Origin of the sequence: Nonomuraea sp. NPDC005730 (genome assembly GCF_040630865.1) — a bacterium.
In the GTDB taxonomy this organism is placed as follows: domain Bacteria; phylum Actinomycetota; class Actinomycetes; order Streptosporangiales; family Streptosporangiaceae; genus Nonomuraea.
Window position 1 is genome coordinate 1 of sequence record NZ_JBEXYK010000037.1, and the last position, 57,671, is coordinate 57,671.

At 72.6% G+C, this 57,671-nt stretch carries 44 protein-coding genes and 1 pseudogene (1 of these 45 running past the window's edge); 17 read left to right on the forward strand and 28 right to left on the reverse strand.

What is annotated here, in order from left to right:
• On the forward strand, positions 1-1,619 hold a 1,619-nt coding region (locus tag ABZ444_RS32325; RefSeq protein ID WP_358005078.1), incomplete at its 5' end, for a M28 family peptidase.
• Here the strand turns inward: ABZ444_RS32325 and ABZ444_RS32330 are convergent.
• Positions 1,616-4,519: an AAA family ATPase gene (locus ABZ444_RS32330; RefSeq protein WP_358005081.1), complete on the reverse strand. Its 2,904-nt coding sequence runs from the start codon at positions 4,517-4,519 to the stop codon at positions 1,616-1,618. The genes ABZ444_RS32325 and ABZ444_RS32330 overlap by 4 nt on opposite strands.
• Positions 4,520-4,681: 162 nt before the next feature.
• Entirely contained in the window at positions 4,682-6,211 is a 1,530-nt protein-coding gene (locus tag ABZ444_RS32335) for an MDR family MFS transporter (protein WP_358005289.1), read from the reverse strand.
• A gap of 144 nt (positions 6,212-6,355) precedes the next feature.
• On the opposite strand from ABZ444_RS32335, the gene ABZ444_RS32340 reads away from it, so the two are divergent.
• The 4 genes from ABZ444_RS32340 to ABZ444_RS32355 all read left to right on the forward strand — a co-directional run bounded on the left by ABZ444_RS32340 (position 6,356) and on the right by ABZ444_RS32355 (position 9,635).
• Positions 6,356-6,934 carry a TetR family transcriptional regulator gene (locus ABZ444_RS32340; RefSeq protein WP_358005084.1) on the forward strand — a complete coding sequence of 193 codons (579 nt, stop codon included), beginning with the start codon at positions 6,356-6,358 and terminating at the stop codon, positions 6,932-6,934.
• Positions 6,935-7,061: 127 nt separating this feature from the next.
• Positions 7,062-7,781 (forward strand): hypothetical protein, encoded by a 720-nt coding sequence (locus ABZ444_RS32345; RefSeq protein ID WP_358005087.1) that lies wholly within the window; start codon positions 7,062-7,064, stop codon positions 7,779-7,781.
• A gap of 64 nt (positions 7,782-7,845) precedes the next feature.
• Positions 7,846-8,442, forward strand: coding sequence for a PadR family transcriptional regulator (locus tag ABZ444_RS32350; RefSeq protein ID WP_358005090.1), 597 nt, complete (start codon positions 7,846-7,848; stop codon positions 8,440-8,442).
• Complete coding sequence (locus ABZ444_RS32355) at positions 8,439-9,635, forward strand: FAD-dependent monooxygenase (protein WP_358005093.1); 1,197 nt, start codon at positions 8,439-8,441, stop codon at positions 9,633-9,635. Before ABZ444_RS32350 ends, ABZ444_RS32355 begins: the two co-directional genes overlap by 4 nt.
• On the opposite strand, the gene ABZ444_RS32360 is transcribed toward ABZ444_RS32355, so the two are convergent.
• From ABZ444_RS32360 to ABZ444_RS32370, 3 genes are all read right to left on the reverse strand, one after another.
• Positions 9,632-10,381 carry a sulfite exporter TauE/SafE family protein gene (locus ABZ444_RS32360; protein ID WP_358005096.1) on the reverse strand — a complete coding sequence of 250 codons (750 nt, stop codon included), beginning with the start codon at positions 10,379-10,381 and terminating at the stop codon, positions 9,632-9,634. The two genes, ABZ444_RS32355 and ABZ444_RS32360, sit on opposite strands and share 4 nt — an antisense overlap.
• 51 nt (positions 10,382-10,432) lie before the next feature.
• Positions 10,433-11,386 carry an NAD-dependent epimerase/dehydratase family protein gene (locus ABZ444_RS32365; protein WP_358005099.1) on the reverse strand — a complete coding sequence of 318 codons (954 nt, stop codon included), beginning with the start codon at positions 11,384-11,386 and terminating at the stop codon, positions 10,433-10,435.
• A 91-nt stretch (positions 11,387-11,477) separates the two neighbouring features.
• Entirely contained in the window at positions 11,478-12,995 is a 1,518-nt protein-coding gene (locus ABZ444_RS32370; RefSeq protein WP_358005102.1) for an FAD-dependent monooxygenase, read from the reverse strand.
• A gap of 141 nt (positions 12,996-13,136) precedes the next feature.
• On the opposite strand from ABZ444_RS32370, the gene ABZ444_RS32375 reads away from it, so the two are divergent.
• The 3 genes from ABZ444_RS32375 to ABZ444_RS32385 all read left to right on the forward strand — a co-directional run bounded on the left by ABZ444_RS32375 (position 13,137) and on the right by ABZ444_RS32385 (position 18,097).
• Positions 13,137-14,333 (forward strand): cytochrome P450, encoded by a 1,197-nt coding sequence (locus tag ABZ444_RS32375; protein WP_358005105.1) that lies wholly within the window; start codon positions 13,137-13,139, stop codon positions 14,331-14,333.
• 48 nt (positions 14,334-14,381) lie between these two features.
• The gene (locus ABZ444_RS32380) at positions 14,382-17,555 is read left to right on the forward strand and encodes an AAA family ATPase (protein WP_358005108.1); all 3,174 of its coding nucleotides are present in this window, start codon (positions 14,382-14,384) and stop codon (positions 17,553-17,555) included.
• A gap of 119 nt (positions 17,556-17,674) precedes the next feature.
• The gene (locus tag ABZ444_RS32385; protein WP_358005111.1) at positions 17,675-18,097 is read left to right on the forward strand and encodes a hypothetical protein; all 423 of its coding nucleotides are present in this window, start codon (positions 17,675-17,677) and stop codon (positions 18,095-18,097) included.
• Positions 18,098-18,183: 86 nt separating this feature from the next.
• Here the strand turns inward: ABZ444_RS32385 and ABZ444_RS32390 are convergent, their stop codons facing one another.
• From ABZ444_RS32390 to ABZ444_RS32405, 4 genes are all read right to left on the reverse strand, one after another.
• Complete coding sequence (locus tag ABZ444_RS32390) at positions 18,184-19,026, reverse strand: ABC transporter permease (protein ID WP_358005114.1); 843 nt, start codon at positions 19,024-19,026, stop codon at positions 18,184-18,186.
• Complete coding sequence (locus ABZ444_RS32395) at positions 19,023-20,024, reverse strand: ATP-binding cassette domain-containing protein (RefSeq protein WP_357983752.1); 1,002 nt, start codon at positions 20,022-20,024, stop codon at positions 19,023-19,025. Before ABZ444_RS32395 ends, ABZ444_RS32390 begins: the two co-directional genes overlap by 4 nt.
• A gap of 11 nt (positions 20,025-20,035) precedes the next feature.
• Positions 20,036-20,635: an NAD(P)H-dependent oxidoreductase gene (locus tag ABZ444_RS32400; protein ID WP_358005117.1), complete on the reverse strand. Its 600-nt coding sequence runs from the start codon at positions 20,633-20,635 to the stop codon at positions 20,036-20,038.
• A gap of 90 nt (positions 20,636-20,725) precedes the next feature.
• On the reverse strand, positions 20,726-21,409 hold the full coding sequence (locus ABZ444_RS32405) for a response regulator transcription factor (protein ID WP_358005120.1): 684 nt from the start codon (positions 21,407-21,409) through the stop codon (positions 20,726-20,728).
• A 289-nt stretch (positions 21,410-21,698) separates the two neighbouring features.
• Here ABZ444_RS32405 and ABZ444_RS32410 point away from each other — a divergent pair, with 289 nt between their 5' ends.
• Positions 21,699-22,538 carry an NmrA family NAD(P)-binding protein gene (locus ABZ444_RS32410; protein WP_358005123.1) on the forward strand — a complete coding sequence of 280 codons (840 nt, stop codon included), beginning with the start codon at positions 21,699-21,701 and terminating at the stop codon, positions 22,536-22,538.
• Positions 22,539-22,604: 66 nt separating this feature from the next.
• On the opposite strand, the gene ABZ444_RS32415 is transcribed toward ABZ444_RS32410, so the two are convergent.
• A complete protein-coding gene (locus ABZ444_RS32415; protein WP_358005126.1) occupies positions 22,605-23,171 on the reverse strand; it encodes a hypothetical protein in 567 nt (188 codons plus the stop codon).
• Positions 23,172-23,242: 71 nt separating this feature from the next.
• Between ABZ444_RS32415 and ABZ444_RS32420 the strand changes: the two genes are divergently transcribed.
• Positions 23,243-24,115 (forward strand): patatin-like phospholipase family protein, encoded by an 873-nt coding sequence (locus ABZ444_RS32420; RefSeq protein ID WP_358005129.1) that lies wholly within the window; start codon positions 23,243-23,245, stop codon positions 24,113-24,115.
• On the opposite strand, the gene ABZ444_RS32425 is transcribed toward ABZ444_RS32420, so the two are convergent.
• Complete coding sequence (locus ABZ444_RS32425) at positions 24,112-25,170, reverse strand: aldo/keto reductase (protein WP_358005132.1); 1,059 nt, start codon at positions 25,168-25,170, stop codon at positions 24,112-24,114. The genes ABZ444_RS32420 and ABZ444_RS32425 overlap by 4 nt on opposite strands.
• An 87-nt stretch (positions 25,171-25,257) precedes the next feature.
• Between ABZ444_RS32425 and ABZ444_RS32430 the strand changes: the two genes are divergently transcribed.
• Positions 25,258-26,112, forward strand: a complete 855-nt coding sequence (locus ABZ444_RS32430) for an FRG domain-containing protein (protein ID WP_358005135.1) — start codon at positions 25,258-25,260, stop codon at positions 26,110-26,112.
• 4 nt (positions 26,113-26,116) lie between these two features.
• Here ABZ444_RS32430 and ABZ444_RS32435 read toward each other — a convergent pair whose 3' ends face one another.
• Together ABZ444_RS32435 and ABZ444_RS32440 are read right to left on the reverse strand one after the other, a co-directional pair.
• A complete protein-coding gene (locus ABZ444_RS32435; RefSeq protein WP_358005138.1) occupies positions 26,117-26,476 on the reverse strand; it encodes an arsenate reductase family protein in 360 nt (119 codons plus the stop codon).
• Positions 26,477-26,512: 36 nt separating this feature from the next.
• Entirely contained in the window at positions 26,513-27,250 is a 738-nt protein-coding gene (locus tag ABZ444_RS32440) for a TetR/AcrR family transcriptional regulator (protein WP_358005141.1), read from the reverse strand.
• Between the two features lie 119 nt (positions 27,251-27,369).
• On the opposite strand from ABZ444_RS32440, the gene ABZ444_RS32445 reads away from it, so the two are divergent.
• From ABZ444_RS32445 to ABZ444_RS32460, 4 genes and pseudogenes are all read left to right on the forward strand, one after another.
• Positions 27,370-28,827, forward strand: a complete 1,458-nt coding sequence (locus ABZ444_RS32445) for an MFS transporter (protein ID WP_358005144.1) — start codon at positions 27,370-27,372, stop codon at positions 28,825-28,827.
• Between the two features lie 13 nt (positions 28,828-28,840).
• Positions 28,841-30,022: a cytochrome P450 gene (locus tag ABZ444_RS32450; protein ID WP_358005147.1), complete on the forward strand. Its 1,182-nt coding sequence runs from the start codon at positions 28,841-28,843 to the stop codon at positions 30,020-30,022.
• Positions 30,023-30,067: 45 nt separating this feature from the next.
• A pseudogene (locus tag ABZ444_RS32455) lies at positions 30,068-31,282 on the forward strand (4-hydroxybenzoate 3-monooxygenase); the annotation flags it as partial.
• 40 nt (positions 31,283-31,322) lie between these two features.
• On the forward strand, positions 31,323-32,126 hold the full coding sequence (locus ABZ444_RS32460; protein WP_358005150.1) for an MBL fold metallo-hydrolase: 804 nt from the start codon (positions 31,323-31,325) through the stop codon (positions 32,124-32,126).
• On the opposite strand, the gene ABZ444_RS32465 is transcribed toward ABZ444_RS32460, so the two are convergent.
• From ABZ444_RS32465 to ABZ444_RS32535, 15 genes are all read right to left on the reverse strand, one after another.
• Positions 32,127-32,981, reverse strand: coding sequence for a geranyl diphosphate 2-C-methyltransferase (locus tag ABZ444_RS32465; protein WP_358005153.1), 855 nt, complete (start codon positions 32,979-32,981; stop codon positions 32,127-32,129).
• Between the two features lie 38 nt (positions 32,982-33,019).
• Positions 33,020-34,123, reverse strand: a complete 1,104-nt coding sequence (locus ABZ444_RS32470) for a family 2 encapsulin nanocompartment cargo protein terpene cyclase (RefSeq protein WP_358005156.1) — start codon at positions 34,121-34,123, stop codon at positions 33,020-33,022.
• A gap of 118 nt (positions 34,124-34,241) precedes the next feature.
• On the reverse strand, positions 34,242-34,793 hold the full coding sequence (locus tag ABZ444_RS32475) for a hypothetical protein (protein WP_358005159.1): 552 nt from the start codon (positions 34,791-34,793) through the stop codon (positions 34,242-34,244).
• Positions 34,786-35,310, reverse strand: a complete 525-nt coding sequence (locus tag ABZ444_RS32480; RefSeq protein ID WP_358005162.1) for a hypothetical protein — start codon at positions 35,308-35,310, stop codon at positions 34,786-34,788. Before ABZ444_RS32480 ends, ABZ444_RS32475 begins: the two co-directional genes overlap by 8 nt.
• A gap of 46 nt (positions 35,311-35,356) precedes the next feature.
• Positions 35,357-45,622: a hypothetical protein gene (locus ABZ444_RS32485; RefSeq protein WP_358005165.1), complete on the reverse strand. Its 10,266-nt coding sequence runs from the start codon at positions 45,620-45,622 to the stop codon at positions 35,357-35,359.
• 57 nt (positions 45,623-45,679) lie between these two features.
• Positions 45,680-46,015 (reverse strand): hypothetical protein, encoded by a 336-nt coding sequence (locus ABZ444_RS32490; RefSeq protein WP_358005168.1) that lies wholly within the window; start codon positions 46,013-46,015, stop codon positions 45,680-45,682.
• On the reverse strand, positions 46,012-46,407 hold the full coding sequence (locus ABZ444_RS32495) for a YbaB/EbfC family nucleoid-associated protein (protein ID WP_358005171.1): 396 nt from the start codon (positions 46,405-46,407) through the stop codon (positions 46,012-46,014). Before ABZ444_RS32495 ends, ABZ444_RS32490 begins: the two co-directional genes overlap by 4 nt.
• A 94-nt stretch (positions 46,408-46,501) precedes the next feature.
• Complete coding sequence (locus ABZ444_RS32500; protein WP_357983693.1) at positions 46,502-46,936, reverse strand: hypothetical protein; 435 nt, start codon at positions 46,934-46,936, stop codon at positions 46,502-46,504.
• Positions 46,903-47,796 (reverse strand): SseB family protein, encoded by an 894-nt coding sequence (locus tag ABZ444_RS32505; RefSeq protein ID WP_358005174.1) that lies wholly within the window; start codon positions 47,794-47,796, stop codon positions 46,903-46,905. The genes ABZ444_RS32500 and ABZ444_RS32505 overlap by 34 nt, the downstream gene beginning before the upstream one ends.
• A 16-nt stretch (positions 47,797-47,812) precedes the next feature.
• Complete coding sequence (gene asnB, locus ABZ444_RS32510) at positions 47,813-49,627, reverse strand: asparagine synthase (glutamine-hydrolyzing) (RefSeq protein WP_358005177.1); 1,815 nt, start codon at positions 49,625-49,627, stop codon at positions 47,813-47,815.
• Positions 49,628-49,804: 177 nt separating this feature from the next.
• Positions 49,805-50,011 (reverse strand): cold-shock protein, encoded by a 207-nt coding sequence (locus ABZ444_RS32515; protein ID WP_055509312.1) that lies wholly within the window; start codon positions 50,009-50,011, stop codon positions 49,805-49,807.
• 212 nt (positions 50,012-50,223) lie between these two features.
• Positions 50,224-50,613, reverse strand: a complete 390-nt coding sequence (locus ABZ444_RS32520) for a VOC family protein (protein ID WP_358005292.1) — start codon at positions 50,611-50,613, stop codon at positions 50,224-50,226.
• A 133-nt stretch (positions 50,614-50,746) separates the two neighbouring features.
• Positions 50,747-52,558 (reverse strand): serine protease, encoded by a 1,812-nt coding sequence (locus tag ABZ444_RS32525; protein ID WP_358005180.1) that lies wholly within the window; start codon positions 52,556-52,558, stop codon positions 50,747-50,749.
• Positions 52,559-52,669: 111 nt separating this feature from the next.
• Positions 52,670-54,145 carry a M81 family metallopeptidase gene (locus tag ABZ444_RS32530; protein ID WP_358005183.1) on the reverse strand — a complete coding sequence of 492 codons (1,476 nt, stop codon included), beginning with the start codon at positions 54,143-54,145 and terminating at the stop codon, positions 52,670-52,672.
• Positions 54,146-54,163: 18 nt separating this feature from the next.
• Positions 54,164-55,312: an ROK family transcriptional regulator gene (locus ABZ444_RS32535; protein WP_358005186.1), complete on the reverse strand. Its 1,149-nt coding sequence runs from the start codon at positions 55,310-55,312 to the stop codon at positions 54,164-54,166.
• A gap of 219 nt (positions 55,313-55,531) precedes the next feature.
• Between ABZ444_RS32535 and ABZ444_RS32540 the strand changes: the two genes are divergently transcribed.
• Positions 55,532-57,343: a peptide ABC transporter substrate-binding protein gene (locus ABZ444_RS32540; RefSeq protein ID WP_358005189.1), complete on the forward strand. Its 1,812-nt coding sequence runs from the start codon at positions 55,532-55,534 to the stop codon at positions 57,341-57,343.
• A 67-nt stretch (positions 57,344-57,410) separates the two neighbouring features.
• On the forward strand, positions 57,411-57,671 hold the 5' portion of the coding sequence (locus ABZ444_RS32545) for an ABC transporter permease (RefSeq protein ID WP_358005192.1). It continues 702 nt past the right edge of the window; the window shows 261 of its 963 coding nt (coding positions 1-261); the start codon lies at positions 57,411-57,413; its stop codon lies beyond the right edge, outside the window.

Genomic DNA, 57,671 nt, shown 5'->3' on the forward strand with positions numbered 1-57,671 from the left:
GCGCCTCCACGGCCCAGGGCACCTACCCGATCACCGTGACCGGCACCGGCTCCACCACGCACACCGCGACCTACACCCTCACGGTCGGCACCGGCGGCCCCGGCGGCCAGGACCCGCCTGACGTCAGCGTCGCCAACGTCAAGACGCACCTGGCGCAGCTCCAGAGCATCGCCACCGCCAACGGCGGCAACCGCAGGTCCACCGGCCAGGGCTACCTGCAGTCGGTCTCCTACGTCGAGCAGAAGCTCCAGGCGGCCGGGTACACCGTGACCCGCCAGTCCTGCAGCGTCTCCTACTGCACCAGCGGCGCCGGCCCCAACCTGATCGCCGACTGGCCCGGCGGCGACGCCAACCAGGTCATCATGTCCGGCGCCCACCTGGACAGCGTGTCCGCGGGACCGGGCATCAACGACAACGGCTCCGGCTCGGCCACCCTCCTGGAGGTCGCGCTGTCCCTGGCCCAGAAGAACCCCACGATGACCAAGCACGTGCGGTTCGGCTGGTGGACCGACGAGGAGCAGGGCCTGAACGGCTCCGAGGCCTACGTCGCCTCGCTCAGCTCGACCGAGCGGTCGAAGATCAAGGTCTACTACAACTACGACATGGTCGGCTCGCCCAACGGCGGCTACTTCATCAACAACATCACCACCACCGGCGCGTCCTTCCTGAAGGAGTTCTACGACAAGCTGAACCTGCAGCCGGAGGAGAACACCGAGGGCGCCAACCGGTCCGACGACGCCTCCTTCCGCAACGCCGGCATCGCCAGCTCGGGCGTGGCGGCGGGCGCGAGCGCGACCAAGACCTCGGCGCAGGCGACCAAGTGGGGCGGCACGGCCAACCGGGCCTACGACTCCTGCTACCACTCCGCCTGCGACACCACCTCCAACATCAACGACACCGTCCTCGACCGGGCGGCGGACGCCGCGGCGTACGCCATCTGGAAGCAGGCGGTCGGCGGCACCACCCAGCCGCGTGACTTCTCGCTCTCCGCCAACCCCGGCTCGGGCACGGTGCAGGCCGGCTCCACCGCCACGACGACGATCGGCTCGACCACCACGAACGGGACCGCCCAGACGGTGAACCTGTCCGCGAGCGGCCTGCCGACCGGCGCCACGGCCTCGTTCAACCCGGCCAGCATCACGTCGGGCGGCTCGTCCAGCCTGTCGATCGCGACCTCGCCCACCACCCCGGCGGGCAGCTACACGATCACCGTGACCGGCACCGGCGAGACGGCGACGCACACCACGTCGTACGCGCTGACCGTCCAGGGCACCTCGGGTGGCCGGACGTTCACCAACGACACCGACTACCAGATCAGGGACTACTCCAACACCCAGAGCTCGATCACGTCCACCGCGACGGGCACCGCGGCCTCCCCGGTCAAGGTGTCCATCACGATCAGCCACACCTGCGCCGAGGACCTCGACATCTGGCTCCGCGGCCCGAGCGGCACCTGGTACGTGGTCGACGCCTACGGCGGCACCACCTGCACGCAGTACGGCACCAGGACCTTCTCGATCCCGGTCAGCCAGCAGGCCGCCGGCACCTGGACGCTCGACATCGAGGACGTCTACGCCGGTGACACCGGCTTCCTGGACAGCTGGAGCATCACGGTCTAACCATCGGAATCAGGGGTAGCGAGCCCCGGCCGGTCATCCGGCCGGGGCTCCTTCACGTCGTTGCGGGTGCGCACGCCGAGCTTCTGCAGCACCCGCGCGACGTGCGTGTCCACCGTCCGCCGCGACAGGAACAGCACCTCCGCGATCTCCCTGTTCGTCCGGCCCAGCGCGACCAGCCTGGCCACCTCGGCCTCCCGCGGCGACAACACCCCGCTGCGGCCCTTCCTGCCCCGGCGTGGCGCGCTGCCCGGCCCGATCTCGCGCAGCAGGTGGCGGCAGCGGGCGGCGTCGTGGGTCGCGCCCAGGCCGGCGTACCGCTCGCAGGCGTCCGCGATCAGGTCGGCGGCCCGTGCCCGGTCGCCCATCGCCAGCCGGGCCGCCGCCTCGGACTCGGCCGTCCTGGCCACGCTGTAGGGCCTGGGCATCGTCTCGTACGCGGCCCGCGCCCTGGCGAAACACCTGGCCGCCTCCTCGTACGCGCCCCGGTCCAGGGCCAGCGAGCCGGCCGCCGCGTCGAGGCCGGCGTGCGCGGAGGGCGCGTCCCGGCCCTCGATGCCCGCCGCGAACTCGGCCACCAGCTCCTCGGCCTCCTCCGCCCGTCCGGCCTTCAGCAGCGCCGCCACGGCCGGCGGCACGAGTTGGTCGCCCCACACCCACATGCCCTTGCGCCGCAGCCTGGCCACCGCCCGCTCGGCCTCGGCCAGCGCCTCGTGCGGGCAGTCGCGGGTCAGGTGCAGCTCGATCAGGCCGCCCGAGGCCACGGCGGCGACCGGCAGGAACCCCGACTCAAGGTCGTTGACCCCCGCCGCCAGCAGGTGCTCGGCGGCCTCCTCCCACTCACCCCTGGCCAGGGCCAGCATGCCGAGTGCGAGCCGGGCGTCCACGGCCAGCAGCGGTGCCTCGGCCGTCATCTCGACCGCCGCGACGGCCCGTTCCCGCAGGCCCTCCCAGCGGCCGGTGAGCAGGGCGAGCCGGATCGAGGACATCTCCACCAGGAACACCGGGTACTGCGCGCCCGTCTCCTCGGCGATGCGCCTGCTCTGGTCGGCGAAGCGCTCGGCCGCCGCGTAGTGGCCGAGCGCGATGGCCGCGTCGAACAGGTTGGAGTAGCCGCGCGCCACCTGCCTGCGCACCGCCGCCGACGGGTCGTTCGCGGGCAGCGTCGCGGCCAGGTCGAAGGCGTCCGGCGAGCCGAGCATCATGGCCAGGCTGATCTTGTTGGCGTGCACGGCGGCGGTCAGCTCGGGATCCTGGTCCTCGACCGTGGCCAGCAGCTTCTCCGCGCGGTTCATCCACTCCTCGTGGACGGTCAGCGGCTCGTCGCCCCAGGCGGGCATCGCCAGCAGCGCCAGCCCGCGCGCGGCCAGGCTCGGCCGGTCGTGCAGGTCGGGCAGGGCGAGCAGGATCTCCTGGCGGCCGGCGGCGACCACGCCCGCCTGGTTGGACAGCAGCACGCCCAGGTTGAGCCGGGCCTCGCCGCGTACGTGCCGGGACAGGAAGTCCTCGGCCAGCAGGTGGCGCAGCGAGCGCACCACCCGCCGGTAGGACAGCCCGATCGCGGCCACCCGGCTGAGCCGCAGCGCGAGCGGGCCCCGCGCGTCGTGCGGGAGCTTCGGGTCGGCCAGCATGCCGGCCAGCACCTCGACGGCGAGCGGGATGTCGCCGATGGCGGCGGCGTGGTCGGCCGCCGCCGGGCCGTGCCGCTGCCAGGACTCGAAGTCGCCCGCGCGCCTGGCGTGGTAGGCGAGCTGGACGAGCGGCGGCGGTTCGAGGGCGGACAGCGCGGTCACCGCCCGCTGGTGGATGAGCCGCCGGTCGGGGCCGGGGATCGCGTCGTAGACGGCCTGCTGGGCGAGGGCGTGGCGGAAGCCGTACTGGCCGTCGTGCTGTTCGAGCAGCACGCCGGCCTTCAGCGCCTGGCTGAGCCCGTCGCCGAGAGGGTGGCCGGAGACGGCGGCGATGAGCTGCTCGTCGGCGGGCAGCCCGAGCACGGCGGCGGCGTGCACGGCGTGCAGCGCGGCCGGCGAGAGCCCGGTGAGCTGCTCGGTCATCGCCTCGCGCAGCAGCAGCGGCACCGCCATGCGCTCCAGGACCTCAGGCTCCTCCTCGCCGCCGAGTAACTGGCCCTCGTCGTCGAGCAACGAGCGCACCACCTCCTCGATCACGAACGGCACCCCCGCCGTGCGGTCGCGCAGCTTCGTGACGAAGTCGGAGGTCAGCGTCGAACGGCCGAGCAACGCCCCGGTCAGGCGGCGCACCCCCTCGACGTCGAGCGGCGTCAGCGAGATCACCTCGCTGCGCACCCCCGGCGGACGCCGGTACGCGCGCCCGAACGGCAGCCCCGGCACCGGCAGCCCCTCCCGGCGGAACGTCACCACCAGCGCGAGCCCCGCCGGCGGCTGGTCGGTGAGGAAGCGCAGCAGGTCACGGGTGCCGTCGTCGGCCCAGTGGAGGTCCTCGATCACCAGCACCGCCGGGCCGGCGGCGGCCAGCAACGCGTGCACCGCGCGGAACAGGCGGTGGCGCTCGGCGCGCGGGTCGTCCAGCGGGGGCGGCGACGGCACCGGCGGCAGATGCCCGGCCAGCTCCGGCAGGTAGCCGCGCAGGGCGCCGGTGACCGGGTTGAGCGTGCCCGTCTCCGGCAGCGCGCACCCGACGTGCCGCAGCGCGTCGAACACCGGGCCGTAGGGGAACGGCTCGCGGATCTGGTGGCAATGGCCGATCAGGACGGTGCGTTCGCCGTCGGGCAACAGGTCGAGCGCGGCCCTGACCAGCCGGGTCTTCCCGATGCCCGCCTCGCCCTGCACGAGGATGACGGCCGGAGGGCCGGTGATGGCGTCGACGAGTGAGCGTAACTGGGCGTCACGCCCGATCAACCCAGGAGAAGCCAGGCTTGTCATCGGGGTCTCCGTAACAGTGCAGGTTTACTCCCCCTGTCGGAATACTGTTATCCATCACGGGTCAGCGCGGGTCAAGCCTCTGTTTTCCGGTCAAATGTCCTGCCCTTGGTGGCGTCGGTGATCCCGGTGCCCTCGGCCGCCCCGTCCCGCGCGGGCGTCGCCTCAGGAGGCGACGGGGGTTCTGCCGTCACCCGCCGGGGCGGGTTCGGCCAGGTCCACGCTGTCGCGGAGCTTGGTCGGCTTGAGGAACAGGGTGGCGATCACGCCGATCACGGCGATGCCCGCCGAGATCAGGAAGATGTGCCCGGTGGCGTCGCCGTACGCGGCCCTGACGATGCTCTTGAACGGCTCCGGCAGCGCCGCGATGTTGAGCGTGCTCCTGCCGCCCGCGGCCGCCTTGGCCGGGTCGATGCCCGCCTTGGCCAGCCCTTCGGCGATGCCGGTCGCGACCTGGTTGGCCAGCACCGCGCCGAGCACCGACACGCCCACCGTGCCGCCCAGCGAGCGGAAGAACGTCACGGCCCCGCTGGCCGCGCCCAGCTCGCGCAGCGGCACGGTGTTCTGGATCGCGAGGACGAGGTTCTGCATCGACATTCCGACGCCCGCGCCGACCAGCACCATCGCGCCGGCGATGAGCACGAGCGAGGTCTGGTGGTCCATCGTGGACAGCACCAGGAACCCGACGGTCAGCACGACCGCCCCGGTCACGATGTACGGCTTGACGTTCCCGCTCCTCGACACCATGCGCCCGGAGATCGCCGAGGACAGCAGCACGCCGAGCATCATCGGGATCGTCAGCAGCCCCGCCTCGGTCGGGCTGTAGCCGCGGCCGATCTGGAAGTACTGGCCGAGGAAGACCGAACCGCCGAACATCGCCATGCCCACCGCGAGGCTCGCCAGGATGGCCAGCGCCGGGGTACGGCGGCGGATGACGTGCAGCGGCACGACCGGCTCCTTGACCACGGTCTCCACCCAGGTCGCGGCCGCCAGGACGACGACGCCGCCGAGCACCATCGCCGCGGTCTGCCAGGACAGCCAGTCGAAGGAGTTGCCCACGAAGGTCACCCAGATGAGCAGCACGCTCACGCCGACCGCGATCAGCGTGGCGCCGACGTAGTCGACCTTGACGCCCGCGCGGCGCACGTGGGTCACCCGCAGGGTCTTCTGCAGCAGGAAGAAGGCGACCACGGTGAACGGCGCCGCCACGAAGAAGCACCAGCGCCAGCCGAGCCAGGAGGTGTCCGCGATCAGGCCGCCGAGCAGCGGCCCGGCCACGGTCGCGACGGCCATGACGCCGCCGAGGTAGCCGTTGTACTTGCCCCGGTCCTTAGGGCTGATCATCGCCGCAATGATCACCTGGACCAGGACCTGCAGCGCGCCCATGCCGAGGCCCTGGAGGGCGCGGAAGGCGATGAGCTGGCTGGTGTCCTGGGCGAAGCCGCAGGCCACCGAGCTGACCATGAAGATCACGATAGAGATCTGCAACAGCAGCTTCTTGCTGAACAGGTCGGCCAGCTTGCCCCAGATCGGGGTGGAGGCCGTGGACGCCAGCAACGAGGCGGTGATCACCCAGGTGTACTGCGACTGCGTGCCGTTCAGCGCGCCGATGATCTGCGGCAGCGCGACCGACACGATCGTGCCGCTGATCATCGCCACGAACAGGACCAGCAGCAGCCCGCTCAGGGCTTCCATGATCTGCCGATGGCTCATCTGACCCGGCGGCGCGGCCGGGACGGTCGGTGCGCTCATGCGCGGCCTCCTCCTACGTTAAAACAATGCCCAATGGGAAAGTTTGCCCGCTGAGCATATATTCCCGGACGGTAGGCTTGGCGCATCATGGACAGCACCGGCGGGCTGCGCGAGCGCAAGAAGGCCGAGACGCGGCAGGCCGTGCACGAGGCGGCCATGCGGCTGGTCGGCGAGCACGGCCTCGACGCCGTCACGGTCGAGACCATCGCCGACGCCGCGAACATCTCGCGCCGCACGTTCTCCAACTACTTCGCCGGCAAGGAGGACGCCGTCCTCTACGGCGAGGAGCAGCGCATCCGCGACCTGGTCGAGAAGGTGGGCGCGCAGCCGGCCGGCCGTACCGCCTGGCAGGCGCTCTGCGGGGCGATCGACGACGTGTTCGAGGAGGTGGGCGAGCCGGCGCGGGAGTGGGCCGTGCGCGCCCGCCTGGCCAAGCGGCACCCGTCGCTGCTGGCCCGGCAGCTCGCCAACCACGCGGCGCTGGAGCGCGACCTGGCCCAGGCGATCTCCGAGCGGGAGAGCCCGGTGCGTCCCCAGGTCATGGCGGCCGGGTTCCTCACGGCGTTGCGGCTCGGCTCGCACCTGTGGGTCGAGGAGCGCCAGTCGCGCTCGTTGCGGGAGGTCATGGCCGAGATGCTCGACGAGATGTCCCGCCCGTTCAGCTGACCGCCCGTCGTCCCCGCTGACCTGCGGGAACGCCTGAAACTTTCATGCCCTGGTAGTGCCAGGTGGAGTGCGGGTCCTCGTGGCCGCGCCAATGTGCCAGGACGCGTCCGTCACTTGAATGGCGGGCATGACGATCACGCGTATGACGATCCCCGGGCGCTGGGTGGAGGGGGCCGGGCTGGTGCTCGGCCCGGCGCTGCTGCTCGCCGGGGTCCTCGTCCGCCTCGGCGCCGACGACTTCTTCCCCGGCCAGCTCGCCGCCTACGCCGCCGACCCGGGCCGCATGGTCCTGTCCTACAGCCTGTACGCCGCGGGCGCCGTGCTGCTGTGGCCGGCGGTGACCGCGCTCGGCCGGGTGATCGCCGCCACCCATCCGGCTCTGGCCGGGTGGGGCGTGACGCTGGCGGTGCTGGGGCTGTTCGGCAGGGTGTTCCACGCCGGGGTGAGTCACCTGGCGTTCCAGCTGGTGGACGCGCTCGGCCCGGAGGCGGCCGAGCGGGTCGTCGCCGGCACGTACGGGGCCTTCCACGTGTTCAAGGCGGTCAACGTCTGCATCATGGGCGGCTGGCTCGTGCTGGCCGTGGGCGCCTTCCGGGCCAGGGCCCTGGGAGCCGGACCGGCCGGCGTGGCCAGGTGCGTCGCGCTGGCGCCGGCGGCCGGGCTGCCGCTCGGCGTGCTCAAGGGCAGCAGTGACCCGATCGCGCTGGCCGGGCTGGCCGGGCTCGTCGTCGCGCTCGTGCCCATGGGCGTCGCGGTGCTCCGGACGGGCCCCGCGCCCCGCTGGTGGGCGCTCGTGCTCACGCTCGCGCTGGTCCCGGCGGCGTTCTTCGTGGGGATGGCGGGCTGACTCCCTTATAGTTGACATCAACTAGCCGACGATGGATAGTTGAAATCAACTAAAGGGGACTCCGATGGAGAAGCGCCGCAAGGTGGCCAACCCGCTCGCGCTGGCGGTGCTGGCGTTCCTGCTGGTCGAGCCCATGCACCCGTACGAGCTGGGCCGCCGCCTGCAGGAGACCGACAAGGACAAGAGCTTCAAGTACAACCGCGGCTCGCTCTACATGGTCGTCAAGCAGCTCGCCAAGGCGGGGTTCATCGTCGAACGGGAGACCGTCCGCGACACCGAGCGGCCCGAGCGCACGCTCTACGAGCTCACCGGCGAGGGCCGCGAGGAGCTCTACGACTGGCTGCGCGAGCTGGTCGCGACGCCGCAGGAGGACTATCCGCACTTCGGCGTCGCGTTGTCGCTGATCAGCGTGCTCGACCCGGCCGAGGCCGTCGGGCTGCTGGAGCGGCGCGCGGCGGCGATGACCGCCCAGCGGGCCGAGCTCGCCCGGACGGCCGACGCCGCCCGCGCGGGCGGCGTGGCCTGGGTGTTCCTCGTGGAGGACGACTACCGCCTCGCGGTGCTCGACGCCGAGCTGGCCTTCGTCGCCCGCCTCATCGAGTCCCTCAGCGCACCTGACTACGCCAGGACCTGGCACGAGATGTTCGGGAGTCGGCAATGACAGCAGTGAGCACGGCATTGGTGATCGGCGGGGGCATCGCCGGCCCCGTCACCGCGATGGCGCTGCGCCGCGCGGGGATCGAGGCGACCCTGTACGAGGCGTACGACAGCGGCGCGGAGGGCGTCGGCGGCACGCTCACGATCGCCCCGAACGGGCTCGCGGCGCTGCGGGCCGTCGGCGCGGAGGAGGCCGTCCGGGCGGTCGGCCAGCCGGTGGCGCACACGGTCGTCCGCGACGGCGCGGGCAGGCGCATGGGCGAGCTGGCCGGCCTGCCCGACCTGCCGCCCAGCCAGGCGATGTGGCGCTCGCAGCTCTACGGCGCGGTCCGCGACCAGGCCCTGGCCGCCGGCATCCGCACGGAGTACGGCCGCCGCCTGGTCGGTGTCGAGGAGCACCCCGGCGGCGTCACCGCGCGCTTCGCCGACGGCGGCAGCGCGAGCGCCGACATCCTGGTCGGCGCCGACGGCATCCGTTCCGTGGTCCGGTCCCTGATCGACCCGGCCGCGCCGGGGCCGCGCCACGTGCCCCTGCTGAACTTCGGCGGCCTGGCCGACGTCGCCGTGCCGGCCGGGAGGCAGGCGTCCTACTTCGTGTTCGGGCGGCGGGCGTTCCTCGGCTACTGGGTGCAGCCCGACGGGCGCACGGCCTGGTTCTGCAACGTCCCGCACGCCGAGCCGACGACGTCCGCGCAGGCGCGCCGGGTGCCGGCCGGGGAGTGGCTGCGCCGCCTGGGCGAGCTCTTCGCGGGTGAGGAGCCGGGGCAGGAGCTGGTGCGGCACACGTCCCCCGAGAACCTGGTGGCGCTCGGCACGGTGGAGATCATGCCGAGCGTCCCGCGCTGGCACCGCGGCAGGATGGTCCTGGTGGGCGACTCGGTGCACGCGCCCTCGCCCAGCTCGGGACAGGGCGCCTCGCTGGCCGCCGAGAGCGCCGTCCAGCTCGCCCGCTGCCTGCGCGACCTGCCCGGCGTGCCCGCCGCGTTCGACGCCTACGTACGGCTGCGCCGCGACCGCGTCGAGCGGGTCGCCGCCCGCGCCGCCCGGACCAACAGCAGCAAGACCCTCGGGCCCTTCGCCGTCACGATGATGCGGCTGATGATGCCGGTGGCCACCCGGACGTTCCTCGCCCCCGAACGCGCCCTCGGCCCCGAGCAGCGCTACCACCTCGACTGGGACGAGCCGGTGACCGCCTAGGCGGTCAGCAGCTTGACGATCGCCACCACCCCGATGCAGACGACCGCACCGCGCAGCACCGGCGCGGGCAGCCTGCGTCCCACCCGCGCCCCCAGGAACCCGCCGACCGTCGAGCCCAGCGCCACCAGCAGCACGGCCCACCAGTCGACGTCGGCGACCAGCGTGTACAGGACGGCGGCCGTGGCGTTGACCACGAGCGACAACACGTTCTTGGCGGCGTTGACGCGCTGCAGCTCCTCGTCGAGGAAGATGCCGAGCAGGCCGATGAGCAGCACGCCCTGCGCCGCGCCGAAGTAGCCGCCGTACGCCCCGGCGGCCAGCACGCCCAGCCACAACCAGGGTCCGCCGTGCGCCTGCCGCGGGCGGCTGGCCAGCAGCCGGCTGATCCTGGGCTGGGCCAGGACCAGCACGCAGGACAACCCGATCAGCACCGTCACGACCGCCGTGAACGTGCGCTCCGGCAGGTTGAGCAGCAGCAGCCCGCCGATCAGCGAGCCAAGCGCGGAGGCCGAGGCCAGCCGGAGGAGGCGGCCGCGCTGACCCTTGAGCTCTTCGCGGTAGCCGAGGACGCCGGTCACGCCGCCGGGCACCAGGCCGATGTTGTTCGAGACGTTGGCGGTGATCGGCGGCAGTCCGACGGCCAGCAGCGTCGGGAACGTGATCAGCGACCCGGAACCGACGACGGCGTTGATGCCCCCCGCTCCGATGCCGGCCGCGAAGACCGCGGCCATCTCCCAAGGTGTCATGGCGGGTGACTCTAGTGCGTGGCCCTGGTGTGGTCGCTGGTCAGGTGGGGGTCAGCGGGTGAGGGTGCCCGCCCGGACCAGCCAGTCGACCGCCTCCGCGACCGCCTCCAGCGAGGTGTGCCGGGGGCGGTGGCCGAGCAGCCGCCCGGCCTTCTCCATGCTGCAGTGAGGGCTGTGCGCGATGTGGTCGTAGGTGACGCGGGCGTCGTGCTCCGGCACGGTCTCCCGCCACTGCTCCCACGGCAGGTACGACAGCCGCGCCTCCCGGCCGGACCAGCCCGCCACCGCCTCGGCGTAGCCGCGCAGCGTCAGCGCGGTCACGGCCACCGAGTGGAAGCTCTCGCCCCTGGCGGCGGCAGGGTTGTTCATGGCGTCCACGAACAGCCGGGCGACGTCGTCGGCGTGGACGTGCTGCACGGTCTCCATGCCCAGGTTGGGCAGCCGCACCTCCGCGCCGTCGGCCAGCGCCTGGAACACGGCCGGGTCGAGGTTGCCCGCCGGATTGACCGGGATCCAGCCCGGACCGGTGATGTGCCCGGGATGGACGATCGTGGCCGGGAACCCCGCCCGCGCGGCCAGGTCGAGCAGGTACGCCTCGATCGCGGCCTTCTGCCGGCCGTACTCGCCGATGGGCCGTTTCGGGCGGTCTTCGGTCGTCGGGACGCGGGTGCTCGGGCCGTGCACCCAGATCGTGCCGCAGTGGAGGAACTGCCGGACCCGGCCGGCCAGCGCCCCGGCCAGGTGGCGGGCGCTCGCCTCGGTGAAGCAGATGAGGTCGACGACGACGTCGGCCTCCAGCTCGGCGATCCGCCGCCCGAACGTGCCCGCCGCCTCCTCGGCCTCCCGGTCGGCGACCATGGTGGCGACCCGCTCCCACGCGCCGTGCGGCGTGTACGGCTCCCGCTTTCCGCGGCTCACCGCGACCACGTTGTGGCCCGCGTCCACCAGGCGCGGGACCAGATAGGTGCCGATGTGCCCACTCGCCCCGATCACCACTACGCGCATGCACCCACCCTAGACCGGCTCGGTCCGGCCGCCCGGTCGCCAGCTCCGGGGGCGATCAGGCGGAGCGCCCGGTCGCCAGGTCCGGGGGCGTTCAGGCAGTACGGCCGATCGCCAGGTCCAGGGCGTGGGCCGCGTCCTGGCCCGGCGACGGGCGCCAGGCCACGTGCTGGTCGGGGCGTACCAGGGCCAGAGCGCCGGCCGCGTCCGGCAGGTCCACCTCCCGCAGCGGCACGCCCAGCTCGGCCGCCCGCTCCACCAGCACCTTGGCCTCCGGCGACGACAGGTCGCCCACCAGGCTGAACCCGGGCCCGAGCCGGTCGTAGAGCGACTCCCCCGGAGCGAGCCACCGGTGCGGCAGCCGCTCGCCGCACCCGCCGGCCACCACCGGCGACCCCGCGTACGTGTACCCCAGCACCAGGTCCAGGCTGTGGAACTCGCGGTCCTTGGTCCGCCGCACCGCCTCCGCGACGGCCGGGCGCACCCGCTCGAACTCCGCGTCCGAGCCCATCAGCGCGGGATCGGCCAGTTCGGGCGCGAGCGTGGCCATGTTGGCGGCGGCGGCCTCGATCGTGGCCGCCGCGACCGGCCGGCGCTCGGCCTCGTAGCTGGCCAGCAGGGTCGCCGGAGCCCATCCGTTCAGCACGGCGGCCAGCTTCCAGCCGAGGTTGACCGCGTCGCCGATGCCGGTGTTGAAGCCGTGGCCGCCGTAGGGCGGGTTCTGGTGCGCGGCGTCGCCCGCCAGGAACACCCGCTCGCCCGCGTACCGGTCGGCCAGCAGCATGCGCGCGGTCCACGGGTCGGTGGCCAGGATCTCGACCTCGACGTCGGCCCCGGCCAGGTTGCGGACCAGGCGTACCGGGTCGGCGCCTTCCGCCGGGACGCCCTGGGCGATGCACCACCACAGGTCCTCCAGGTCGAGCCGGCCGAGCATGCCGGGCTGGGCCGGGTTCAGCACCCAGTAGTGCACGGCGGGGCCGTGGGGCACCCGTTCGGCCAGGCCGGGCGCGCGGAAGACGACGTTGAAGTTGGGCCTGGCGTCCTGGCGGCCCTCGTAGCGGGCGCCGATGGCCGCGCGCGTCACGCTGCGGGCGCCGTCGCAGCCGACGACGTACGCGGCGCGCACCTGGCGGGTGTCGCCGCCCGCGGTGGCCAGGTCGGCGGTGACGCCGTCGGCGTCCTCGCGCAGGCCGGTCACCCGCCAGCCGGTGAGCAGCGCGTCACCGGCGGCCTCGCGCAGCACCTCCTCGACGATCGGCTGCGGCACCTGCTGGCCCGGCTCGGCGGCCAGGTCGGAGCCGGTCAGGTCGAGGCCGAAGCAGCCGCCGATCCTGGTGATCTCGCGGCCGAGCAGGCCGGTGGTGAACACCGCCTCGTCCGACCAGGAGACCGCGAGCGGCGCGCGGGCGCGCACCGTCTCGGCCAGCCCCCACCTGCGCAGCAGCTCCATCGACCGCGCCGACGTGGTCTTGGCGCGCGGACGCAGCCACGACACGCTCTCGCGCGGCTCGACGACCATGCTGCGCACCCCGTGATGGGCCAGCTCCACGGCCGTCGCCAGCCCGACGGGCCCGCCTCCGGCGATCAGTACCGGTATGTCGGTCTGGCGCACGCTTGCTCCCATTCGTCATGGTGATCAGCGGCATACTCCAAGCGCCGCGCGTCCCACGTCAAGCTCGGGCCGAAACCGCCGCCCGGATCACCGATCGGGAACGATCTAGAGGACGGCCGCCGGACTTGTTACGGTCGTTCCATGACTGAGTCCTCGGCGGTGCCGCTGCACATGCGGCGGGTGGAGTTCGATCCGGCCCCCGAGCTGGGCGAGATGCGCGACCAGGAACGGATCAAGCGCATCGACACCCTCCTCGGCCTGAAGGTGTGGGTGGTGACCCGGTACGCCGACGTCCGCGAGGTCCTGGGGGACGCCGACCGGTTCAGGCTCGCCAGGCAGGGCGCCGCCCGCATGCCCGGAGCGCCCGAGCTGACCGAGGAACAGCTCGCCGAGCTGCGCGCGGGCAACCTGCTGGCCCAGGACCCGCCCGAGCACACCCGGCTGCGCAGGCTGCTGACGCCCGAGTTCACGATCCGCCGGATGAAGCGGCTGGAGCCCCGCATCAGGGACATCGTGCGCGAGCACCTCGACGCCATGGAGGCCGCGGGCTCCCCGGCCGACCTGGTGTCGGCGTTCGCGCTGCCGATCCCGTCGCTGGTGATCTGCGAGCTGCTGGGCGTGCCCTACGAGGACCGTGCCGACTTCCAGCGGCGTACCGGGCGCATGCTGGACCTGTCGCTGCCGGTCGAGGAGCGGGTGGCGGCCAACTTCGAGTCGCGGGCGTACATGCGCGACCTGGTCACCCACATGCGCACCGACCCGGGCGAGGACCTGCTCGGCATGCTCATCCGCGAGCACGGCGACGACCTGACCACCGGCGAGCTCGTCGGCATCGGCAACCTGCTGCTGCTCGCCGGGCACGAGACCACCTCCAACATGCTCTCGCTCGGCACGCTCGCCCTGCTGCGCAACCCCGGGCAGCTCGAACTCCTGCGCAAGGAGCCCGAGCGCATCGACGCGACGGTCGAGGAGCTGCTGCGCTGGCTCAGCATCGTCCACTCCGGCACGATCAAGATCACGTCCAGGGAGGTCGAGCTGGGCGGCCGGACCATCGGCGCGGGCGAGATGATCCTGTGCTCGCTGCCCGCCGCCAACCGCGACCCCGGCTTCATCGCCGACCCCGACACCCTCGACATCACCCGTGGCGCCCCCGGCCACGTCGCCTTCGGCCACGGCGTCCACCACTGCCTGGGCGCGCCCCTCGCCCGCATGGAGATGAAGATCGCCTTCCCCGCGCTCTTCGAGCGTTTCCCCGGCCTGCGGGCGACCGAGGCCACGCCGGAGTTCCGCTCCTACAACGTCGTCTACGGCCTGACCGAGCTGGAGGTCGCCTGGTAGCGGCGCGCACGCGGATTTGTCGGTGACGGCGGATAACGTGCGGGTGTCATGCCAACCGAAGCCAGGCCACACGAGCTGATCGGCAGGGACCACCCCGCCGCGCTGCTGCGTGCCGAGATCACGCGGGTGGTCGACAGCCACGGCGGCCTGGTCCTCGTCACCGGCGAGGCCGGCATCGGCAAGACCACGCTGGTCAGCAGCGCCGCCGCCGAGGCCAGGCGCAGAGGCGCGCTCGTGGTCGGCGGCGCCTGCTGGGATTCCGGCAGCGCCCCCGGCTACTGGCCCTGGGTCCAGGTCATCCGCGCCCTGCGCCGCTCGGCCGCCCCCCACGAGTGGGCCGAGGCCGAGCAGTCGGCCGGGGGCAGCCTGGCCGCCCTGCTCGGCGAGGCGGCGGCGCTCGCCCAGCCACACCTGGAGGTCACCGCCGACACCGACCCCGCCTCCGCGTTCCAGATCTACGACGCGGTCACCACCGCCCTGGTGGCGCTCTCGCAACACCACCCGCTGGTGATCGTCATCGACGACCTCCACGCGGCCGACCCCGCCTCGCTGCGGCTCCTGGAGTTCGCGGCCCGCCAGACCTGGTTCGAGCGCCTGCTCCTCGTCGGCACCTACCGCGACGCCGAGGTCGAGCCGGTCGACCACCCGCTGCGCGACCTGCTGTCCCCGCTCGTCGCCAAGGCCACCACCATCACGCTCACCGGCCTCGACCAGGCCGGGGTGGGCGCCCTCATGGCCCGCACCGCCGGTCTCGACCCGCCCGCCGACCTGGTGGCCGAGGTCCACGTGCGCACGGGCGGAAACCCGTTCTTCGTCGAGCAGACGGCCCGGCTGTGGCGCAGCGGCGGCTCGGCCACGGCCGTGGCGCCCGGCGTCCGCGACGCGCTGCTGCGCCGGCTGTCCCTGCTGCCGCGGCCGGTGTCGGAGCTGCTGCCCGCCGCGGCCGTGCTCGGGCGCGAGTTCCACCGCCAGGTGCTGGCCGCCACCGTGGCCGCCCCCGTCGCGCACGTCGACCGTCTCCTCGATCTCGCCGTGATCGCCAGGCTGGTGGTGACCAAGGGCGGCGGCCGGTTCGCCTTCGCCCACGACCTCGTCCGCGAGACCCTCTACGACGCCGTCGCCGACGTGCGCGACCTGCACGCCGCGGTGGTGCGCGCCCTCGACGGCGCCCCCGACCTGGCCCGCCGCATGCTGCCGAGCGACCTGGCCCGGCACGCCTACCTCGCCGGCGACCGCGTCGACCCCGAGCGCGCGATCGACCTGCTCCAGGCCGCCGCCCGCGCCGCCCGCAGCCGGCTCGCCGGCGAGGAGGAGCTCGGCCACCTGCGCCGCGCCCACGAGCTGAGCGCCGCCGCCGCGCCCCGCCGGCGCGTGCTGATCTGCCTCGACCTCGGCAGGGAGCTGCGCCACCGCGGCGAGCGCGACGAGGCCCGGCGTATGTTCGAGGAGGCCGGCGCCGTCGCCGCCGATCTCGGCGACCCCGAGCTGACCGCCCGCGTCGCGCTGGTCTTCCGCTCCCACTACGGCCACGACGACTCCCTCGACCGGTTGCGCCGGGCCCACGCCGAGCTCGTCGGCGAGCCGGCCCCCGACGACCGCCTGGCCCTCGACCTGGTCTTCCACCTCGCCGCCCAGGCCCGCCAGGGAGGCGACGACGACGTCCTGGCCTTCAGCCTGTGGGCCCACCACGACATCATCTGGGGCCCCGGCACGGCGGGCGAGCGCGTGGCCCTGACGGGCGAGCTGCTCGACGTCGCCCGGCGCACCTCCGACCGCGAGCTCGAACACTTCGCCGGCGCCCTGCGCTGGGTGGCCATGATCGAGGAGGGCGACCCCCGCTACCTCGACCGGTTCCACGACTACGCGGCCAGGGGCCGCAGCGCCGACGACGCCCACCTCGCCCTCACCACCTCCGTCGACGCCAGCATCGTCGCCGCGCTCGCCGGGCGCTTCGCCGAGGCCGAGGCGCTGATGACGGGGCTGTCCCTCGACGGCAAGGACCACGACTTCGACGTCATGCTCGACCACCACCACTGGGCGATCCGCTGGCTCCAGGGCCGGGTGGAGGAGCAGGAAGACGTCCTGCGCAGGATCAGGTCCGGCCGCCACCCCGACCGCGGCCTGCTGGAGGCGCTGACCGCCCTGCAGGCCGGCGACGTCGGCACCGCGCTGCGCCACCACGCGGCCGGCGCGAGGGTGGGGCGCATGGCCGAGCCGCTGTGGCTGCGTTTCCAGGCGGAGCTGGCCGCCGCCACCCACGACCGGGAGCTCGCCGCCGGGGCGCGGGCCGCGCTGCTGCCGCACCGGGGGCGGTGGGCGGTGTCCTACTACGGCTGGGACATCAGCGGCCCCTACGACCTGTGGATCGCCGTGCTCGACCTGGCCGAGGGGCGGTGGGCGGAGGCGGCCGAGGGGTTCACACGGGCGTACCGGTCGGCCGACCGGATGCGGGCCCGCCCGTGGTCGGTCCTGGCCCGTGCCCGCCTGGCCGAGGCCCTCCTGGCCGGGGGCGACACCGGCCGGGCCCGTTCCCTGCTGGAGGAGGTCCGGCGCGAGGCGGCCGAGCTCGGCATGCACCACGTCCTCGACACCCTCCCGGCGCAGGGGAGTGCCGCCGCCGAGCCCGCGCCCCCGCCGGCCCCCCAACGCGACGAGAGCCCCGGCCCCGACCCGGCCGCGGGCGACTTCCGCAAGGACGGCGAGGTCTGGGCCCTCAGGTTCGCCGGGCGGCTGGCCCACATGCCCGACGCCAAGGGCCTGCGCGACCTGCACCACCTGCTCGGTCACCCCGGCGCCGACATCCCCGCCGTCGCCCTGCTCGCCCCGGAGGGCGGCGACCTCGTGCTGGCCGCCCGCGCGATGGGCGGCGACGCCGTGCTCGACGAGGAGGCCAAGGCCGACTACCGCCGTCGCCTGTCCGTCCTCGACGACGAGATCGACCGGGCCGCCGACCGCGGCGACGACGACCGGGCGGCCGAATACGACCGCGAACGAGCGGCCCTGCTGGAAGAGCTCCGCACGGCCGCCGGGCTGGGCGGCCGCTCCCGCCGTCTGGGTGACGAAGCCGAACGGGCCCGCAAGACGGTGACCGCCAGAATCCGCGACACCCTCCGCAAACTCACCCAGACCCACCCCGAGCTCGCCACCCACCTCCGCGCCACCATCTCCACCGGCGCCACCTGTCGCTACCAGCCCACCACCCCCATCACCTGGCACCTCTGACCGGGCCGCCCCCGCCCCACGCCGGCTCGTTCGCGATCGCATCGAGATCTCGGGACGCGAACCTCTCCCGCGTCAGGCGGATCTCATCCCGCGGACGCCCCAGCAGAGGAGACGCCCTGATGCCGCCGACCTCCGGAACCACGATCGGACGACGCCCAGGGCGGCATGCTCTCGCCCTGCTCGCACTCACCGCCGCGACCGGATGTCTCCCGTTCCCGACCACCCCGAGCTTCGGCGGCCTGACCGGCATCACGGTCAACGCCGACGGCAGGCTGACCTTGGTCATGGCGTGGTGCGGACGGCCGCCGGACGGTGTGGTCGTCTCTCGCAGGAGTGGCGAGGGCCTCGTGGACCAGGCGCGCCTCACCGCGCCGCCCCTGCCCGGATCCATGGCCTACCTGGACCTGGAGAAGCTTTCGCCGGGATGGTCGGTGACCGGGGGTGATCTGGAATTCCGGCGGGAGCGGAAGTACACGGCGGCCGGCCACGACGTCCTCCTCTCCACCGCCGAATTCACCGCCCGGCTCCAGTACTACTGCTAGCCCGGGGAGGGCCGCTCTTGCCGGCGCAGCGCGAATCGGGCGCGAAGGCAGGGGATGCCTGCTTCGCGCCCGATCCGTGTGGGGGGCTATTTGCGGTTGTAGAGGCGCATGGTCAGGGTGCCGAAGACGGTGATGAGGAGGACGGACGCGATCAGCACCCAGGCCAGTTCGCCCATGTCCGGGGTGCCGGCCATCAGGGAGCGGACGGCGGCCACCAGGCGGGTGATCGGGTTGACGTTGACGAAGATCTGCAGCCAGCCGGGCATCGTGGCCGGGTCGACGTACACGTTGCTGAGGAAGGTCAGCGGGAACAGGACGAGCATGCTCACGCCCATCACCGACTTCTCGCTCCGCATGAGCAGGCCGAACATCGTCCACACCCACGAGAAGGCGAAGGAGAAGCCGAGCAGCAGGACGATCCCGGCCAGTACGCCCGTGACGCCCCCCTGCGGACGGAACCCCAGGACCAGGCCGACGGCGAGGATGACCGTCGAGGCCAGGGTGTAGCGCAGGACGTCGCCGAGCAGGTAGCCCACCATGGTCGAGGGACGCCAGATCGGCAGGGTGCGGAAGCGGTCGAACACCCCCTTCTCGATGTCCTTGTTGACCTCCACCCCGGTGTACATGGTGATCATCACGACGCTGCTGACCATGATGCCGGGCAGCAGGAACTGCAGGTAGTCGGTCGGGGAGCCGGCCAGGGCGCCGCCGAACAGGTACGTGAACATCAGCGTCATCATGAGCGGGAACGCGGTCACGTCGAACAGCTGCTCGGGCACGTGCTTGATCTTCAGGATGGCCCGCCAGCCGAACGTGACCGACGCCGACCACGCGCTCGGCCGAGGCGGCTTCACCCCGGGGGCCAGGACGGTGCCGAGCACGTCGGCGGCGGGGGAGTAGGTCGTGGCGGTCTCGGTGGTGGCGGTCATGCTGCGGCCTCCTGCGCGGTCGCGGACTCGGCGGTCTCGGTGGCGGGGTGGTCGGTGAGGGCGAGGAAGACCTCGTCCAGGCTGGGCTGGCCGAGGGAGAAGTCGTCGACGACGATCCCGGCCTCGGCCAGGCGGCCGAGCGCGCGCGAGGCCTGCTCGGCGGCGGCGGCCTCGCGGCCGTGGCCGGTGATGCGGGCGGTGAGCGACACGGGGTCGGCGTCCAGGTAGACGGGCGCGTCGAGGGTCTGGGACAGCAGCCGTTCGGCTTCGGGACGGGTGCCGGGGTCGCGCAGCCGCACGTGGACCGAGCCGGCGCCGACGGACGACTTGAGCTCGCCCGGCGTGCCCTCGGCGATGACCCTGCCGTGGTCGATGACCGCGATGCGGCCGGCCAGCCGGTCGGCCTCCTCCAGGTACTGGGTGGTGAGCAGCACGGTGGTGCCGTGGGCGACGACGATGCGGACGATGTCCCAGACCTGGTTGCGGCTGCGCGGGTCGAGGCCGGTCGTCGGCTCGTCGAGGAAGAGCAGGTCGGGCGTGTTGAGGATGCTGGCGGCGATGTCGATGCGCCGCCGCATGCCGCCCGAGTACGTCTTGACCTGCCGCCCCGCGGCCTCCGTCAGCCCGAACGCCTCCAGCAGCTGCGCCGCCCGCTCCCGGGCGGCCGGCTTGCGGTGGCCGAGCAGGCGGCCGAGCAGGATCAGGTTCTCGGCGCCGGTCATGTCCTCGTCGACGGAGGCGTACTGGCCGGTCAGGCTGACGCGGCCGCGTACGGCGTCGGCCTCGCGCACCACGTCGTGCCCGAACACGGTGGCCTCGCCGCCGTCCGGTCGCAGCAGGGTGGCCAGCATGCGGACGGCGGTGGTCTTGCCCGCGCCGTTGGGGCCGAGCACGCCGTAGACGGTGCCGGCAGGCACCTCCAGGTCGAGGCCGTCCACGGCGCGGTTGTCGCCGAAGACCTTGACCAGGCCGGAGGTCTGTATCGCCAGGTCTCGCATGGGTGTTCCTCTCATGAGCAGTACGGCTGGGCGCGCCGGGCGTCCCGCAACGCCCGGCCCCACCAGGTGAGCTGGTCGAGCATGGCCGCGACCGCACGTGCGCGGTCGTCGGTGTCGTACGGTTCGCCGCTGCCGGCCACGTCGTCCCCCAGCAGGTCGAGGCCGACCCAGTCGCGCATCGTCACGACGTGCAGGGCGGAGAAGACGGTACGGAGCTGCTCGACCGCGTACAGACCGGAAGATCCCGAGCCGTAGGCGACGAAGCCGGCCGGCTTGGCCTGCCATTCGTCGTAGGCGTAGTCGATGGCCTGCTTGAGCGAGGCCGGGAAGCTGCGGTTGTACTCGGGGGTGACGACGGCGAAGGCGTCGGCCTCGCCGACGGCCGCGGTGAAGCGGCGCATCGAGGGGGTGCTGCGCTCGGGGTAGCGGTCGGGGAAGGCGTAGTCGGCCAGGTCGAGGAGGTCGACCGCCAGGTCGGGACGGTCGCGGGCGCGGCCGGCGAACCACTTCGCCACCGTCTCGCCCATCCGCCCGACGCGGGTGCTCGCGATGATCACCGCGAGGCGGAGCGGTGCGCCGCTCCCGCCGGCGGTGTCGTCCCTGCCCGTCATCGTCCACCTCCCTTTGGCCCGTTCCGGGGCTCTCACCAAGGAGGCGCGAGACGGCCGCCAGACGTCCGCTAGACGGGATCTAGCGGGCTGTCAGGCGGCCGGTCTGAGCACGTAGCCGACGCCGCGCAGGGTGTGGATCATCGGACGGCGGTCCGCGTCGATCTTGCGGCGCAGGTAGGAGATGTACAGCTCGACGATGTTGCCCTGGCCGGCGAAGTCGTAGGCCCACACCCGGTCGAGGATGTGCGCCTTGCTGAGCGCGCGTCCCGGATGGCGCATGAGCAGCCGCAGCAGCTCGAACTCGGTCGGGGTGAGCCTGATCTGCCGGCCGGCCCGCCGTACCTCGCGGGTCTCCTGGTCGAGGGTGAGGTCGCCGACGGAGAGGGCGTCGGCCGAGCGGCGCAGCAGGCCGTGCAGCCGGATCACGACCTCGTCCACGCCGAACGGCCGCATCACGTAGTCGTCGGCGCCCGCGCGCAGTCCGAGCGACGGGTCGGGCAGGGCGTCCGGCGCGGTCAGGAAGAGGACCGGCACGCCGGGCAGCGCGGCCCGCAGCCGGGGCAGGCAGCGGCCGCCGCCCCTGACGTCCAGGACGATCGCCCCGGGACGGAACCCGCGCGCGGCCCGGACCGCCTCGCCGCCGCCCAGGCTGCGCACGTCCCAGCTGCGCATCGCGCGGGAGAGGGACCGGCCGAGCGGGTGCTCGTCCACGACGAGGACGGCGTACGAGTCACGCGCGGATCCGGGCGCGACGGTCGAACCGGTCGGGTGCATGCCGGGAACGATGCCGGTCGTGCATGAGGTTTGTCTGAGGAGCGCTTGTGACGCGGATGAGGACCGCTCGTACGTGGCTGAGGATGCGCTGGTGAGGCGCATGAGGATGCGCTGGTGACGCGTACGAGGCCCGGGGAACAGCGGAAGGGCCCGGCCGCAGCCGAGCCCTTCCCATCCCTTGAAGCGCGATCACCGTTCCTGCCGCTACCCGGAATGTTTGGCTTATCACCCAGCAGAGTCGGTTCTTTGACTAGACCTTCACTGCGGTTGAGGTTCTAGGCTGCCTTTCATGAGCGGAATTCTGGTGACCGGCGCGACCGGCAACGTGGGCAGGCATGTCGTCTCCTCCCTGGCGGAGGCGGGACACGAGGTGCGGGCGCTGGTCCGCGACCCGGCCGGGGCGGTGCTCCCGGCGGGCGTCGAGCCCGTACGCGGCGACCTGGCCGATCCCGGCAGCCTTGAGGCCGCCCTGCGCGGCGTCGACCGGGTGTACCTGATGTGGCCCGGCATCCCCGTGGATCCCCGGGTGGTGACCGCGGTGGCCGGACGGGCCGAGCAGGTCGTGTACCTGTCGGCGGACGTGCCCGACCTGGCGGACGGCGAGCCCGCCACGATCTACCACCAGGAGATCGAACGGCTGATCAGGGCGTCCGGGACGCGGTGGACGTTCGTCCGGGCCATCGACTTCGCCACGAACGCGCTGGCCTGGGCCGCCCAGATCCGGCGCGGAGTGGTCCGGCTCCCGTACGGCAAGGCCGCCAGATCGCTGATCCACGAGCGGGACATCGCCGACGTCGTCACCCACGTGCTCACCACCCCCGGCCACGACGGCGCCAAGTACCTGATCACCGGTCCCGAGTCGATCACCCAGGAGGAGCTGGCGCGGACCGTCGGCGAGGAGATCGGCATCGAGGTGCGCTGGGAGGACCTGCCGCCGGAGATCGCCCGCGAGCAGCTGACGGCCGCCTGGGGGGATCCGGCGTTCGTCGAGGCCCGGCTCAGGGCGTGGGAGTCGTTCACGCACACCCCGGAACGCGTGACCGGCACGGTGCGGGAGCTGCTGGGCCGGCCCGCGCGCACGTTCCGCTCGTGGGCCCGCGACCACGCGGCCGACTTCCGCACGGCCTGAAGCCCGCGCCCACCTTGGCGCTCGGCGGCGCGCCAAGAGGTGCGGCACGCCAGGAGGCGGCGGCGCCTACGCGGTCAGGCTCACCGCCGCGACCGTCTCGCCCATGTCGTCGAGCAGGGCGGCGACCACCGGGCCGGCCTGCAGCCGCCAGGCGAGCGCCTGCAGGCCGTGTCCCGGCACCGGCACCTCCCGCCCGGCCAGCCTGACGGTCTCCACCTCGGCCGACAGCCGCAGCAGCCCGTAGGCCACCCACCGCTTCGGCCGGGGCATCCAGCGACCCGCGTTGGTGTCGAAGCGCCCGTTCTCGTCGGTCAGCCCGTGCTCCTTGAGCACCGAGACGCCCTGGCGGTGGGCCAGCAGGTCGTCGCTGCGCGCGGCCGACATGCTGTCGCCGGCGCGCAGTGCCCAGCGTCCGCGGTGGAACGACAGCAGCCAGACGTCCACCCAGGACAGGCCGAAGCCGTCCAGGCGGGCGAAGGCGGTCGCCGCGATCCGGTCGCCGACGTACAGGGAGGCAGGGGTGAAGCGGAAGCGTCCGCTCAGGTTGCCGGGAAGGGACCTCGGCAGCCCGTGATCGATGAGTCGCAGGCTCTCGACGGCGGGGTTGTACCCAAAATCATGAGTACGTTCCACAGCCTCACCATACACACGGACGGCCCGAATGAGATGCGCGCTTTGTTCCTGATGGGTGAATGATGATGGTCATGGACCGAATCGAAGCTTCTGGCCGTCAGCGGGCCCTGGTGCTCGGGGGCGGCGGCGTGGCCGGCATCGCCTGGGCGACCGGCGTGCTGGCCGGGCTGGCCGACGAGGGCGTGGACGTACGGGACGCCGACCTGATCGTGGGCACCTCGGCCGGCTCGGCGGTCGGCGCCCAGGCCCGCAGCCGGCTGACCCTTGAGGAGCTGTTCCAGCGGCAGGTCGATCCCGCGCTGCAGGCCAGGGAGATCCCCGCGGTGTTCGACGCGGCCTCCTTCGCGGTCGCCCTCCAGGGCATCCTGACCGGCGCCCACGACCGGGACGAGCTGCACCGGCGCATCGGCGCCTGGGCGCTGGAGGCCCCCACGGTCGGTGAGGCGGAACGGCGTGCGGCGGTGGCCTCGCGCCTGCCCGAGACCGACTGGCCGGAGCGCCCGCTCGTGCTGGTCGCGCTCGACGCGGCGACCGGGGAGACCCGCCTGTTCGACCGGGCGTCCGGGGTGGACCTGGTGGACGCGGTGGCGGCCAGTTGCGCCGTGCCCGGGGTGTGGCCGCCGGTCACCATCGAGGGCCGCCGCTACGTCGACGGCGGCGTGCGGTCCAGCGACAACGCCGACCTGGCCGCCGGCTTCGAACGGGTGCTCGTGGTCTCGCCCCAGCCGCCCGGCGCCCCCGCCTCCCCCTGGACGTCGCTCGAACAGGAGGCGGCCCTGCTGCGCAAGGAGGGCTCCGCGGTCGAGGTCGTCAGCCCGGACGAGGGGGCCGTCGCGGCCATGGGCGCCAACCCGCTCGACCCCGCCGTACGGTCACCGGCGGCCCACGCAGGCCGCGAGCAGGGCCGGCGGGTGGCCGCCGTCGTCCACAGCCTGTGGACCTAGCCGGCCGCGGCGCGCTCGGCGAGCGGGCGGCGGCGCAGCGCCGGGTCGGTCAGTGACGCCGGACGCCACGCGCCGTCCGGCTGGTACATGTCACGCCCCGGCGGGACGATCTCGTCGATCCGGTCGAGCGCGGCGTCGTCGAGCGTGAGCGCGGCGCCCTTCAGCAGGTCGTCGAGCTGCGCCATCGTCCGCGGCCCGGTGATCACCGAGGTGACCGCCGGGTGCGCGGCGGCGAAGGCCACGGCGAGCTGGGGGAGCGTGCAGCCGAGATCGTCCGCGACCTCGACCAGCTGCTCGACGGCGTCGAGCTTGGCGGCGTTCTCCGGGATCGACGGGTCGAAGCGGTGGGGGGTCAGCGCGGCCCGGCCGGTGGTCAGGTCGATGTCGCCGTTCTTGCGGTAGCGGCCGCTCAGGAAGCCGGACGCGAGCGGGCTCCAGGTCAGGACGCCCATGCCGTACCGGCGGCAGACGGGCAGCAGGTCCTTCTCGATGCCGCGGGCGAACAGCGAGTACGGCGGCTGCTCCGTCCTGAACCGGTGCAGCGCCCGCCGCTCCGAGACCTGGTGAGCCTCGACGATCTCCGCCGCCGGGAACGTCGAGCAGCCGAAGGCGCGGATCTTGCCCTGCCGCACGAGGTCGGTCAGCGCCGACAACGTCTCCTCGATGTCGGTCGTGTGGTCGGGCCGGTGGATCTGGTAGAGGTCGATCCAGTCGGTGCCGAGCCGCCGGAGGCTCTGCTCGACCTCCTTCATGATCCACAAGCGCGAGTTCCCGGACCTGTTCGGCCCCTCGCCCATCCGGAAGTGCACCTTGGTGGCCAGTACGACGTCGTCGCGGCGGCCCTTCAGCGCCTTGCCGACGATCTCCTCGGACTCGCCCGCGGAGTACATGTCCGCCGTGTCCACGAAGTTGACGCCCTGGTCGAGCGCGGCGTGGATGATGCGGGCGCAGTCGTCGTGGTCGGGGTTGCCGACGGCGCCGAACATCATCGCCCCGAGGCAGTGGACGCTCACCTCGATGCCGGTGCCGCCGAGTACGCGGTAGCGCATTGTCATAGTCCGCGACTCTAGGACCTGGAGTCCACTCCACCTCAAGGGCTCGGCGGCAGGTGTGACGGGGGCACCCAGGGGCACCGGAGGCGGATGGGGATGGTGACGGTGTCGTCCTGGCGCGAGCTGGACGACGCGATCAGCGCGGCCGGCCACACCGAAGGCCCGGCCCAGGCGCACTCGACGCTGGTCTTCCGCGGCCTGGCGAAGAACACGTACTCGCACGTGCACAGCCTGGCGCGGCTGGCGGGCGACTACGCCACCCTAGAAACCCACTTGATACGAAATTTTAGGAAATACGCGCACAGAGCCGCACCCGGCCCTTCCGTCTGGGACTGGCTGGCCCTCGGCCAGCACCACGGCCTGCCCACCCGCCTCCTGGACTGGACGTTCTCCCCGCTGGTCGCGCTGCACTTCGCCACGGCGTCCTGGCCCGGCGACGACGCCGTGCTGCTGGCCGTCGACTGCGCGGGCGCGCACCGCCTGCTGCCCGAGCCGCTGCGCGAGGTGCTCGACGGCGAGGGCGCGCTGCTGTTCAGCACCGAGATGCTCGCCGAGAGCGCCGCCGGTCTGGCCCGCTTCGACGCGCTCGGCCGCGACCGCCCGTTCGTCGCCTTCTTCGAACCGCCGTCGCTGGACGAGCGCATGGTCAACCAGTCGTCGGTGTTGTCGGCGATGTCGGGGGCGACGTACCAGCTCGACGACTGGCTGGCCGAGCATCCCGGGCTGTGGCGGGGCTGGTCGATCCCGGCCGGGGTCAAGGTCGAGATCCGGCGGCGGCTCGACCAGGCCGGGATCACCGAGCGGGTGCTGCTCCCCGGCCTCGACGGGCTGGCCGAGTGGCTGCGCCGCTACTACTCCCCGGGCAGCGTCGACGCGCCGGCCGGCGGCTCCAGCATGTCCGGGCCCGAGCGCCTCGGCCAGCAGGAGGGCCGCATGAACGACTGACCGCTCATCCGGGCAGCGTGCCGCGCACGGCGTCCTCGGTGCGGCCGATCACGGCGTGCCCGTCGTCGGCGGTGATGATCGGCCGCTGGATCAGGATCGGGTGCGCGGAAAGCGCGGCGATCCAGCGCTGGCGGGCGTCCGGGTCACGCGGCCAGGCGTCGAGGCCCAGCTCGGCCGCGGCCGGCTCGCCCGTACGGGTGATGTCCCACGGCTCCAGCCCGAGCCGGGCCAGGACGGCGCGCAGCTCGTCCGGCGACGGCGGGTCCTCCAGGTAGCGGCGGACCTTGTAGTCGGCCGCCTCGGCGTCGAGGATCGACAGGGCCGAACGGCACTTGGAGCAGTCGGGGTTGATCCAGATTTCCATGACGCCGAGGTTCTCACGCCGGGGCGCCGGCGCGGGTCAGCCGGCCGACGAGGCGAGCCGGGCCTGCAGGCCGTCGAGCACCCGGTCGAGGCCGTAGCCGAAGTCCTCCTCCCGGACGCGCTCCGGGTCGCCGAACCCCTTGGCCGCGTACTCCGCCCGCACCCGCGGGTGGTCCTCGAACGCCTGCTCGGCGGTCGGCCGCACGGCGTCGATCCACTCCTGCTCGGTACGGCCGCTGCGGGCCAGCGTCGACAGGTACGCCGCCTCGGCGATCGCCACGCCGATCACGTACGCCAGCACGGTGGTGACCGCCCGGTCGGCCTCGCCGGGGGCGAACCCGGCCGAGTGCGCCAGCGCCAGCAGGTCCTCCGAGCGCCGCATCACGTTGGGCCCCAGGCTGGTGAGCCCGACCTGGCCGAGCACGGGCCCCATCCACGGATGGCGCAGGATCACCGCCCGCAGGCTGTGGGCGGACCTGGCGAGCCCGTCGCGCCAGCCCTCCGCCTTCTCGACGGACGGCACGCGCAGCTCGCCGTAGACCTCGTCGACGACCAGCTCGATCAGCTCGTCCTTGTTGGCGACGTGGCGGTAGAGGGAGGTCGCGCCCGCGTCGAGCCGGGTGCCGAGGCTGCGCATGCTCAGCGCCTCCAGCCCCTCTTCGTCGAGCAGTTGGACGGCCTCGAAGACGATCCGGTCGAGGCTGAGCGCGGGCCGCTCCCGCTGCCGGCGCTGACGGACCCAGACCGAGGGGACGGGCGGCTGCGATGCTGGCATGACCCGAGCCTAGCGCACACTGTACGCAACTGCGAACGCCAGCTTGCGTACATCGCTTTCCTCTGCGTACAGTGTGCGCATTCTGAGAGCGACGTACGCAAGTCGAAAGGGAGAAACCCATGAACCGCCGCTGGTGGATCCTGGTGGTGTTGTGCCTCAGCACATTGGTGCTGGTCGTCGACAACATGGTGCTGACGGTGGCGGTCCCGCCCCTGGCGGCCGATCTGGGCGCCGACGCCCAGGACCTGCAATGGATCCTCGACTCCTACATCCTGGTCTTCGCCGGCCTGCTGCTGACCGCGGGCAGCCTGTCCGACCGCTACGGCCGGCGCCGGGTGATGGTCATCGGCCTGGCGCTCTTCGGGGCCGCGTCCCTGCTGGCCGCCTACGCCGCCGATCCGGCGCAGCTCATCGCGGCCCGCGCCGCGATGGGCGTCGGCGGCGCGCTGATCATGCCGAGCACGCTGTCGATCCTGATCACCGTGTTCGACGAGGCCGAGCGCCGCAAGGCGATGGCCGCCTGGAGCGCGGTGGCGATGATCGGCATGGTCGGCGGCCCGGTCCTGGGCGGCGCGCTGATCGCCTGGTTCTGGTGGGGCGCGGTGTTCCTGATCAACGTGCCGGTGGCGCTGCTCGCCATCGTCGCCTCCCTGCTGCTCATGCCCGAGTCGAAGGGCCCCTGGACCAAGCCCGACCCGCTGGGCGTGATCCTGTCGGCGACCGGCATGTCCGCCCTGGTGTGGACGATCATCGAGCTGCCGCACGGCGTGTCCTGGCCGGCCCTGGCCCTTACCGTGTTCTCCCTGGCCGGCTTCGTGATCTGGGAGCTGCGCACGCCGCACCCGATGGTTCCGCTCGCCCTGTTCCGCGACCGCACGTTCAGCGGCGGCAGCTTCTCCCTGACCCTCGTCCAGGTCGGCAACGGCGGGCTGCTGCTCGTGCTCACCCAGTACCTGCAGTACGTGCTCGGCTACACGCCCACCGCGGCCGGGCTGGCGTTCCTGCCGATGGCGGTCGCCTCGCTGATCTTCAACGGCCTGGGCGCGAGCCTCGGAGCCCGGCTCGGCAACCGTCCCATGATCGTCACCGGGCTGCTCGTCTGCGCCGCCGGGTTCGGCCTGCTCGCCACCGTCTCCGCCGGCAGCGGCATCCTCCTCACCGGCACGGCCCTGTTCGTGATGGGCGCGGGCGGCGGCCTGGCGATGCCCGCGGCCATCGCCGCGCTGATGGGCACCATCCCGCCCGAGCACGCCGGCGTCGGCTCGGCGCTCAACGACACCATCCAGCAGGCGGGCGCGGCGCTCGGCGTGGCCGTCCTCGGCAGCGTCCTGGCCGGGGCCTACACCGGTGGGATGCCGGCGGGCGCGCCCGAGGCGGCCCGGCGCTCGATCGGCGACGCGCTCGCCCTCGGCGACGCCGGTCTCGCCCAGGTGGCCCGCGAGGCGTTCACCTCGGCCATGTCGGCCGCCTTCGGGATCAGCGCGGCGGGGGTGGTCGCCGCCGCCGTCCTGGCGCTGGTCGTGATGCGCGGCGAACGCAAGCCGGCGCAGGAACCGTCCCTCACCGCGACCCACTGAGCAGGAACCCACCATGAACGACGTCCACGTCACGCTGCCCGTCACCCGCCCCGCGGGCTGCCCCTTCGACCCGCCCGCGGGCCTGGCGGAGCTGCGCGAGCAGGCGCCCGTCACCCCGCTGGCCTTCCCCGACGGGCACCGCGGCTGGCTGGTGACCGGCCACGCCGAGGCCAGGGCGGTGCTGGCGGACCGGCGGTTCAGCTCGCGCTACGAGTTCATGCACCACCCGACGGCCGCGCTGGGCCCGCTGCCGGCCGCCCCGCCCGGCGACCTCACCGGCCTCGACGCGCCCGAGCACACCCGCTACCGAAAGCTGCTCACCGGCAGGTTCACCGTCCGCAGGATGAACCTGCTCACCGAACGCGTACGGCAGATCACCGCCGACCACCTGGACGCCATGGAACGCCTCGGCCCGCCCGCCGACCTGGTACGCGTCTTCGCCCAGCCCATCCCCGCGCTGATGATCTGCGAGCTGCTGGGCGTCCCGTACGCCGACCGCGACGCCTTCCAGCACCACGCCGCCGCGCTGACCGGCGTGGACACGGACGAGCAGGAGCAGCTCGCCGCCTACGCCGAGCTCCAGCGGTACATGGACGGCCTGGTCCGAGCCAAGCGCGACCGACCCGCCGACGACCTGCTCGGCGACCTGACCACCACCGACCTCACCGACGAGGAGCTGGCCGGCGTCGGCACCTTCCTGCTCGCCGCCGGGCTCGACACCACCGCCAACATGCTCGCGCTGGGCACGTACGCGCTGCTCAGCGACCCCGGCCGGCTCGACGTGCTGCGGGCGGAGCCGGAGCGGGCGGCCCAGGCCGTGGAGGAGCTGCTGCGCCACCTCACCATCGCCCACACCGTCGTACGGGCCGCGCTGGAGGACGTCGAGCTGGCCGGCCGGCTGATCAGGGCGGGCGAGTCGGTCGTCGTGTCCCTCTCGGCCGCCAACCGCGACCCCCGCAGGTACGCCGACCCCGACCGTCTCGACCTGCGCCGCGACGCCACCGGCCACCTGTCCTTCGGCCACGGCATCCACCAGTGTCTCGGCCAGCAGCTCGCCAGGGTGGAGCTGCGCGCGGCCCTTCCCGCGCTCGTCACCCGCTTCCCCGGCCTGCGCCTGGCCGTCGCGCTCGAGGAGGTGCCGGTACGCGCCGGCACCGACATCCACGGGGTGCTCAGTCTCCCGGTGCGGTGGTGACCGCACGGACTATCATCGTGATCATCCTGGCCGGGTACCACTGCGCGTCACCGAGGCGAAAGGACCGCCATGTCCGGGGAGACCAGCAGGCGAGAGCGCACCGAGGTCGTCGTCATCGGAGCCGGTCCGGCCGGGCTCACCCTGGCGAGCCTGCTCCGCCAGGCCGGCGTCGAGTGCGTGGTGCTCGAACGGCAGAGCCGCCCGTACGTCGAGCAGCGCCGGCGCGCGGGCATCCTCGACCACCACGGCGCCCGCGTCTTCGAGGAGTGGGGCCTGGCCGACACCGTCCTGGCGGGCATGCCGCAGGAGACCAGGTTCGAGTTCCGCGTCGACGGCGAGCGGCGTTTCCTCGACGTGCCCGCGATCACCGAGGGCCGGACGGGCCGGCTCGTGCCGCAGCAGGTGCTCGTCGGCAGGCTGCTGGCGCGCCTCCTCGAATCCGGCGGCGACCTGCGCTTCGAGGCGGCCGAGGTGACCCCGCGCGGCGTGGACGGGTCCGCGCCGACGGTCACCTACCACGACGCCGGCGGCGTCACGCACGAGATCGCCTGCTCCTACGTCGCCGGCTGCGACGGCCACCACGGCGTCAGCCGGGCCGGCGTGCCCGCGCACGCCCTCACCACCTACTCCCACGACTACGGCATCGGCTGGCTGACGGTGCTCGCCGACGTCCCGCCGCCGAGCTACCCGCTCATGGCGATCACGGCCCACGGGTTCGCCGCCCACTTCCCGCGCGGCCCGCGGGCCAGCCGTTTCTACCTCCAGTGCGCCCCCGACGCCACCGTCGCCGACTGGCCCGACGAGCGGATCTGGGCCCAGTTGCGGCTGCGCCTGGCCGACGACGGCCTGCCGGACGGCCCGATCGGGGAGCGGGCGTTCGTCGAGATGCGCAGCCACGTCGTCGACCCGATGCGCCACGGCCGGCTCTTCCTGGTCGGCGACGCGGCGCACATCATCACGCCCATGGGCGGCAAGGGCATGAACCTGGCGGTCGCCGACGCCGACGTGCTGGCCCGCGCGTTGCGCGCCGCCCTGCGCGAGGGCGACGAGGAGCCGCTGGCCGCCTACTCCGCCACCTGCCTGGAACGGGTGTGGCACCACCAGGAGTTCTCCCGCTGGATGACGGAGATGACCCACGAGGCCGGTGACGAGACGCTGGCCGGGCCGTTCCGCCGCCGGCTGGCCAGGGCGCGGCTCGACCGGCTGTTCACCTCGGGCCCGGCGGCCCGCGCCTTCGGCGACATGATGGCGGGCGGCTGAGGTTGACTTGAACCGCGGTTCAAGTACGACGATCGTCCCCATGAGGATTCATCACCTGAACTGCGGATCGGTACGGACGATCGAAGCCACCTACGACGGCCCGCTCGCCACCCCCGCCGTGAACCACTGCCTGCTGGTGGAGACCCCGGCCGACGGGCTCGTGCTGGTCGAGACCGGGCTCGGGCTCGGCAATGTGCGCGACCCGGCCGGCACGCTGGGCGCCGACTGGGTGGCCATGGCCGAGCCCGCGCTGGACGAGGAGGAGACCGCCGTCCGCCAGGTCGCCCGGCTCGGCTACCGCCCGGACGACGTGCGGCACGTCATCGTCACCCATCTGGACGTCGACCACTGCGGCGGGCTGCCGGACTTCCCCGGCGCGCGGGTGCACCTGCTGGCCGCCGAGCTGGAGGCGGCGCTGGCCGAGTCCCCGAGTTTCCGCTACCGCCCGGCCCACTGGGCGCACGGCCCCGACTGGGTCACCTACACCCCGGAGGCGAACGACGACTGGTTCGGCTTCGCCTCGATCAAGCCCGACGGCCTGCCCGAGGACATCAGGCTGGTCCCCCTCGGCGGGCACACCGCCGGGCACACCGGCGTCGCCGTCCGCGCGGGGGACCGCTGGCTCCTGCACTGCGGCGACGCCTACTACTACCACCGCGAGCTCCAGCCGGACCCGCATCCGCACCCGCTGATGGACGTCGTGCAGACCCGCGCCGAGGTCCATCACGACCTGCGGCTCGGCACCCAGGCCCGGCTGCGGGAGCTGGTACGGGACCATGGCGACCAGGTGAGCGTCTTCTCGGCCCACGACCCGTGGGAACTGGCCGCCGCGGTGGCCGGTTGATCAGACGCGGTCGGCCGCGATGAGCAGGTACTGGAAGCTGCCGTTCTTGTAGGCGTCGAGGAAGGACTGCTCGATGCCCGTGGCCAGATGGGTGCGGGCGCGCAGCTCCCAGTACGGGATCGTGGCCGCCGTCAGGTCGACGACGCTGACCGGGACCAGCCGGTTGGCCGCCATCTGCTCGAAGTAGGTGCTGCGGGGGTGGATGTCGCAGATGTAGTGGGCGTTGATCTGGCTGACCGCCCGGGACGGCAGGCCGTAGGCGTCGTTGTAGCAGCCGGTGACGCAGACGTACCGGCCGCCCCGGCGCAGCAGCCGGGAGTGCTCGGCGAACAGCAGGGACAGCTCGACGTACATGGTGCTCTCGTTGTTCCAGCTCGCCTGGAACGATCCAGTCTCGAAGCCGGTCTCCAGCATGTTGCGGAAGTGGAAACGCACCTTGTCCTCGACGCCGCGCTTCCTGGCCTGGTCGTTGGCGAAGGAGACCTGCGACTCGGAGATGGACACGCCGTCGACCTCGCAGCCGTACCGCATGTTGACCAGGAGGCTGCTGCCGCCGCGGCCGGAGCCGGCGTCGAGCACCCGGTGATGGGGTTCGAGCGGGCCGAGGTGGCTGAGCAGCAGGTCGGCCTGGGCGGTCTCCAGGCGGTGGAGCTCCTTGACGATACGGTCCTCGCGGGTGTCCTCGGGGCCGTCGAGTACCGTCCAGTTCACCTCGCCGATGCCGTAGTGGTGGTGGTACAGGCCGTCGACGTCGCCCAGGCGCAGGTTGACCGGGTTCTTCTCGGCGTTCCAGTAGCTGGCGACGGAGTGCTGGTAGTGGCTCGTGAGGACGGGGGACTGGGTGTTGACGGTCACCTGGGAAGAGCTCCTTTCCGGCCGGGGGCGGCCGGTCGTCATGAGTGGTAGCGGCTGCTGCTGCCGTGCCATTCGAGGCAACCGGCCATCCAGCCCTGGGCGCCGCGCAGGAATCGCTGCAGTTCCACGGACGGAACGGCGGCGAGCTCGCGCTGGCTGGTCTCGAAGCCTTTGACGAAGTCGTTGTGCAGCGCGACGGCGCGTTCGGTGGCCTCGCGCGTGGAGCACTTCTCCTCGCCCGCGATGAGCAGGACGACGTTGGAGTCGGGCAGCTCGTCGGCCGCCTCCCGCGCCACGGAGTGGAGGTCGTTGACGATGACGCTGGCCGTGCCGGCCTGCATGAGCGCGGTGTGGAACCGCCGGTCGTAGAACAGGTTGGCGGGCAGCTCGTAGGCGGCGACGACGTCGATGAGGGTCATGGAGGTGTAGAAGCTGTCGTGCTGCCGGGCCGCGAGGTAGCGCCAGACGGGCGGCGGGGTCTCCAGGTAGCGCCAGGCGGCGTAGGCGGTCCAGCTCACGTACATCTGGAAGGTGGTGTTGCAGGCCCGCATGACCTGCGACGGCGTGCCGTGGCGGGACAGGTGGCCGGTGGCCGAGCGCAGGGAGACCAGCACGGGGTCGGCCTCGATCGCCTCTTCGAGTTGCTCGGTGTACCCGCCCGCGGACGGGGGCGGGTCCATGGCCGACATGACGAGCGCGAGGCGCGGCGGCAGCTCGGTGGGGCTCGCGCCGAGGTCGGTCTCGTCGGCGTAGTAGTCGTCGGCCGCCCACCAGGCGGTGTTCATCTGCGCCGCGATCAGCAGCAGGTCGGGGTCGTCGCTGTCGGGGTGGGCGAGCATCGCCAGCCGGCCGAACCCGGTGGCGGCGAACTCGTCCATCCGCCCGGCGTGCAGGCCCACCTTCTCGGCCCACGCCACGAGCCGCCGGTCGACCTCCGCGCCCAGCGCCGGGTCGTCCCGCACCGTCTCGGGGCAGTAGAGCGGCGGGTAGGAGCCGTCGCCCCACTCCCGCTCGACGTAGGGGACGGGAACCGGGAGCTGCCGCGGCGCGGGGGGCGGAGCGGGGATCGGAAGGTGGAGCGCGGAGGTTCCGAGGCCGGTGGGGCCGGTCGGGAGCCGCGGGACCGCGGCGTACTGGGGCATGGCGCGCCTCTTCCCTGAGGAGGAGCAGGACATTACCGAAAGTAGTTATTCAGCTACTAAAAGTAGAGTAGCCAATCGGTAATGAGAGCCTTACCCTCCGGCGGGCGCACTCTGCCGGTCAGGGCCTTGTGTGCAGGCTTTCGAAGTCGTCGAGGCTCTTGCGGTAGAAGGCCAGGTCGTCCTCCAGCTTCGCCCGGGTCAGGCGCTGCGGCTCGGTCTCGCGCACGGTCCTGCCCAGGTCGCTCCAGAAGGCGTCGGACGGCAGCTCGGCGGCCTCCGGCGGGAAGAACTTCAGCGCCTCGGCCACCGCGTCGGCGGCGAAGCGCCAGCCGGTCGCCACGGCGTCGTACCGCTCGGGGACGGCCGGGCCGACGGCGTAGAACAGGCCCTCCTCCAGGGCCCGGCTCGCGTACGTGGTGGCGATCAGCACCCACTGGCCGGGGTCGAGCAGCTCAGACAGGCCGGTGCCGAAGGTCGCGCCGGTCTCCCTGGCCGCGCGCTCGGCCTCGACGGGGACCTCGACCTCCACGTCGTCGAGCCGCACCCGCAGGCTCTCGGCGTCCTGGGCGACCGTGGCGCCGCGCGAGGCGCCCGGCGTGCCGGAGTGGGCCACCAGGTCGATGTAGACGTAGGCCTCGACGAGCGAGCGGCCCAGACCCTGCTCAGGCATACTCACCCGCCAGCGCCTGGTAGGTGTCGCGGACGACCAGCAGCCGGTCGAGCTGGAACCTGCCGGGCTCGGCCGCCCGCACCCCCTGCCCGCGTTCGGACCAGAACCCGTCGTCGGGCACCGTGTCCGCGCCCGCCGGCACGAACTTGACGACCTCCTCCACCGCCGCGGCGGCGATCCTCAGCGTGCGCAGGGCCTCGGCCCGGTCGGCCACCGGCACGTCGCTGGCCGTCAGGTCGGCCACCCACAACCACTCGCCCGCGTCGAGCAGCTCCGACGGCTCAGGGCCGCCGAACGTCGGGAACCCGGCGGGCAGCACCGGACGCTCCGGCAGCCCGAACACGAACTCGCGCGGCGTGCCGCACTCCTCGCACGGGCCGAAGTAGCGGTTGACCAGCTCGCCCTCGACGTCGACCAGCCCGTTGCGCCAGGTCGTGTCGGTGGACCCGCAGGCGCAGGGGTTGAGGTCGAGGTAGAGATGTGCCTCGTCCCTCGTCCGCGCCACCGCGAAAGCCATAGCCGTCCTCTCCTCGGGGTTCCCATGATGCCCGACGTACCGGCCGTCACACGGCCACCGCCTCGGGGCCGGGCGCCGGCGTCACCAGCTGGGTGTGGTTCAGCCGCAGGCCGCACACGCACGGGCCGTCGTCCGGGCACACGCACTCGCCCTCGGGCGGGTTCCAGCCGGTCGTGTTCGCCAGCGCGCGGACCTGGTCCAGGATCGCGGACCAGTCGCGGGGGCGGCGGCCGTCCGCCAGGGTGGCCAGCTCGGTGGCCACCTGCGGGGGGAGCAGCCGCAGGATCTCCGGACGGGCCCCGGTGACCAGGTCGAACAGCACGCCGAGGCGGCCCAGGCGCTGCCTGGTGTTGGCCACCCGGACCTGGCGCACGGCCTCGTGCAGCTCGGCCAGCTCCTGGCTGTCGGCGGGCGGCAGGCCCAGCGCGCGGGCGATGGCGGCGGCGGCCGTCCCGGCGGCGGCCCGCTCGTTCGCGCCGACCGTGCGGGCCGGGTCCACGTCGTAGGTCAGGACGTCCGGGTCGGGCTCGCCGGACCCGGGCCGCCGGACGTCGACGGTGATGGGCGCCCGGCCGGGCAGCACGATGTCGAGAAGGCCGGGACCGTGGATCACGACGCGCGCGCCCATGAGGGCGGCCGCCCGTACGACCGCTCCGGCGGCGGCCGTCTCGGGCAGCGTCGCGTGGCCGCGGATCGCCGTGACGTGAGCGGCGGTGAGGTCGCCCGAGCGGGACAGCTCCGCCAGCCTGGACGGCGCCCCCTGCTGGTCGCCGGCCAGCCCCAGCCGCCGGGCCTCCTCCTGGAGCGCCGCCCGTTCGGCGCGCGAACGGATCGGGCCCGCCTCGGCGACCGCCCGCGCCAGCCCGCGCAGCCGGGCCAGCGCCGCCGCCTCGGCCGGTCCGGGCCGCCCGCCCTCCGCGGGACGGTTCTGCGTCGATCGGCCGGTGGCGGGGTCGCCCGCGAGCGTGGCGGCGTGGGCCGCGACCTGCTCGGCGACGGCCGCCGCGGCCCGGGAGCCGGCGTCGGCGGGCACCCGCAGCGTCAGGTGGCCGGGAGCGCTCGACTCGACGGTCACCCCGGCCGCGCCGGGCGCGGCCTCGGCCAGGGTCAACGTGAACTCGCCGCCGGGGGTGGTCACCGTGAACGTGTCCGCCGGCCCCACGTGCGGGGCGGCGCCGTTGACGGCACCGGTTCCCGGGGTGATGGCGGGCACGCCGGCGATCTCGGCCAGCTTGCCCAGGCCGGGCGGCGAGGTGTCCAGGCCGGTGGCCGAGCCGCCGTTGAGCAGGCGGGCGATCCGGCTCTGCGGCTCGGGCGCGGCAGGCGCGCGGGGCCCGGTGCCCCACGGCGGGGCCGGCGGGGTGTGGCCGCGCCGGCGGATGTCCTCGGCGACCGCGTCGATGGCCGCCGCCAGGCGCTCCCGCCGGGCCGGGTCGGTGGTGGCGTGCCACTTGTCGGACAGGTGGGCGTGCTCGTCCATGCGGGGGAGCAGGCACAGGTCGGTGCCCTCGGTCTGCTCGCCGTGCGGCGACGTCCTGAGCACGCCCTGCGGCATGCCGGAGGCCGCCGCGGTCGCCGCCTGGACGACGTGCGAGAGGTCGTGGACCAGGACCGACGAGACCAGGTCCGGATGCACGCGTCCCCAGATCCGCAGCAGGTGCGGCTCCTCGGCCGTGCCCGCGCGCGGCACGGTGATCGCGTTCAGGCCCTCGCCCGGCTCTCCGACCTCCACGCGGACGTGCTGGTCGGGCGCGCCCGGCACCTGGACGGTGAGGACGTCGTCCCCGGTCCAGCCAACGTGGGCGGCGGCGCCGCCGAGGTCGACGGCGGACAGGGGCTGGCCGCGCAGCTCGTCCAGGCTCAGGTCAGGGACCCCTTCGGGGCGCGACGACCTGCTGAACGGCGTGTTCTCGATCGCGGGGGACGGCATCCCGGCGGCCGGCGTCACGCCCTGCGCCACGCTGCCGCCCACCGGGTCCGGGTGCCCGGCGGTGACCGGGGCGGCGGCGGGCCAGGCGGGCGGCGGGGCGGGCGCCGGAAGGGCGTCGAGGGCCGCGAGCGCGGCCGTGAGCTGCTCGGTGAAGGTGCCGGCCGTGCTCGGGTTCATGTAGACGTCGCGCAGGTCGAGCCCGGCGCCGACGGCCGCGTCCAGCAGTTCGGGGGCCAGGCCCGCGAACGCGTCGGCGAAGCCGCCGTCGGCCGTCTCGCTGTGCAGCGTGCCGTCCGGCATGACGCGGTAGCGGTGCACGCCGTCCGCCTCCCAGACCGCCACCCTGGCCACCTCGCCGCGGTCGCGGGCGGCCAGGCGGGCCTCCTGGAGGGTCTGGATCGGGTTCTGGTTCTCGGCGGCGGGCACGTAGGTGAACGTCGCGGGCGGCGGGCCGCCGGGACGCGGCGGCGCGATCCGTACGCCCGCCTCCATGCGGGCGCGCAGCTCCTCGATCTCCTCCCCGAACATGATCACGTCCACCTCGCCGGTCGACGCGCCCACCATGTGCACGGGCTCGCCGACCGGCCGCTCGTTGCCGTCGCGCAGGCGCGCCGTGTACTGGAAGTCGACGTCGTAGTCCACCCGCAGACGTACGGTGTAGAGCTTGCCCCTCTCGAACATGCTGCGCTCGCGGCGCGCCCCGTGGTGGTCGCTGACGCTCTCGGACGTCTGCTCGCCGCCCCGGGCGCCGCCGTTGACGCCGGTCGAGGAGTCCGACCCGTTGACGCCCCAGCCCACCGGGGTCGTGTGCCCGCGGGAGACGGTCACGTTCTGGGCGTCGGCCTGCCGGTCGACCTGGCCCTTCTCCCCGTCGTACGGCCCGGCCACGATCGTCAGGTCGGACGTGCGGGCGTGGACGGTGACCGTCACGCCCTGGTCCTTGAACTTCTGCCTGGACACCGGGACGACCGGCTCGCCCGAGGGGCCCGTCATCCGCTCGAAGGCCGTCAGCAGCGCCGACGGCGCCAGCCGCCTGATCAGCTCGGGGCGGCGTTCCTGGACCGCCGCCGCGCCCAGCATCTTGGTGAGCTGGGCGGTGACGACCTCGTACAGGCTGGGCTTGGCCGGGTTCTCCCACAGCGCCTCCGGGAAGAAGCCGGGATGCAGCTCGGCCTGCCGGGGGTCGCTGGTCATGACGACCGGCCCCGGGTCTTCCCCGGCGGGCCTGGTCATGCCGGTTGGGATGCGCCGCACCAGCGTGGCGTTGTAGACGACCGGCGGCGTGGCGCGCGGCTTGCGCTGGAGCCTGTCGGCCGCCTGCTTGGTGGTGGCCGCGACCTTGCCGCCCCGTACGGGCCTGCGCTCGACCTCGATGACGAGCCGCATCTCCTGCTGCACCCGGGTCAGCCCGTTGAACAGGCCGATCCGCTGCAACCTGGTGTTCTGGTGGTTGGTGGAGCCCGAGTACCCGCGGGTCCTGTCGGTGGACAGGCCGCCGCCCTGGGCGCCGTTCGGATCGCCGGCGCCCTGGTCGAGGCCCGCGGACCAGGACCCGTTGTACGACTCGGAATGCGACAGGTCGGTGTACCGGTAGTGCTGGACGATCAGGCCGGACTGCGACGTCTGGCTGAGCATCCTCGCCGCGCGCGGGTCGCCGACCGGCTCCAGGCGCACCCGGACCGTCACCTCCTCGGCCTGCGTCACCTGCGCGCCCTGCTGGACGTGGTAGCTGCGCTCGAAGCCGCGGGTGGACCACATGTCGGTGACGTGGATCAGCGCCGCGTCCTCGGAGAAGTCGACGTTCATCTCCTCGCCGAGGGTGGGACTCTCGTCCAGCGCCCCCGGCACGGCGTCCTGCACGGCGCTCCGGACGGCGTCGAGCACGTCGACCGGGTCGCCGTTCTCGTCCGTCAGCGTCAGCGACTCGGTCGAGCTCGCGCCCACCGACCGGTCGTACGGTGGCGCGAGCACCACGTCCCTGGAGCGTTCGAGCTGGTCGGCGGCGTTGTCCAGGGCCTGGTCGAGCTTCTCCTGCGGGCTTCCGCTGTCGGGGTTGTCGAGCCCGGTCACCTCCTTGAGCTTGCTCAGCAGGGCCTGCGGGGTGTGGCGGTCGCTGTACTCGTTGGTGACCCCGGACTGGGTCATGTCCTTGACGTAGCGCTGGACGAGCGGGACCGCGAGGCTCCGGTCGAGGGTCAGGCTGCCGTTGAGGAACCGCTCGACCGCGTCGCCGACCAGGTGGGGCGGCAGGTCGAGGTCGCCTTCCGCGTACATCAGCAGCGCGTCGTACTCCGAGACCGTGAACAGCGCGGTGCCGGACGTGCTCGTCGTCCTCGACTCGCTGAGGGGGATCCGCTCGCCGTTCGGCACGCCGTGCTCGGCGCTCTCGGAGCCGGTGAGGGTGAGCTCGACCGAGCTGCGCAGGATGTACTGGCGGCCGAACTCGATCGTCAGCTCCTCGCTGCCCCAGATGTCGAGGATCGAGGTGGACTCGGACGTGCCGCCGGACCGGGAGGGCAGCGAGAGCGTGCCGCTGTCGCTGGTCGTGCCGCCGTCGTCGAGGTCGCCCACGTTCGTCGTCATGCCGGCGGACAGCCCGGACGAGCCGCCCCACGAGATGCCGGCGCTGCCGAGCCCGAACAGGATGTTGCCCGTGACCTGGTCGACGACGCCCAGCACCTCGGTCTCGCCGACCTCGCCGGACACCGACAGCGACGAGCGCGTGGGGCCGTTCGGGCGGATCATGACGTCCGTGGTGAGCGGCCGGTTCAGCAGCTTGGGGTGGGCGACCAGGTTGCGCACGTTCAGGAACGCCATCAGGTGCTGGAAGGCCACGGAGTCGCGGATCGTGGCCCGCGGCAGCACCCGGCTGGCCGCGCTCATCGGCCGGCCGACGTCCACGTGCAGCAGCCGCGCCTTGGACCGCAGCTTCGGGGACATCCGCCCGAGCGGCGCGGGCGGCGTGGGCTTGGTCGAGGGCAGCAGGTCGGCGGCGAAGACGAGCTGGGCCGAGCCCTCGCCGGTCACCCTCATCGTCGTCGTGCCGTTGTGCAGCAGCTCGGCCGTCATCTCGTGGCCCAGCGTGAAGATCGCGACCCCGCCCTTGCTCTCCTGGAGGGTCACGACGTTGGTCGTGCCGCCGGCGCTGGAGCCGGCCGAACGGGTGCGGTTGCCGCCGCCCTTGACGCCGGCCTCGTGCGAGAGTCCGTCCTGCCCCTGGTTCGGGCCGTCGCTCTCGCTGACCCCCGCCCCGCCGCTGTACGTCCTGGACCTGCCGATGGCGCGGGCGGAGGTGTCGGAGCCGATGTCGAGGTTGACGACCGTCTGGGAGTCGGTGTGACCGACGTAGGTCGCCTGGTCGAAGTCCTGCTTCAGCGACAGGCGCAGCATGTAGTGCTCGGGGGCGGAGTTGAGCCCGTGCAGCGTCAGGTCGAGCATGATGCCGTCCTGGGCCATGGAGTCGTAGGCGGAGCGGATCCGGTGCTCCGAGAGCTGCTCCATGACCTCCTGGAGGTTGAGGATCTGGCTGGCGCGGGTGAGCCTGTTGGAGGAGTACTCCGGCACGCCGTTCACGGTCTTCGGGATGACGCCGCGCTCGGCGAGCCCGTCCAGCACCTTCTGCCGGAACTCCTCCAGCCCCTCGATGTCCTGCACCAGCCCGGGGCCGGCGCCGCGCATCTTCCCGGGCCCGTCGCCGAGCCATACGGGCAACTCCGGCTTGCGGCCGGGCGGCGGGCCGGGGTGCGGGTCGCCGCGCATGATCTGCTCGCCGTTGGCGTCGGTGACCGGCACGCCGTTCTTACGGGCCAGCGCCGCGCTGTCCACGGGCAGGCCGTACCGGTAGGCGGCCGACTCCCGCATGTCCACCAGCGCCTCGCTGAACATCGGCCGCAGGGTGACCGGCCGCTTGCCGACCTCCTCCACCGTGAACGTGGTCACCACCGTGAGCCGGTAGCTCTGCTTGTGGTGGGTCTTGCGGTGCACGCTCGGGTGGATCGCCTGCCTGTTGGCCGTGGCCGAGTACGACCGCGACGCCCCCCTCGCCCCGTTGCCCTTGGGGCCGATCGAGGGGCGGTACTCGCCGAGATCCACGGCCTGCAGCCCGGGGATCTTCAACCCGGCCGAGGCATTGCCTTCGAGCGAGGAGTTCGACGAGGCGCCCCCCGGCGTCTGGACGAAGTCGACGAGCACCTCCTCCTCCCACTCCGCGGCGGTCGCGCCGCCGACCGGCTCGGCGGTCTCCACCACGACGCGGCTCTCGGCACGGATCCGGACGTGCGGTTCGCCGTTCCTGGTGATGACGCGCTCAAGCCCGCCGTTCACCGCGTCCCGTAGCCGGTGGGGCAGCTCCTGGGTGACGAAGGAGCGCAGCTCGTCGCGGGACACGGTGCCGACCTCGGCGTAGTCGCCGCCGAGCGTCTCGGCGAGCGCGTCGACGGCGCCCTCCAGGTCGCTCATGCTCTGGACGACGACGTTGGGCATCTTCTTGCCGCGCTTGGCCCTGTCGATCCACTCCAGCCTGCGCGGCGGCTGGTCGGTGGCGGAGTGGGAGAACCACAGCCGCTGGCTCGAAGAGTCGCCGGGAGCGCCGGAGTCGACCGTTACGGTGCCCCGCCAGTTCTCGTCCTGGCCGGTGCGGATCTGGGCCGTCCAGGTGGCGGCGGCGTCGAACAGCAGCGACTCGCTCCGGTTGTCGGTGACCGAGCCGCCCTGCGCGAACATGCCGGCCCCGCCGCTCGTCGACCAGCCGCGCCCGAGCGAGGCGCCGAAACCGAGGTCCACCATCTTGGCCACCGTCGCCGCGATGTTGTCCTCGGGCAGGAAGTGCTCAAGGACGCTGGTGTCGAAGCCCGCCGACACCCCGCTGCTGCCCGACTGGGTGATCGAGGCCGTACGGCTGGCCTGGTAGAACAGGCCCACCATCATCTCCGACCCCTTGATGGCCGGGTCCAGCACCTCGACCAGGTCGGAGAGGGTCAGCTTGATCCGCACCTCGGCCGCCTTGCCGTGGTGCCCCACGGTCAGCACGAGGCCGTCGGGGGAGACGGCCTTGTGGAAGTCGGCCCGGATCGCCCGTTCCAGCTGGTCGGCGCTGTACCTGTGGCCGATGTCGTTGTCCGCCAGCAGGTTGTTGACGGCGTCGGTGAGGGTGGACAGGTGGGCCAGCCGGCCCGTCGGCTGGGCCGCGGCCAGGCTGATCTCCTGCGGCAACGCGTTCGCCAGCGCGTTCAGGTACGCGGCGTGCTGCTGGAGCACCTGGCGGGCCAGCCGCTCGGCGACGTGCCGCATGCCGACCGGCCCGCCGGGCGCGCTGGGGTTCTCGATCTCGTTCATCGCCGTGAGCAGCTGCTCGTACGTCTGCCGGGTGCGCGTCGCCTGGCGCAGCGCGACCTCGTACGCGTCGGCGATCCTGGTGTGCCGGTTACGCGTGGCCTGCTGGTTGCGGGCCTCCTTGCGCGCCGCGGCCGCCCGCTCATGGCGGCCCTGGTCGCGCTTCCGCTTGGCGTTCCGCATCTCCTTGGTGGACTTGCGGGCCGCTTCTTGGGCCTCCTGGGCGGTCTTCCGCTTGGCGTCGATCTGCTCCTGGAGCGCCGCCTCGGCCCGCTTGAGCGCGTCGATGACGGCCGGCAGCTCCTCGCGCGCGGGGCGGCCCTGCGGCACCGGCGGCGCGTGCGTGGGCCGGGCCCCCGGCTTGGGGGCCCAGGGCGGCAGCGGCGGGGTGTGGCCGCGCTCGCTGAGCTGGCGGGACACGCCGTCGATGTCGAGGGCGAGGAGCCGCTGCTCCTGCGGCGTCTGCGCCGCGTGCCACTGCTCGGCCAGGAACGCCAGCTCGTTGAGCTGGGCCTGGACGCACATGTCCTGGGTGGGCTCGCTGGTCGCCGGCTTGCGGCGCAGGAAGCCCCGCCGCTTGGGGGCGCTGTCCTCCTGGAGCTTCTGCAGGGTGTCGGTGATCTCGTGCAGCCAGACCCGGGACACCTGGCTCGGGTTCATGCCGGGGGCGAAGTGCACGACGTGGGCGTGCTGGGCGTCCTCGCCGGTCGAGAGCTCGGTCTCGCCCATGAGCCCCGCGGTCATCTCGCCGACGACCGGGCGGAAGTGGTGGGTGCCGTTGTTCCTGGTCCGGACGACGAGCGTGCCGTCGGCCGACCAGGTGATGTCCTGCACGCCCTGGTCGAGGAAGTGGGACGGCCGCAGGGCGTCGGCGCCCGCCTCGACCTCATCGGGCTGCAACGAGGTGCCCGATCGGGCGTCGGGGACGTGCCGGGTGCCCGGCACCGGCCTCGACGTGACCGTGCCCGGCCTGCTCGTGGCGGGCTGCCGGGTCTCGCCCGACTCCTGGGCCAGCAGCACCAGCGCGGTGGCCTCGGCCTGCAGCTCGTCGGCGTCGGTGACCTCCTCGGCGCGGGCGTCCAGGGCGGCGCGTACGCGGCTCATGGTGGCGGCGCGGATCACCCGTACGCTGCCGTCGGTGGAGGGGATGAGGAGGTCGTTGTTCGGGCCGACGACCGCGCCGGGGAAGTCCACGGTGAGCGAGTCCATCAGCGCGTTACGGGCCCGGACGGTCGCCAGGACGGGCGTGGGCGGCGCGGCGTCGGGGGCGGCGGCCGACGAGGTGGCGGGGGCGCCGTCGTTCTGCGGGGTGGCCTGTTGCGCGGTCGGCCCCTGCTGGTTGTCCTGCTGACCGTCCTGCTGCGTGTCCTGCCGGTTGTCCTGCTGACCGTCCTGCTGTGCGTTCTGCTGGTTGTCCTGTTGAGTGCTCTGCTGGTTGTCCTGCTGAGCGTTCTGCTGCGTGTCCGGCCGGTTGTCCTGCTGGGCCGACGGGGCGGGCCGGTCGTCCTGCTGGGGGGCCGGTTGCTGCTGGTCGTCCTGCCGGGTGTCCTGGGAGTCGTCCTGGGCCTGGGAGTCGTCCTGGGCCTGCGGGGAGGCCGGGGCGGCGGCGGTCTGCGGAGCCGGTGCGGAGCTGACCTTCGACTTCGGGTCCGGGGTCCGCGGCGTCGTGTCGGAGTCCGCCGAGGAGTCGTCGGTGGAGTTCTCGTCGGTCTCGGCCCGGGGGTCGCGGTCGGTGTTCTGCCGGTCGTCCCGCGAGGTGGAGCCGCGGCGCGGGCCGGCGTCCGAGTCGGGGGCGGACGTCGAGGGCGTGCCGCGCCTGACGTCGTCGTTCTGGCTGGAGGAGGACGCACCGGCCTGCGCGGCCCCGGCGGGGACGACGGGCCCGCCGCCTGAAGGGGCCGGGCTGCCGGCCGGCGGGTTCCCGACCCCCGTGCCGGGGTCGCCGCCACCCGCGTGGGCCGCGTCGGTACGGGCCGCGCTGTCGTAGGCCGAGGCCAGGGCGGTGACCGGGTTGGCCAGCGTCGTGTACACCTCGGGGTTGAACGGGCTGATCGACCCGGTACGCCCCGCGCCGCCCATGAAGCCGCCCATGATGGAGTCGGCCGTGAACGGGTTGTCCCACTGGCCGTACACCAGGCCGTTGGCGAAGAAGCTGCCGAACGGGGAGGCGATGGTGTTGGTCAGGCCGGTGGTCATCGCGCGGCCGGGGAAGCCCGGCATGTGCCGGGTGACTTTGGATATGGGCCCGGACAGCGCGGTGCCGGCGAGCGCGCCGCCGCCGGCGCCGATGATCGCCGCCCGGGACTTCTTCCAGTCCCATTCCTTCCTGGTGCCCATCTGGATCTGCTGGTACTGGGCGCCGGCGTCGATGAAGAACTCCTCGCCGATCTCCTCGATCAGCTCCTTGCCGATCGCGGAGCCGAGCAGCCGGGTGATGAGGCCGCGTCCGGTGGCGCCGCTGAGCGTGGTCACCCGGGCCAGCCGGCCGGCACCCACCTCCCTGGCGCCGATCATGGCGAGCCGGACCAGGATCCGGCTGATCGCCGCGCGGCCCGCCGCCGCGTACGGCCCGATGATCGCCGTCGAGGAGCCGGCGGTGAAGAAGGCGACGAAGAGTGCGATGGCGATGGCGACGACCGTGACCCAGAAGGCCACGTTGACGGACAGCTTGGAGTACTGGGTCTCGACCGCGAAGTTGTCCGACTGGCCCAGGTAGTCCTGCGACTTCCCGGCCGTGCCCGCCATCCCGGCCCCGTGGCCGAACAGGTACTTGGCACGGTAGACGAAGTCCGCGCTGGCGGGTGAGGACCAGCCGGTCGCCACGGTGCGCACGGCCGAGCCGGCGCGCGGCGCGGTGCCGATCGCCCCGGCGGCGAGCGCGTGGTAGGCGTGGGCGAGCTTGGACATCCCGCTCTCGCTCGCCTCCGGCCACTTCTGACCGGCCGACAACATCGGAAGCAGCCAGTTGACCACCCAGTCGGGCAGCACCTCGGTCTCCCAGACCGGCTCCACGTCCCGGTCGATGCGGACCGGGGGCTGGACGGTGGACACACCCGACGAATTCTGAGAAGTCGACCCCTGGGAGCCCGTGGCGCTGTGCGACACGCGTCAGACCTCTCGCGCTTTGAGGTCTTGCTCGATGGCGGCGTCCACGCTGAGGGTGTTGTCGATGCTGGCGCGCAGCCTGCCGCAGGCGTCCATCATCTGCTTGGAGAGGTCGACGCACTGGTTGAGCATGCGGTTGGGGCCGTCGTCGCGGAAATGGGAGTTCTTGAACGCCTCGCCCTCGGTGCCGCCGCCCCAGGGGGCCGCGGCCAGCGCCTCGACGACCGCGGCGACCAGCCGCTCGGACTCCTTCTCCCAGTCCTCGGCCATGGTGGTCCACTGGGAGATGCCCGAGTCCACGACGGGCTTGATGATCTGGGTGCCGTCCCAGGGCCTCATCGGCTGCCTCCCATGCGGTCGGCGAGCCGGGCCATGACGGTTTCGAGGTCGCCGCTCAGGTGCGCCTCGAAGTCCTCACGCGGGATCACCGGCTCGAAGATCTCGGTGACGCGCTCCTGGGCGCGCTCGGCGGCCAGCCGGGTGGTCTCGGCGATGGTGTCGGCGAGCTGACGGGCGTCGGGGCGGCGGTAGATGCGGGGGTCGAGATCGAGCCGGATCAGCTCGCCGCGCGAGCCGACGGTCACCGACACCAGGCCGTCCCGCGAGGTCTCGGTCACCTGGACGGCCTTGGCCTGCTGGTGCAGCTCCATGCCCACGTCCTGGATCTGGCGGAACATGTCGCGCAGCTCGTCGCCGTATGCCCGCATCCCCGCCACGTCAGGAGAATCCATGACACCCCCGCCCCAATGCCGCGTGTTTCTTACGTCACATCCACCTTTCAGGTCAGTTTCTGTCACATGAACAACAGGAGACAAGAGCTAATCCTCAAAAAGGCCCATTCTGGGGACTTATCGCCACAACTTCCTCGCGGAGCTCGGTGATCTCCGTCCGCGGGGCCCATGCCCGGTACACCCCCCGCTCGACCCGCTCCAGCCCCAGCGCGAGCGCCGCGGGCGCGGAGCCGCCCAGGTATTCGAGCAGGAGCAGGCCGTCCCGCTCGTCGTGCACCTGGAACCGCTCGCCCCGCCAGGTGCACTCCGTGGTCACGAACTGCAGGGACGCGCACTCGGTGACCGGCACCGTGCGGACGTGGCAGCCGGGCTCGACCTCCTCGAAGCCGTCGGCCGGGCCGGTGGTGCGCAGGCGTACCCACAGCTCCAGGGGGTGCGGCTCGGGGCTGGCCACGTAGTCGGCGCCCTGCCAGTGGGCGCGGTAGAAGTGCCAGGTCATGCCGCCGCCCTCCGGCCGATCAGCAGCCATCGCCGCAGGTCACCGTGGTAGAGCGCGCGCCGATGCTCGGTGCCCTCGTGGGTGAGCTCCCAGATCTCGGCGCCGTGCGGCAGGCCGACCCCGTACACCTTGTACTCGCGGATGACCTGGTCGACGTTGGGCACCAGGCCCATGCCCACGAACGGCGGCTCCTCGACCACCCAGCCGGCCACCGCGTCCCGGCCCCGCTCGTCGAGCCCGCCGTACGGGGTGCGGTAGAGGTCGAGGCCGACGGGATGCCAGCGCAGGATGTTCAGCGAGCCGTCCTCGGTCAGCATGTCGGGCTGCCCCAGCGCGTCGGCCAGCACCGTGGGCGTGGCGATGTGCGAGACGTCGAGGGCGTGGTGGCAGTAGCCGGAGACGCGCGGCTCGGCCGTCGCCAGCAGGTCGCCGATGTCGGACGGGGACAGCAGCTTCTGCACCACCGGCACCCCCGACCCGGGCGCGAGCCGCAGGTCCTGGACGAGCGTGGGCACCGCCAGCCTGGCCAGCGTCCCCGGCTCCAGCAGGAACTCGGCCCCGAGGCCCGGGTTGACCGCCAGGCCCCATCGCGGGTCCGGCCAGCCGGCCGCCAGCTCGGCGGGCGAGACGATCCGGCAGTGCGTGGCGAGGCCGCCGGTCGCGGTCACCATCGCCTCGACCGAGGTGAAGGCCGGCACCCACGTACGGCCGGAGTCCGTGGCCGTCGCCCAGGCGGGCGGCTCGGTCCCGGCCGCCGCGGCGGCGGTGATCGGCAACGCCAGGTCGGCGTCGCGGAGCAGGCCCAGGCACAGGGCGATCTGCCCGTCCTGGTGAGCCGCCCACAACTGTTCCTCGAACGGCGTGGCCGGCAGATGATCACTGGACGTCATCCGCCCAGTCTGCCCGCTACAACTCCAGGCGTACGCCGTAGGAGGTCAGCCAGACGTTCAGATCCAGCGCCAGCTCCAGGCCGTACCTGCTCATCGTGGTCGTCACCTTCTCGGCCGGCGCGAAGGCGGCCTCGCGGACGGCGTCGGCGTCGAGCAGCTGCAGCACCGGGGCGTCCTTGTCGGCGGCCAGCTCGCGCAGCGCGTCCCGGAGCGCCTGCTCGTAGCCCACGTCCTGGGTCACCGGGTACGGGGCCTTGACCCGGCGCACGATCGGCTCGGGCAGCAGGTCGGCCCCGGCCGCCCGCAGCAGGCTCTTCTCCCTGCCGTCGAACGTCTTCATCGACCAGGGCGTGTTGAACACGTAGTCGACCAGCCGGTGGTCGCAGAACGGCACGCGCACCTCCAGCCCGACGGCCATGCTCATCCGGTCCTTGCGGTCGAGCAGGAAGGGCAGGAAGCGGGTGAGGTGCAGGTAGCAGATCTCGCGCATGCGCCGCTCGCGGGCGTCCTGCCCGGCCACGTGGGGCACCTCGGCCAGCGCCGTACGGTAGCCGTCGGCGGTGAAGGCGTCGAGGTCGAGCTGCCGGATCAGCGACTTGTCGAGCATGTCGGTCGGCTGCTGCTCGCGCATCACCATCGCCAGCCACGGGAAGGTGTCGGCCTCGACCGTCTGCGGCAGGTGGAACCAGGCGTACCCGCCGAAGATCTCGTCGGCGGACTCGCCGGACAGCGCCACGGTCGAATGCTCGCGGATGGCGCGGAAGAGCATGTAGAGGGAGGAGTTCATGTCGCCCAGGAAGCTCGGCGCGTCCCAGGCCCGGACGACCGAGGCCCGCAGCTTCGGATCGGCCAGTTCCGCCGGCCCGAGGATGATGTCGGTGTGCTCGGAGCCGACGTGCTCGGCCAGCATCCGCACGAACGGCCGGTCCGGGTCGCCGCGGTACTCGTCGGCCCGGAAGTGCTCGGCGTAACCGGCGTAGTCCACGGCGAAGGAGCGGATCGGGCCGTGCGTCCTGGCCAGCGCGGTGACGACGCTGGAGTCGAGGCCGCCGGAGAGCAGCGTGCAGAGCGGCACGTCGGAGACCAGCTGCCGGCCGACGATGTCGTCGAGCAGCTCGCGCACCGTGCGTACGGTCGTGTCGAGGTCGTCGGTGTGCTCGCGGCCCTCCAGCGACCAGTAGCGGCGCAGCCGCGTGCCCTGCCGGCCCACGCGCAGCAGGTGGCCGGGCGGCAGCTCGCACAGGCCCTTGTAGACCGACCGCTCCCGGACGGTGGCCATGCTGAGGAGCTGCCGCAGGCCGTCGAGGTCGACCACGGGCGGGGCCAGCGGGTTGGCCAGGATCGCCTTGGGCTCGGAGCCGAACAGCACGCCGCCCGGCAGGGGGTAGTAGAACAGGGGCTTGATGCCCATGCGGTCGCGGATCAGCACGAGCTCCTGCGCGCGCTCGTCCCAGACGGCGAAGGCGTACATGCCGTTGATCCGGTCGGCGACGCCCTCTCCCCATTCCAGGTAGCCGCGCAGCACGACCTCGGTGTCGCTCCTGGTGCGGAAGCGGTGGCCCTTGGCGGCCAGCTCCTCGCGCAGCTCGCGGAAGTTGTAGACCTCGCCGCTGTAGGTGATGACGGCCAGGCCCTCGGCCTCGATCGGCATGTGGCCGCCCTCGACGTCGATGACGGCGAGCCTGCGGTTGCCGAGCGCGGCGTGCGGTTCGAGGTGGAGGCCCTGGTCGTCGGGGCCCCGGCAGCTCATGGTCGCGGTCATGGCGAGGGCGGTGGCCCGTTCGCTGGTCAGGTCGCGGTCGAAGTCCACCCATCCGGCGATGCCGCACATGCGAGGGTCCTCTCAGACGCAGTCCTGGTGCTGCCCGGCGTCGGTCTGACAACTTGCCTGACGCCCTCGCAACATAACCGCGCGGAGCTGATCGGTCCATACCCGATCAAATGCCCCCAAAAGCGGTCTGGGCCCGCACCTCCGAGAGGTGCGGGCCCAGACGCGGGCTGCGTGAGATCAGGCGGGAACGATGTTCTCGGCCTGCGGGCCCTTCTGGCCCTGCACGACGTCGAAGGCCACCTTCTGGCCCTCGGTCAGCTCACGGTAGCCACCGTTGGAGACGATGTTGGAGTAGTGGGCGAAGACGTCGGCGCCGCCGCCGTCCTGCGCGATGAAGCCGAAGCCCTTTTCCGAGTTGAACCACTTCACGGTACCGGTAGCCATAACGATCTCCTTCAGATGACGTGCAGAGACGGGATCCGCACCGCGCGGATCCCCGTGTCGCCGCGATGAGCCCATCCCGGAGATGACCGGAAAACAAAAACGCACCTGAAGTTCAGCTAGGTCAGGTGCGCACAAAGTCTTTTATGGGTACCACAACTGCAACAGGATTAAAGCTAGCACACGGTCTGCTCCAGTGGCAAACGCGGGACGGTTCACCGCGGATCGCGGCGCAGCGGATGGCCGGGCGGCACCTCCACCAGGACGATGCGATGGCCGTCGGGGTCGGCGATCCACATCTCGACCAGGCCCCACGGCTCAAGCCGCGGCTCGCGCAGCACCGTGACGCCCGCCTGACGCAGGCGCTCCTCCTCGCGCCCGACATCGCGCACCTGCAACCAGATCGACAGCGTGCCGCCGGTCGCGGGGCCGTCGGAACGCCCGGCGACCTCAAGGAAACCCTGGCCGAGGAAGAACACCACGCCGGGATCGTCGTCGGGGCCGAACTCGCGGTAGACCGCCAGGCCGAGGGTGTCGGCGTAGAAGCGGCGGGTCCGGCCGGGGTCGCTCGGCCGCAGGAGCACGCGGCTGCTCAGCACGTCCACGAGGTCATCGTAGGCCGCGGCGGGCGCGGTGGCCCGGATCCGCCGGACGCACGTCGTGGCCCCGGAACCCGTCATGGGGTTCCGGGGCCACGCATCCTGACGTGTCTGGCGGGACTTGGCTCACGCGGGCCCGTCAGGCGTTCGGGGGCTGGTCGCCGAGCCGGCGCTGGAGGTCGGCGATCTGCCGTTCCAGGGCCGCGACCTGCCCGGACCTGGGGTCCGCGGGCGGGCTGAACTGGCCGTAGCGCACCGACCTGGTCTGGTCGCCGCCGGGCTGCTGGGGAGAGGACTGCTGGGGAGAGGGCTGGTGGAAGTGGGCGTCCGGGGCCGATCCGTACGGGCTCGCGGCATGGCCGTTCGCGCCGTACCCGCCGGGGCCGTACCCGTCGCCGCCGTAGCCGTCGCCGCCGTGGCCGTACGGGCTCTGGGCCTGCTGCATCGGCTGCATCGGCGGTGAGAGCTGGGCCTGCGCCGCGGGGAGCTGCTGCCACGGGGGCGGCGGCACCGCGCCGTACCCGGGCTGGGGCGAGACGATGGCCGGCTGGGGCCGCCGGCGTCCGCGCAGGACCTTGACCACGACCGCGACCAGCACCAGGAGCAGCAGCACGCCGCCGGCGATCAGCACCCACATGAGGATCGGCTTGGGCGTCTCGTCCTTGCCGGCGGAGATGGCCTGCTGGGAGTCGCTGATGTACTTGGCCACGTACGGGTGGTTCGGGAACAGCGCCTGGACCTCGCGGAACTTCGGCAGCGCGTCGGAGTAGTAGCGCCGGAAGAAGTCGTTGAGCGCCTCGTTGTACCGGGTCGTCGTGATGGCCTGGGCGGGCTTGACGTTCTTCTCGCCGAGCTTCTCCTTGATGATGCCGACCGGCAGGACGAAGCTCTCGCTCTCCGACGCCTCGCCGCCCTCGCTCACCGTGCCCGCGATCAGCATGCCGACGACCTTGCCGTCCTTGCTGAACACCGGCCCGCCGGAGTTGCCGTGGTAGGACGGCGCCTGCGTCTGGATGTACGGCACGCCGGTCTGCGTGGTGCGCTTGGCGTTGTACGGGCCCTCGGTCAGGGCCGGCTCCAGCTTCGACTCCAGGCTGAAGAACGGCGTGTTGGTGACCAGGCCGGGGAAGCCGCTGATGTAGAGCGTGTCACCGGTGCGCACGTCGGCGTCGTCGCCGAGCGGCACGGTCGGCAGGTTCTGCTGGCCGTTCACCTTGAGCAGCGCGAAGTCCTTGCCCGGGTAGCTCTCGCCCACCGACACCAGCTCGGCCGGGACCGCCTTGGCCGTCTTGTCCACGCCGCCGCCGGGCAGGCTCTGCATGACCGACAGGCTCTGCTTGAGGTTGCTGAGCTGCATGTGGGTCGAGTTGAACGTGACGTAGATCTGCTGGGCGAGCTTGAGGATCTCCTCGTCGTTCTTGAGGTCGCCCAGGCCGCTGATGATCTCCTTGGCGTCCTGCTTGTTGAACTTGGCCAGCGCCTGCTGGGCGAAGAGCTGGCTGAGCTCGGTCTCGCCGACCTGGACGCAGTGCGCCCCGGTGACCATGTAGCCGTCGGGGGTGACCCACCAGCCGGTGCACATGCCGCCGACCTCGGCCTCGACCGTCCGCATCGGCGTGGTCGAGGACACGTAGGTGTCCACGTTGGCCGCGATCTGCTGGAAGACCCACTTGCCGATGCTGCGCTCGTCCGAGGAGATCTTGCCGGACTGAACGGCGGCGACGGCTTCCTGGACGATCTGGTTGTAGGCCGCCTCGTTGATCGTGTTGGACGGGACGGACACCGTCGCCGTGTAGGTGAAGCTGGTCAGCTGCACCGCGGGCTGCGTACGCGCCGCCAGCCAGGTGCCGACCGGGACGTCGGGCCGCTCGTCGGGGGAGTCGTCGGCGGCCGCCGGCAGCGCCGGCAGCATGACCGCCGCGACGACCGCCGCACCCGCGGCGACCCTCATCAGCCTTTTCCTGAAATATCCGCTCACAGGCGGAAATGATGAGTTAGCCCTCTTGTTCCTGGCTTGGAGCCGACTGGGAGCCTCCTCCAAGCCCTGCCAGAACCTGGGGCGTCAGGGCGCCGAGGGGGCGGTGACCACGGTGAGGTCGGCGTCGAAGTCGCGGTCGAGGGGGAAGACCGGCCGGGCCAGGCGCTCGTACGGCAGGCGCTGCAGGTCCTGGTCGACCCCGCCCGGCGTGAGCGCCAGCAGCCAGTCGCCCGCCGCGTCGAACAACTCGGGCTCCAGGTAGCCGATCTTGACCGTCACCAGGTCGACGTCGTCCACCTGGACGCCCAGCCGGGCGTAGGAGGCCAGCTCGCGGTACTGCATGCGCCGGGAGGTGACGAACACGCTCAGACCGCCCACCCGCACGCTGACGCACAACCCGCCGTCGGGGTCGTCGGCGACCGCCTCCAGCACGCCCTCGATCGGCAGCGGCCCCGGCTCGCGGGCGTCGATCCGGCCGCCGACGCGCAGGCTGACCGGCGAGCCGGGCGCGAGGCCGGCGAGCCGGGCCACGGCCTCGGGGTCGACCAGCGAGGCGTACACCGCGCGGACCGAGCCGCCGGCGATCTCTGGACGGGCCAGCATGCGTTCGAGGGCGAAGGTGACGTCGTCGGCGCCGCCCGCGCCCGGGTTGTCACCCGAGTCGCTGATGAAGAACGGGCGCCGGGCCGGGTCCTTGACCGCGGTCAGCGCCTGGTCGAGGCATTCGTCCATGGAACCGGTGGGCGCGACGAAGGTGAACGCGTCGCGCGCCGCCCAGAACTGCTCGCCCAGCTCGCGGGCGGCCTCGGCGGTGGCGGCGGCGTCGGTGCCGGTGGCGACGACCGCGCCGCGGCAGCGGGGCTCGTCGGCCCAGGCGAAGCCGATCCAGATGGCCGCGTCGATCACGCCGTCCCTGGCCTCGATCTCGGGGACGCGGGCGTAGAGGCCCTTGGCCGGCTCGACGCGCGTGCTGGTCATCTCGCCGGGCAGCAGGATCGGCACGTGCACGAGGGCCTTGTGCGGACGCTGCCCGCGGCGCAGGGCCGCCACCAGGTTGCGCGCGGCGCGCTCGCGGGTCTCCCAGACGTCGACGTGCGGGGCGGTGCGGTAGCAGGTGAGCAGGTCGCAGCCGTCGAAGAAGCGGTGGGAGACGTTGCCGTGCAGGTCCATGGCCGCCGAGACGAACGGCTGCCCGCCGGTCACCGAGCGGACCACCGTGATCAGGTCGCCCTCGGCGTCCTCCAGCCCGACCACGCTCATCGCGCCGTGGATGTCGAGCAGGACGCCGTCCACCGGGCCCGCGGAGGCCAGCCCGGCGGCGATCTCGGCCGCCCAGGCGTCGTAGGTCTCCCTGGCCACGGCCCCGCCGGGCAGGGCGCGGGCGTGCACGAGCGGGATCCACTCGACGTCGGCCGCCCACGGCTCGGCGAGCCAGCCGTACCGCGCCAGCAGGGCGTCACCGCGGGTGACCTCGAAGTCGGCGGCGGTGCTCAGGTGCGGGGAGAAGGTGCTGGACTCGATGTGCACGCCGCCGACGGCGACGCGGAGGGGACGGGACACGGGCGGGGGACTCCTTGCCTAGGAGGGACGGACGTCGGCCGAGGCACGCACGAGATGCCCGAGGCCGATCAGGGCGGCGTCCGGGCCGGCGGCGCTGGCCTCGATGGACAGTGACTGGGTCATGGACGGCAGGCAGCGCTTGTAGAGCATGCTCCGGGCGGCGGCCACGTAGACGTCGAGGCTGGACAGCGCGCCGCCGATGACGACGGCGTCGGGGTTGAGGAAGTTGACCAGGCCGGACAGGGCGACCCCGAGCAGCTCGCCGGCGTGGCGTACCAGGGTCACGACGGACGGCTCGGCGTCGACGGTGGCGGCGACGACGTCGCGCGGAGTGCTGACCCGCAGGCCGCGATCCTTGAGCTGGCGGACCAGGGCGGCGCCGCTGGCCACCGTCTCCAGGCAGCCGCGGCTGCCGCAGGAGCACTCGCGCTCGCCGCTGTCGGCCACCCGCACGTGGGTGACGTCGCCGCTGAGGCCGCGGCCGCCGCGGTAGATCTGGCCGCCGCTGACCAGGCAGCCGCCGATGCCGGTGCCGGCCTTGACGTAGATCATGTCGCCGGGGTCGCGGCCCCGGCTGACGTACTCGCCGATGGCGGCGGCCTTGGCGTCGTTGTCGACGACGGCGGGCACGCCGAAGCGCTCTCTCAGGTGGGTCTGGGCGTCGAAGCCGCTCCAGCCGGGCATCCGGGCCGGGCCGATCAGCCGGCCGTGCGGGTACTCGACCGGGCCGGGCAGCGCGACGCCGATGCCGAGCAACGCCTGGCCGGGGGCCATGGCCGTGCTGAGCTGCTCGTACGCCCGCCAGATGGCGTCGAAGACCTGGCCGGGCCCTTCCGCTATGTCGGTGGCGATCTCCCGTACGGCCAGCAGCCGGCCGTCGGGCGCGCACAGCCCCACGCGCGCGTGCTGGGCGCCCAGCTCGGACACCGCGAAGGCGCCGGGGACGTCGCGCAGGCGCAGGATCCGCGGCCGCCGCCCGCCGGTGGAGCGGCCCACGCCCTCCTCCAGGATCGCGCCCTCCTCCAGCAACCGCCGGACCACGCTGGAGACCGTGGACGGAGCCACCTGGAGGGTCTCCACCAGATCGGCGCGCGACGTCGCCGCACCGCTGGCCAAGAGGCTGAGCGCCTGCTCACGCAGGTTGGCGGGACTCGATGGCTCCGGCATGCCGCTCCTCTTTCAGGCCGGTTCCCCGGCAGGCCCGTCGTCGCAACAGAGCCCCATCATGAGGCACCGGCGACTTCGACTCTAAACCGAAACAAGTCTGCGAACAAAGCGTCTTAGTTCCGTTGACTTCATACGGGACCATCTATACATTCTCCGCATTGAACGCACCAGGCCCCCGGTAAGCGCAGGGCGCCGTGCGACGTCAACCGAGGAGATCCCATGGGGAGCAGATTCCACCGGCGCGGGCTCCGCGGCACCGGCGCCCTGGCGGGCGTGCTGGCCCTCGGGCTGGCGCTGACCGCGTGCAGCGGGTCCGCCGGCGGCGCGCAGAAGGGCGCCCAGAGCGGGGGCCAGAGCAAGGACGGCGTGACCGTCGCCCTCAGGACCCCGAACTGGATCCTGCCTATCTCGGCACCCGGCTTCACCCAGGGCGAGAACGTCATCTTCGGCTCCGCCCAGTACCGCCACCTGTACGAGTACCTGCTGGACGGCTCGGCGAAGTACAACATCGACCCCGGGCGCTCGATGGCCGAACCGCCCGAGGTGAGCGACGGCGGCAAGACGCTGACGATCACGCTGAAGGACAACACGTGGTCCGACGGCAAGCCCGTCACCACCCGTGACATCCAGTTCTGGTGGAACCTCGTCACCGCGAACAAGGACAAGTGGGCGTCCTACCGGGAGGGCGGCTTCCCGGACAACATCGCCGAGTTCAAGGTGAAGGACGACAAGACCTTCTCCGTGACGACCACGAAGACGTACAACACCGGGTGGTTCGTCGGCAACCAGCTCAACCGCATCGTGCCGCTGCCCCAGCACGTCTGGGACAAGGACTCGGCCACGGGCAAGGTGGGCGACCTCGACACCACCCCCGAGGGCGCCAAGAAGGTCTTCGACTTCCTCACCGCCGCGTCGAAGGACCCCAAGACGTACGCGACCAACGAGCTGTGGCAGGTCAACAGCGGCCCGTGGAAGCTGGAGAAGTACGTGCCGAACGGCGAGGTCGTCCTCACCGCCCGCGCGAACTACTCCGGCAGCGACAAGCCGAAGCTCAAGTCGGTCACGCTGCGCCCCTTCACCAGCGACGACGCCGAGTTCAACGTGCTGCGCGCCGGCCAGATCGACTACGGCTACGTGCCGCCGGCCAACCTGTCGCAGCAGAAGTACCTGGAGTCGAAGGGCTACCAGATCGCCCCCTGGTACGGCTGGTCCATCACCTACCTCCAGCTCAACTTCAACAACCCCGACTCGGGCCCCCTGTTCAAGCAGCTCTACCTGCGCCAGGCCCTGCAGTCGCTCATCGACCAGCCGACCATCAGCAAGGCCATCTGGTCCGGCATGGCGGCCCCGACCTGTGGCCCCGTCCCGGCCAAGGCCGGCACGAACGGCTCCAGCGAAGGCTGCGCCTACCCCTTCGACCCGGCCAAGGCCAAGCAGCTCCTGGAGAGCCACGGCTGGCAGGTGACCCCTGACGGCCAGACGACCTGCCAGAAGCCGGGCACCGGCGCCGACCAGTGCGGCGAGGGCATCAAGTCCGGCGCGGAGCTGGCCTTCACCGTCACCAGCCAGACCGGCTTCGCCGCGACGACCAAGATGTTCGCCGAGATCAAGTCGCAGATGGCCAAGCTGGGCATCCAGCTCACCATCAAGGAAGTGCCGGACTCGGTCGCGGTCACCCCGGCGTGCAAGTCGGCGGACTCCAACTGCTCGTGGGACATGTCGTTCTTCGGCTCGCAGGGCAGCTGGTACTACCCGGCCTTCCCCAGCGGTGAGCGGCTGTTCGCCACCGACGCCCCGGTCAACCTGGGCAGCTACAGCGACCCCGAGGCCGACAAGCTCATCGAGGCCACCCAGTTCGCCGACGACGAGGCGACGCTCAAGGCGTACAACGACCGGCTGGCCCAGGACCTGCCGGTGTTGTGGATGCCGAACCCCGTCTACCAGATCTCGGCGTACCGCGCCGGGCTCCAGGGCGTCACGCAGGACCCGATGAACAACATGTTCTTCCAGGACTGGTCCTGGAAGAGCTGAGACCGTCCCCGACTCCGGCGGCCCGTGCGGGGGTCGCCGGGGTCCCTGGAACAAGGAGGGGCCCCGCGTGGCCCGGTATCTGATCACCCGCTTGGGCCAGGCCCTGATCATCGTCGTGCTGGTCACGATGATCACGTTCGTCATCCTGCATCTGCTGCCGGGCGGCGCGGCGCGGGCCACCCTGGGCAAGGACGCGACGCTGGCCCAGCTCGCGGCGTTCGACCACGAGATGGGCTACGACCGCCCCTGGATCCAGCAGTACGTCATGTTCGTCGGCCGCCTCCTGCGCGGCGACCTCGGCTACTCCTTCCAGCTCAACCAGTCGGTG

What these genes read in the sequence shown, in the direction of transcription:
- ABZ444_RS32405 (WP_358005120.1), bottom strand. Translation starts at nt 21,409, where the DNA reads ATGCACCCGACCGGTTCGACCGTCGCGCCCGGATCCGCGCGTGACTCG.
- ABZ444_RS32330 (WP_358005081.1), bottom strand. Translation starts at nt 4,519, where the DNA reads ATGACAAGCCTGGCTTCTCCTGGGTTGATCGGGCGTGACGCCCAGTTA.
- ABZ444_RS32480 (WP_358005162.1), bottom strand. Translation starts at nt 35,310, where the DNA reads ATGGCTTTCGCGGTGGCGCGGACGAGGGACGAGGCACATCTCTACCTC.
- ABZ444_RS32410 (WP_358005123.1), top strand. Translation starts at nt 21,699, where the DNA reads ATGAGCGGAATTCTGGTGACCGGCGCGACCGGCAACGTGGGCAGGCAT.
- ABZ444_RS32535 (WP_358005186.1), bottom strand. Translation starts at nt 55,312, where the DNA reads ATGCCGGAGCCATCGAGTCCCGCCAACCTGCGTGAGCAGGCGCTCAGC.
- ABZ444_RS32430 (WP_358005135.1), top strand. Translation starts at nt 25,258, where the DNA reads ATGGGGATGGTGACGGTGTCGTCCTGGCGCGAGCTGGACGACGCGATC.
- ABZ444_RS32470 (WP_358005156.1), bottom strand. Translation starts at nt 34,123, where the DNA reads ATGCCCCAGTACGCCGCGGTCCCGCGGCTCCCGACCGGCCCCACCGGC.
- ABZ444_RS32440 (WP_358005141.1), bottom strand. Translation starts at nt 27,250, where the DNA reads ATGCCAGCATCGCAGCCGCCCGTCCCCTCGGTCTGGGTCCGTCAGCGC.
- ABZ444_RS32375 (WP_358005105.1), top strand. Translation starts at nt 13,137, where the DNA reads ATGACTGAGTCCTCGGCGGTGCCGCTGCACATGCGGCGGGTGGAGTTC.
- ABZ444_RS32475 (WP_358005159.1), bottom strand. Translation starts at nt 34,793, where the DNA reads ATGCCTGAGCAGGGTCTGGGCCGCTCGCTCGTCGAGGCCTACGTCTAC.
- ABZ444_RS32390 (WP_358005114.1), bottom strand. Translation starts at nt 19,026, where the DNA reads ATGACCGCCACCACCGAGACCGCCACGACCTACTCCCCCGCCGCCGAC.
- ABZ444_RS32395 (WP_357983752.1), bottom strand. Translation starts at nt 20,024, where the DNA reads ATGCGAGACCTGGCGATACAGACCTCCGGCCTGGTCAAGGTCTTCGGC.
- ABZ444_RS32540 (WP_358005189.1), top strand. Translation starts at nt 55,532, where the DNA reads ATGGGGAGCAGATTCCACCGGCGCGGGCTCCGCGGCACCGGCGCCCTG.
- ABZ444_RS32515 (WP_055509312.1), bottom strand. Translation starts at nt 50,011, where the DNA reads ATGGCTACCGGTACCGTGAAGTGGTTCAACTCGGAAAAGGGCTTCGGC.
- ABZ444_RS32345 (WP_358005087.1), top strand. Translation starts at nt 7,062, where the DNA reads ATGACGATCACGCGTATGACGATCCCCGGGCGCTGGGTGGAGGGGGCC.
- ABZ444_RS32525 (WP_358005180.1), bottom strand. Translation starts at nt 52,558, where the DNA reads ATGAGGGTCGCCGCGGGTGCGGCGGTCGTCGCGGCGGTCATGCTGCCG.
- ABZ444_RS32460 (WP_358005150.1), top strand. Translation starts at nt 31,323, where the DNA reads ATGAGGATTCATCACCTGAACTGCGGATCGGTACGGACGATCGAAGCC.
- ABZ444_RS32335 (WP_358005289.1), bottom strand. Translation starts at nt 6,211, where the DNA reads ATGGAAGCCCTGAGCGGGCTGCTGCTGGTCCTGTTCGTGGCGATGATC.
- ABZ444_RS32340 (WP_358005084.1), top strand. Translation starts at nt 6,356, where the DNA reads ATGGACAGCACCGGCGGGCTGCGCGAGCGCAAGAAGGCCGAGACGCGG.
- ABZ444_RS32420 (WP_358005129.1), top strand. Translation starts at nt 23,243, where the DNA reads ATGGACCGAATCGAAGCTTCTGGCCGTCAGCGGGCCCTGGTGCTCGGG.
- ABZ444_RS32380 (WP_358005108.1), top strand. Translation starts at nt 14,382, where the DNA reads ATGCCAACCGAAGCCAGGCCACACGAGCTGATCGGCAGGGACCACCCC.
- ABZ444_RS32500 (WP_357983693.1), bottom strand. Translation starts at nt 46,936, where the DNA reads ATGGCTGCTGATCGGCCGGAGGGCGGCGGCATGACCTGGCACTTCTAC.
- asnB (WP_358005177.1), bottom strand. Translation starts at nt 49,627, where the DNA reads ATGTGCGGCATCGCCGGATGGGTGGACTTCGACCGCGACCTGACCAGC.
- ABZ444_RS32505 (WP_358005174.1), bottom strand. Translation starts at nt 47,796, where the DNA reads ATGACGTCCAGTGATCATCTGCCGGCCACGCCGTTCGAGGAACAGTTG.
- ABZ444_RS32445 (WP_358005144.1), top strand. Translation starts at nt 27,370, where the DNA reads ATGAACCGCCGCTGGTGGATCCTGGTGGTGTTGTGCCTCAGCACATTG.
- ABZ444_RS32360 (WP_358005096.1), bottom strand. Translation starts at nt 10,381, where the DNA reads ATGACACCTTGGGAGATGGCCGCGGTCTTCGCGGCCGGCATCGGAGCG.
- ABZ444_RS32450 (WP_358005147.1), top strand. Translation starts at nt 28,841, where the DNA reads ATGAACGACGTCCACGTCACGCTGCCCGTCACCCGCCCCGCGGGCTGC.
- ABZ444_RS32400 (WP_358005117.1), bottom strand. Translation starts at nt 20,635, where the DNA reads ATGACGGGCAGGGACGACACCGCCGGCGGGAGCGGCGCACCGCTCCGC.
- ABZ444_RS32355 (WP_358005093.1), top strand. Translation starts at nt 8,439, where the DNA reads ATGACAGCAGTGAGCACGGCATTGGTGATCGGCGGGGGCATCGCCGGC.
- ABZ444_RS32435 (WP_358005138.1), bottom strand. Translation starts at nt 26,476, where the DNA reads ATGGAAATCTGGATCAACCCCGACTGCTCCAAGTGCCGTTCGGCCCTG.
- ABZ444_RS32425 (WP_358005132.1), bottom strand. Translation starts at nt 25,170, where the DNA reads ATGACAATGCGCTACCGCGTACTCGGCGGCACCGGCATCGAGGTGAGC.
- ABZ444_RS32365 (WP_358005099.1), bottom strand. Translation starts at nt 11,386, where the DNA reads ATGCGCGTAGTGGTGATCGGGGCGAGTGGGCACATCGGCACCTATCTG.
- ABZ444_RS32385 (WP_358005111.1), top strand. Translation starts at nt 17,675, where the DNA reads ATGCCGCCGACCTCCGGAACCACGATCGGACGACGCCCAGGGCGGCAT.
- ABZ444_RS32495 (WP_358005171.1), bottom strand. Translation starts at nt 46,407, where the DNA reads ATGGATTCTCCTGACGTGGCGGGGATGCGGGCATACGGCGACGAGCTG.
- ABZ444_RS32350 (WP_358005090.1), top strand. Translation starts at nt 7,846, where the DNA reads ATGGAGAAGCGCCGCAAGGTGGCCAACCCGCTCGCGCTGGCGGTGCTG.
- ABZ444_RS32490 (WP_358005168.1), bottom strand. Translation starts at nt 46,015, where the DNA reads ATGAGGCCCTGGGACGGCACCCAGATCATCAAGCCCGTCGTGGACTCG.